The sequence below is a fragment of the Blautia acetigignens genome, from assembly GCF_025566865.1.
Lineage (GTDB): Bacteria > Bacillota > Clostridia > Lachnospirales > Lachnospiraceae > Blautia_A > Blautia_A acetigignens.
In genome coordinates, this window is sequence record NZ_JAOQJM010000001.1 from 1 (window position 1) to 57,671 (window position 57,671).

A 57,671-nucleotide genomic window follows, 5' to 3' on the forward strand; every position below is an offset into this window, starting at 1 on the left:
CCCGTAGGAGTCTGGGCCGTGTCTCAGTCCCAATGTGGCCGTTCACCCTCTCAGGCCGGCTATGGATCGTCGCCTTGGTAGGCCATTGCCCTGCCAACTAGCTAATCCAACGCGGGTCCATCTTATACCACCGGAGTTTTTCACACAGAGACATGCGCCTCCGTGCGCTTATGCGGTATTAGCAGCCATTTCTGGCTGTTATCCCCCAGTACAAGGCAGGTTACCCACGCGTTACTCACCCGTCCGCCACTAGAAATAGATTAAATCGACCGAAGTTTCAATAAAGTATTTCCCGTTCGACTTGCATGTGTTAAGCACGCCGCCAGCGTTCATCCTGAGCCAGGATCAAACTCTCTGATAAAGTGTTTGATGTACTCAAGACAACCAACTAGCTTAGTTATCTCTCGTCATTACTGTTTAATAAGTTTTCATTCGAAAATGAATTGTATAAAGAAATTTTCGAGAATCGTATGTGTTTCACTGTTTAGTTATCAAGGTTGTTCTGCTGTCAGCTCTTTGCGACAGCTTATTTAGATTATCACATTCGGAAAATCTTGTCAAGAACTTTTTTCAAAAGTTTTTCGAAGTGTTTTCCAAAGGATTTCATCGCCGTCATTTTTCTTATCTGTCCCAGCGACTTGATTACTTTACCATAAGTTCAGTCGATTGTCAACAGTTAATTTAAATTTTCTGAAAACTGATTTCTTTTTCAGTATTTCAGAAGCAATTCCTTGCGACAGCTTGTTTAATATACCACTGCCGCAAGGAGAAGTCAAGCACTTTTTACAAAAAATTACATATTTTTTTGTGCAGGTTATTTGTCGAATTATGTCAAACGATTTTCCTTGCATCTTTTCCTTGTTTATACTATACTATAAGAAAGTATTTCATTTCAGTAAGTCTATTTGATATCATTTCCGATATCTCCGGCGTTCTGCCGCTTCAGAAATCTCATGCTTTTCCCATATAACAGCAGGAAGATTTCTAATAGGAACGCAATCGGATTATCCAGGAGATCTTCCGCCATTTTTATTAAAAGGAGGTCTTCTATGGATACTACCGCATTGTCTGCTAATCGCTTATACAAAGACAGATTGTACAAGATGATTTTTAATGACAAGAAAGAATTACTGAACCTTTACAATACAATTAACGGAACCCATTATGACGATCCCGCACTGCTCACCATTACCACACTTGAGAACGCAATCTATATGACAATGGCGAATGATCTTTCCTTTATCATTGATATGCGTCTGGCACTTTATGAGCAGCAATCCACGGTTAATCCTAGAGCGTGTTTGAAAAAGGCTTTCTGCAAGATGTGCGTCACAATTTGTGGGAGATTTTGTCCGGATGAGGGCGCCGTAGCGGGCTACGGCAACTGAATTCGGGCAAAATATACCGCAAAGTGGGGCGTGCAGATTGCGGGAATGATTTTTCAAACACGCTCTAACCTGCCCCTGCGTTTTCTTATGTACATAGCAGATATTTATTCTGCTTATACAAAAGATATGAACCTGTATGGTAGAAAAGCAATACAGATTCCATTACCTTCTTTTATTATTTTTTACAATGGAAGAGAACAGCAGCCTGACAGAACGGAATACCTGCTTTCTGATTTATTCCATCCTACTGCAGATTATCCTGCACTGGAGCTGAAAGCTGTCATGTTAAATATAAACAAGGGACATAATCAGGAGCTGATGGATGCTTGTCACACCCTTCGTGATTATTCCGAATATGTATCACGCATCCGAACCTACTCTGCCCAGATGCCATTATCTGACGCTGTTGAAAAAGCCATCACCGAATGTATCCAGGAAAATATTCTGCGGGATTTTCTAATAAAAAATCGAGCGGAGGCAAAAGCTATGAGTATTTACGAATATGATGAAGAGAAAACGATGCGCATGCTTCGGGAGGAAGCATATGAAGAAGCAATTGAAATAGGTATCCGCACTACGATTGAAACCTGTATGGAATTTAATGCACCCTCTACCCTCATTATTCAAAAGCTAATTTCCAAATTTCATCTTTCCGAGGAGAAAGCACAGGCCTATTTAAATGAGTACCTAAACCAAAATCCCAAACACTCCCCCCTATAACCACTTATCAGCATTCCATAAAAAAACCTTCTGTTACTCGTCTCAGCAACAGAAGGTTTTATAAATATACCTTTCATTAAAAATATAAAATTATACCATTTTCGCTACCATATAAAATATTTTAATTAAAATCTGCAGATACCCTATGCCGCATAATGTACCAGTTATAAACCTGCGTATATTAGTTGACGGCAGAACATCAATATACTGCATATACCAATCCCCCAGCATAACCAAGCCAAAACATAAACATACTTCTATAGGTACAAATATTTTCAGCACAAATAAAAGAACTCCAACTAAATATCCTGCTAAAATCCCTGTGCAGCGTGCACATAATGGAAATTGCATCCCATTTATAAAAAAACTTCTTTCTGGCATCTGATGACATCCGGAGTATTTTCCTATATGCATAAAGTATCTATGTAAAAGCAGGAGCTTACATTTTAACTTTTTGTTCAAGTTCTGCATATTCTGATTCCTTTGTTTTTATTTCTCTCTTAAGCAGAGGAACTAATATTACAGTAAAAATTGCACATCCTATTCCCATAATTTTAAGCAAAGAATAATCTATCAAAATTCCCATAATAACAAGAATTAAGCAGCAAACAAATATTGATCCGACTCCTTTTAAAGCATTTTTCTTCTTTTGTATTTCCTGTTCGAGATCTTCAAGTGCAGGAAATTTACAGCCGCAATCAGAACACACCCAGAAATGCTTATGTTCATCTGTAACCGTCGTTTTCTGGGATTTTCCGCAATTTCCGCAAAGCAGTCCAAATGGTCCTAAGAAAAGATAGCCCAGGAATCCCTTTGAGCCAGAATATCCTGAAGTTTCTACTTTTGTTTCTGTTTCGGTCACATATTGTAAATTAGTACTGTTACAAGATGGACATTTTAATCTTTTTGTTTCTCCATTTTGTTGTTTCCTGTTATTAAATTCGTTCATTTTTCTGCCTTTCCTCCCAAAGCGCCCATAGGCAGTGCTTTCACTGCCTAATCTATTGCATGGATGCTCGAAATCGTATTGTTATTATAATTAATTTCCACATTGTATTTACCATTGTTAAAACTTAAAATCACCTCTTCCTTTTTAGTTTTGGTAAATTCATAGGAATAATATGCTTCCTGAATCATACTCTCTTCTTCCCAATCCTCAAAAACCATTCCATCACTGTTCTCCTTACACACTGGTGTGAACTTACTTTCTTTAAGATAAAGAGTAGAAGCATCAAGAAAAGTTATATGTGTCTGTATCTCTCTTGAAGAGCCATTCTTATTTTTATGTAAATTATAAATCTCAAAAGATTGTCCAAGCGCATCTTCTTTTACTGACTCAAGTAATTCTTTATCCGCATATCCTTCAAAATGGCTGATAGGTATATAACCTACAACAGAACGATCAGCATTGCAAACCAACGGACAATCTTCATAACGGAATTTTCCGCTTTTTAACCATCCAACTTTTCCAAAATCCGATTGGTTTCCAATAGAATATACCACCTCTCCCTTATGAAATTTTTTCAGTTTATAGCCCGTCATAGATAGTGACAGGGGAAAGTACGATACTGCAACACCATATTTATACTTATATCTACACCCTGCTTCTACAATCGGAAAACTTTCTCTATCTAATTTATATGTAATGCTTTCTTCCACAGGAGTTTCCAAAATTTCTGCTGCCCAAACATTATACGCATATACCTGTGGAACGATCATGACCACAAACTGTATGATAAGTGCAGTAATAAACGCACCAACACCTGCCCATTCTTTCATCAACCAATTATCCACTGCACACATTATGATCAAAATAGCAAGAGATATCATAACACTGATACAATTTACTTTTTCTGCATTGTCAAAAAAGACAAGACATAATGCATATGGAAAATATGAAAAAAACGCTCCGAAAAACAAATACTTAATACCATATAAAATCCATATAAACCGCCTTTCTCTAAAAGCATAAACGATTTCTCTCCCTGCCTGAAAAAAAGTCCATAGAAAAAATGATACCCAGGATATCCCCCTTATCATATCGGTAATATTTGCCACAAATGTATAGCCTGCACCTAACAGAAGCATCAAAACACCAATAATTACTTCAAATGTAATCGGTAAAATAATTATATATTCCATAACATTCTCCATTCTTAAAAAACCAGAGTTTGTGGTTTTAGTAAATTTATTTACTATTTCTTATTTTAGTACATTTATTTACTAATTTCAATATAAAAGAATCTTCCTATGCTAAAATTATATAAATTTTATTTCTGAATCATATTTTTTAGGTTTATACAAAAACTAAAATGAAATCTTATTTTTTCAATGTTTTCAGGAGGATTTACTTGAATTACAGACAACGTATTCGCGATTTACGCGAGGATGCCGATAAAACCCAGACTCAGATTGCTGATTATTTAGGCACTTCACAAACGATGTATGCACGATACGAACGTGGTGCGAATGAAATGCCAATCCGCTATCTGGTTGCTTTATGCAGATACTATAACGTTTCTGCTGACTATATTCTTGGATTTACCAACACAAAAATTGTCTTACCTGAAGATTCTCCCAGAAAAGAACAATAAGTTCGCAAAATTTTCCAATTACATTTTCATGTGATAATGAGAAAATTTTTGCGAACTTATTATTTTTTGCACTTTTTACATATTATATTACAGCAAATCATTTTAAGAAATATATTCTCTTGCAGTTGCTAATATTTGCAGCTTACAGAAACTCCTTCAGTTTCTCCACATTCTCCTCCTCAAACTCCTGGAGCCGTTCCATCAGCTTTTTAATATCCTTCTCCACATTGTTTTCATACTGATGAAGCTTTTTCACGGCTTCGGTGATTCCCATGCTGCTACCCTGGATCAGCATTTTGGCGATGTGGGAGGTGGAGGCGTCGGTCATGGTCTGAAGATTCACCATCAGGTAGGTACGGACTTTTTCGAAGGTACCAAGGCCTTTTTCATCGTATCCGTTCCGGTTCAGCAGGTCGCGGGCTTCGCTGTGGAATTTGCGGTAGCCTTCCAACTGTTTTTCCAGATAGGCCTGAAGCTTCTCATCTTCTGTGATGTCCAGAAGCTGCTGTAAGGTGTCCACTCCCATCTGGGAATTCTGGTATACGTAGTTTAAAAATTCTGCATTTGCATTCATGGGCAATTCTCCTCCGTTAAAAAAGGTTCTTTCATATAAAACTGTTCCTTACCTTTTTAACAGAATGCCCAGCATTTCTATTTTATATGCAAAATTGTTTCTAAAATTATTCTCTCACTCATACTTCACAATCTCCTTTTTCAGCCTCTTCATAATCCGCTTCTCCAGCCGCGAAATATAAGACTGCGAAATTCCAAGCAGATCCGCTACCTCTTTCTGGGTTTTCTCCCGGCCTTCGTGTCTGCCAAGGCCGAACCGCAGCTTGATAATGGTCTGCTCCCTTGGTGAAAGCTTGGAAATGGCTTTTCCAAGAAGACGAATCTCCACCTCATCCTCCAGACGGCGGGAAATCTCATCATCATCTGTTCCCAAAATGTCCGACAGCAAAAGCTCATTTCCATCCCAGTCCACATTCAAAGGCTCGTCTATGGAAACCTCCATTTTCGTCTTGCTGTTCCGGCGAAGGTACATCAGGATCTCATTCTCGATGCACCGGGATGCATACGTAGCAAGCTTAATATTTTTCACCGGATTAAAGGTATTGATTGCCTTGATCAGTCCGATGGTTCCAATAGAAATCAAGTCCTCCACGCTCACCCCTGTGTTGTCAAATTTCTTTGCAATATACACCACAAGCCGAAGATTGTGCTCAATAAGAAGTGATTTGGCTTCCTTTTCCTCTGGTGTCCCCAGCTTCTCCAGGATCCTGGCTTCTCTCTGGCTCTCAAGCGGCGGCGGCAGAATGTCGCTTCCGCCAATATAATAAACATCCCCCTGCCTGCCAAACAGGAATCTTGGCATCACCTGAAACGGATAATAAGTTGCACTTGCTGCTGATCGGTTCATAGACGAGTCCCCCTCCTAATGCAATATTCTGGAATTTAACAGTACCTGGTACTCTTTTCCCAAAGCAGAGGGTTCCACCGCCAGTGCCAGCACCGGATTCGCTGCATGAATCACCTCCCCGGGAGTGTGAATACAAAGGTCATCCAACACCACCGCTAGCATCACGCCTTCCTTTCCCACTGTTTTGTAGGGTAGAAAATGCGGATGCAGATCAGTAAGCTTCGTACCTTCCAGCTCCCCTGGATCCTCCTGCAGGTGCATCAGCCTGTCTCTTTTCTCTTCAGGCAGCATTGCCTCCAAAACCTCAGGTTTCACAACAAAAACCCCATCTCCGTTTATCGGATCCACAAGAAGGTTCCCCGTATCCCAGAATCCGAAAAACTGCTGTACATTTCCCTGATAGGACAGGGTAACCGGATAGATGTTTTTCCACCTGGCGCGAAAAGAATCGCTGACATAGATCAATGCGCTAAGTCCCATGTAGGCCCCTGCTGCCACAACCAGAAACCGAAGCGGCGCGGCATTCTTCACTGGCGCCGCCTCCATAAGGCCGCCCATGAGAAATGCCATCAGGTAAAAAGTCACCAGTGCCTTCGCCAGCATTCCTCCCGGCTTAAGCCCCAGTCCCAGAACCAGCATGATCCAGGCACAGCCTCCATGAAGAAGCACCTTTGCCGGAAACAGCCCATCCGATGGTACATAAAGAATGAGGCAGGAAAAAAGGGCGCCGACGGCTGCCGCCAGCAAGATCCTTCTGCGGCTTCTTTTTCGCAGAAACAGTTTGCCAACAATGCGAAGAAGAATATAATCCATAAAAAGATTCGTCAGAAAGACGATGTCTATGTATACGTCATAATACATAAAAAAGCCCCCTGTGGCCGTCAATCCTTCACTTTGGTAAGTGAACCCATTATACGGTCACAGGGGGCGCAGATTTTGTCAAAAAGGGACGGGAAATCCTGAGAATTTCTCGCGCCTAATCGACAGCGCGATCTGTCAATTTTCTTTTTTCGAAGTCATTCGAGAGATGTAAAGCAAAGCTGAAAATAATCGCATAAAGAACAATTTCCGGATCATGCCTCCAGATTCTTCTGGTGCAGCGCTTCCAGAAGACTTCGCAGCTCTCCAATAGGGAACTGTCCCGGCGCAGAAGCTGCTCCTACCGTTCCAAAGGTAATTCCGGAACCGAAGTTTTCCCCGGAAATACGGCTGATGGAGCCTATGCTTCCCATTGCCATGGATACCAGCGGCTTTTCGCACTCTTTTCTCATGGCATTGGTTGCCTCCATAATGGCTGCCACATCCTCAAAACCATGCGGCATTACTGCCATTTTCAGAATATCTGCCCCGGATTTTTCCATTTCGCGGAAACGGTCCAGAAGGATTTCCTGGCTGTCTGTTTTGTCAAAATCATGGGAAGAAGCAATGATTTTGACACCTTCCCTTTGAAGCTCTGCCACCAGTTTTTTCTTTTCTTCTGGATTTCCCATCACTTCCACATCCACAAGGTCTGCTATGTGGCTTCTGGCAGCGTTTCGGCAACATGCGCTGTAATCTTTCATGGAGATGGCAATATTTCCGCCTTCCTCGCTTGTGCGGATAGTAAAAAGAAGCGGAGTCTCTCCAAGGATTTCCGAAAGCTTTCCAAGCACCTGCTTACAGGCTTCTTTGTCCATCAGGCCCTCGAAGAAGTCCGCACGCCACTCCACCAGGTCTGCTCCGGCTTTTTTCGCATCCTTGGCTTCCTGGCAGATTTTTTCTTCTGTGGTTCCCGTAAGAGGAACACAGATTTTGGGGATTCCTGCCCCAATGGTCAGATTCTTGATCTGAATAGGTTTTGTCATTTCTTGACATCTCCTTTCTATTAGAATAAGATAAGAAGTAAGTTTATAAAATTTCAGGAGGTTCCTTATGATTCCAATTACCGGCCATACCCGTCTTACCGCACTTCTTGGAAGCCCGGTAGCGCACAGTATTTCTCCCCTTATGCATAACGAAGCATTCCAGCTTCTTGACCTTGACTACACCTATTTATGCTTTGAGGTAAATGAAGAGACTCTTCCGGCAGCTGTCGATGGTCTGAAGGCCTGCGGCATCCGCGGTTTTAATCTTACCATGCCGAACAAGAACAAGATTGTAGAGCTTCTGGACGAGCTTTCCCCGGCAGCCAGACTAATCGGTGCAGTGAATACCGTTGTCAATGATGACGGACATCTTACCGGATACAACACAGACGGTGTTGGCTATATGCAGGCAGTCAAAGATGCCGGCTATGACATCACAGGCAAAACCATCACGATCATGGGTGCCGGCGGTGCTGCTACTGCCATCTGTGCACAGGCTGCTCTTGACGGCGTGGAAAAAATCCACATTTTTGCCCGGGAAACCAGCCGTTTCTGGGATCGCACCCAGAAGCTTGCAGAAAATATCAACTCCACTCTTCCCTGCAAGGCAGTCCTTCACGAAAATAAGGATACGGCAGCCCTTGCCCAGGCCATTTCTGAAAGTGCCCTGCTCCTCAATGCAACTTCCGTAGGCATGGCCCCAAACACTGAGGGAACGATTATTGAAGATACTTCCCTCTATCACCCGGACCTGATCGTATCCGACGTCATCTACAATCCCCGGGAAACCCGTTTCCTCAAGGAAGCCAGAGAGGCTGGCTGCCGTACCTTTAACGGTATGTATATGCTTCTTTATCAGGGTGCAGAGGCTTTCCGCTTATGGACCGGGAAAGAAATGCCAGTGAAGGAAATTAAGGCAAAATTCTTCGCTGATTGATTTTTCTCCTGATAGTACTCTGTTTCATAACAAAATTCACATTTTTAAGAAAACAGGCGCCGCTTTTTACAGCAGCGCCTGTTATTTTTTACATAGATTATTTCTTCTCTTCCTGAACCTCTACCTTGCGGTTCTCTCTGCTCTTAATCTCAGCTTTGATGGAAGTGATGAACTCCTGAAGATCCTTTGCACCTTCATCTCCAAGGAAACGGCTTCTTACAGAAACCTTGCCCTCTTCCTCTTCCTTCGCACCAACAACCAGCATGTAAGGAATCTTCTGAAGTCTTGCCTCACGGATCTTGTAACCGATCTTCTCAGCACGGGTATCAATCTCAGCACGGATGCCAGACTCTTTCAAATCATCCAGAACCTTGTTTGCATAGTCCATATATTTGTCAGAAATCGGAAGCACCTTAACCTGAACAGGAGCAAGCCATGTTGGGAAAGCACCTGCAAAATGCTCGATCAGGATACCGATGAAACGCTCGATAGAACCGAATGCTACACGGTGGATCATGATCGGACGATGTTTCTCTCCGTCAGCTCCAATGTACTCGCAGTTAAAGCGAAGCGGAAGCTGGAAGTCAAGCTGAATGGTACCGCACTGCCAGGTTCTTCCGATGGAGTCCTCAAGATGGAAGTCGATCTTCGGTCCGTAGAATGCTCCGTCTCCTTCATTTACCACATAGTCAAGACCAAGGTCGTCAAGAGCTCCGCGAAGAGCGTCTGTAGCCATCTCCCAGTCCTCATCGCTTCCCATGGAATCCTCAGGACGTGTGGAAAGCTCTACATGATATTTGAATCCAAACAGCTGATATACTTCGTCGATCAGCTTTGCAACGCCTTTGATCTCCTCACGGATCTGCTCCGGCATCATGAAAATATGGGCATCATCCTGTGTGAAGCAGCGTACACGCATCAGTCCGTGAAGCTGACCGGATTTCTCATGACGATGTACCAGACCAAGCTCACCCATACGAAGCGGCAGATCACGGTAAGAACGTGGCTCAGACTGATATACAAGAATACCGCCTGGACAGTTCATTGGCTTAATTGCAAAATCCTGCTCATCAATAACAGTTGTGTACATATTTTCTTTATAGTGATCCCAATGTCCGGAAGTCTCCCAAAGATGACGAGCCAGCATGATTGGTGTGGAAATCTCAACATATCCTGCTTTCTGGTGAATCTCTCTCCAGTAGTCAAGAAGTGTGTTCTTAAGAACCATTCCCTTTGGAAGGAAGAACGGGAATCCAGGACCCTCGTCGCTCATCATGAACAGTCCAAGCTCTTTGCCAAGCTTTCTGTGGTCACGCTTCTTAGCTTCTTCCATACGGTTGATGTACTCTTCCAGATCTGCTTTCTTTGTGAAGGAAGTTCCGTAGATTCTGGTAAGCATTTTGTTCTTCTCGCTTCCTCTCCAGTAAGCACCTGCAATGCTGGTAAGCTTGAATGCCTTTACTGGTTTGGTTGTCATCAGGTGAGGTCCTGCACAAAGGTCAACGAACTCGCCCTGCTGATAGAAGCTGATCTCAGCATCCTCTGGAAGATCTTCGATAAGCTCTACCTTGTATGGCTCATCTTTCTCTTTGAAAAATGCGATTGCTTCTTCTCTGGATTTGGTGAAGCGGGTGATCGGAAGTGCTTCCTTCACTACCTTCTTCATCTCTGCTTCGATCTTGGCAAGATCCTCTGTGGTGATCGGGTTCTCGCTGTCAATATCATAATAAAATCCGTCTGCGATAGATGGTCCGATTGCAAGCTTTACATCCGGGTACAGTCTCTTGATAGCCTGTGCCATAATGTGGGATGTGGTGTGACGGAAAGCTCCCTTTCCGCCTTCATCCTCAAATGTAAGAATGCTTAACTCGCAGTCTTTGTCAACTACATGTCTCAGGTCAACGACCTCTCCGTCAACTTCACCTGCACAGGCTACTCTTGCAAGGCCCTCGCTGATGTCGGATGCAATGTCGATAACGGATTTCGCTTCTGCGTATTCTTTCTTAGAACCGTCTTTTAATGTGATAATCATGATTCGTGTCTCCTTTTCTTTTTCTGAAACTGTATCTGGCAGGAAACTGTCTGATACAAAAAACGTATGGTAACGTTTGCCTTTGCAGGGACGAAATAAAAAAGCCCCTTACAATGCTCTCACACTGTAAGGGACGAGTATACTCGCGGTTCCACCCTGCTTGCCATAGCATACGTATCTGTAAACCAGGCCACTTATTTGATGGTAACGGAATCACCGGACCGGATTAGGGTCACTCAGAGGTAGTTTTCAACTGCTTCCTGATAAGGCATTTCCAGCTGCCTGCCTCTCTCTGAAACATTCCACAGTTTACTCTTCTCGTCAACGTGTTTTCTTATCACTATGCCTCATTATAGCCTTGGGTTCTGGGTTTGTCAATAACTACAAAAACAAAGAGGAGAAAAATTTGCAATGAAAGGTTACTGTTCACTCCGTGCCCAGTAACACGCTTCGCGATGCACAGAAATCATGCTTTGCATGATTTCGCGCCGCAAACCTCGGGTTTTCTGTGAACTTTGTTCACAAAAAACACCTCGCGGAATATTACCTATGAACAGTAACAATGAAAGTCCTGTACGCAGGCATGAATGAATTCATAAATGCCTAACAAGCAGTATGATCATTTCTCTTTTAAATATTCCCATAAATTTTCGCCTTTATAAGAGCCGCTGCTTCCCGCACCACATAATGAACCTGCATGATTGGGTCTGATGGGGCTGCTATTCCATAAGGATGTTCATATCCTGCTTTTTCTGCTATTTTCACCGCACGGTACACATGAAAATTATTGGACAGGATTCCCGTATTTTTCTGGCTGCAGCCTGTAAGCGCATCCGAAAATTTCAGATTCTCCTTTGTGTTGGTGGATTTCTCTTCCAGCACCAGCCGCTCCCTGGAAATCCCATGGGCTGTGAGGTAATTCTCCATGCATTTCGCCTCTGTAATATCTTCCCCGAAGCCCTGTCCGCCGGAAAGAACCAGGATCGTGTCCTCATTCTCCCTGGCATATTTCAGTGCTGCCTTCAGGCGAAGCTCCAGTGCCTTGGACGGTACATCCCCTTTTACATGGGCGCCAAGCACTACCACATAATCCAGATTTTTCCGGGCTGATGTTTTCATACCGGAAACCACAAGGCTGCAAAGTGCTGCAAAGCACACGATTCCCAGCAGCACCACTGCTGATACTGCATATTTCACCCATCCTGGGAAAAATCCGGGATGATTTTTTCCATAGCGGATCAAAACTGCGCCGCCTTCCAAAATTGCCGCCAGTACCAACCAGATCCAGGCGAAATCAGCGGTAATCCCCGCATAAACCACAATCAACAGGTAATAGGCCAGACAGATACTGCCTGCACAAAAACATAGTAAACTCAAATTCTATTCTCACTTTCCTGTTAGATACACAAAACGGATTGCAGGACAGCTATGCCACCCTTGCAATCCGTTCCCCAAGACCAAAAGCTCATCTGGCTTCCGGTCCATTATGCACTATGATTATTTGTTTCTACCGCAGCAGAATTTATATTTCTTTCCGCTTCCGCATGGACACGGATCGTTACGTCCAATCTTGTGTGCTTTCACAACAGTACCGGATTTCTTCTGCTCAAGATAAAGCTCTTTACGCTTCTCAGGTGTGAAGATCTTGTCCCACTGCGGAAGATTGTAAAGCCAGTCAGCCTTAGCGTCTACCATGTTCTTGTAAAGAAGCTCTTTGTCGAAGCAAAGGCTTACGGTAGTGTTCTCATCCATAGTCTCGATCGGGTTCTGGATCTTCAGGCTGTCGTTGATTCCATCAAGGAAACCAACCATGGTAAGAACTTCCTGATTATATTTCTCAGCCAGCTCTTTTACTGTACCGGTAACGACTTCGTCCGGATTCTCAAGAAGCTGTGCATAAATGTTCTTCTCAATAGCAAAATATCTTGCCCAGAACTGCTGGAGTTTATTACGGTCTGCCTGCTGGTCATAGGCAATGGCACGCCACTGCTCTAAAATGGTCTTATCGCTCATTTCTTATTCCTCTTTTCAACAAAAATTTCGTAATTATGCCGTTTTACAGCTGAATATTATTATAACATCTTTTTATCAAAAAAACAAATCCTATTTTTTCTTCTAAGGTTTTCATAAAATTTTACCTGTTTTTCTGTGACATATGTATAAAAAAAGAGAAGAAAGCCCATACTATGAGTGTTCAGTGATGAACAGCAAATTCATTGAACCCCCTTCAATGATATGGCAGTACAAAAGACAAATGAGATTGTTACTGTTCACTCTGTGCCCAGCAACACGCTTTGCAATGCACAGAAAGACGAACCTTCTTGTGCAATGCACAAGAAGCAGCGTTTGCTGCGCAAACTTAATTCTCGGGTTTTGTGTGAACTTTGTTCACACAAAACACCTCGCGGAACAGTACCAGTGAACAGTAATATAGATCAACTTATATCCTCCCCGAAACGCCCCGGGTTCTGACGTACTCTCAGAATCCGGGGCGCTTACATTTTGTTCTTCTATTTTACATTTTCCAAAACAAACCGGTATGCATTTTCATGGAAAATCTTCTCCACCAGGCTCTCACCAAAGCCATGGGCAAGAAGGGCTCTGCGCAGGTCTGGAACAGATTGAACGCCCTTAATTCCTTCCGGGAATCTTCCGGAACAGCCGTCGAAATCACTGCCAATGGCAAGGCAGTCCTCTCCTCCCATTTCCAGAACCTGATCCATATGGCGAAGCAGGTCCTCCACCTTGGGCTCTTCTCCCACAAAATTGGAAAAGAAATTCATTCCAATGATTCCCTTTCTGCGAATCAGTTCCTTCAAATGTTCTTTCTTTATATTTCGCGGTCTGTCCCTCACTTCTCTTACATTTGAGTGGGACGCAATGATGGGTCTGTCTGTCAGCCCAAACAGGTCTTCCACACCCTGATCGGACAGATGGGAAACATCCATTACCAGATTCTGGGAAAGAAGAGTTTTCACCAGTTCTTTTCCCTCAGATGTCAGACCCTTCTCCTGGTCAAAGGCAGCTCCGCATCCATATTTATTCTCATAATTCCAGGTCAGCATAGCAAAGCGAAAGCCCATCTCTCTCACATTTTCCACGTATTTTCCCATAAGGGAAATGTCCTCTATGGATAAAAAGGCAGCTGCTTTTCTCATGCTATGCGCCTTTTTCATGTCCTCACCGCTTTTGCACAGCAGGATTTTCCGGTTTTCTTCCTCAAGATATGCAATTGCACGGTGATACAGCTGCAGAAAGTCCCTGTCAGGATCCTCTTTATTTAAATTCTGTGCATCCTTCCACACTGCAAAAATCTGGGTGTAATTTTCCACAAAATCCCCCAGCCGGTTTAAGTCAAGATCCCCGGAATTCTGATCCAGGGTTTCTCCTGAAATAATCTCCGTAAGTGTATCTGCATGGCAGTCAAAATAATTCATCTTCGAAACATCCTTTGCCCTTATATTTGTATGGTTCTACTTCACCCCAAGCTTCTCAAGTTCCTTCGCAGCCTGCTTCAGATTATGGAATTCAATGGCGTGAATGCCAAGCACTCTTGCGGCCTCACAGTTCTCCGGGCGGTCATCCAAGAACACGCTTTCCTCTGGCTTCAATCCGAATCTTGTAAGAAGGGTCCTGTAAATCTGGGGTTCCGGCTTGATTTCCTTTACCTCACAGGAGAAAATAACACCGTCCATATTTTTCAGGAAAGGCATTTTATTCGCTCTGGTGTGATCCAGCATAAACTGACTGTAATTTGACAGAATATACAGATGATAGCCCTGGCTCTTCAGGTAGCTGGTCCAGGTCTCAGCGTAATCCTTAATCTGGATCGTTTTCTCAGATTCTCTAAGAACCCGCTTCACATCCTCCTCATACTCAGCCGGAAGTGCGGCAATAAACTGCTTCAGGTACTCTTCCTCCGGGAAAAGTCCCCGGTCACGCTCATTCCAGGTCTGGCTTTTAAACACAGCCTCTGCGATCAGCTTCTCCTCTTCTTCCGGGAAATGGAAACTTTTCAGATAATCTTCCCACTCATAGGAAACCAGAACCTGTCCCACATCAAAAATAATATTTTTCACTTCGCCCTCTGCCTCCTTATCCTCTTTTTTCAGAAGCTTGTAAACCATCAAAAATACATAAGCCAGCACTGGCACCAGAATGACGCTGCCCACTGCTGCCTTAAAATTCCCCTGGGAATTCTCCCCGCTTCCAAACGCAAAGATCATGGGCAGACAGCACACTGCCAGCAAAATTACCACTCCAAGAATGGCTGCTATTCGTTTAAAATTCTTCATTTATTAACACCTGTATTTATTTTTTCTCTGAAATAAGCTCTGACCTGTTCAAAGGAAAATCATCCAGATACAGCTTGCGCCGGAGAAAATCCTCCGGCGCAGTGTTATCCCTCAAGGTCAGGCGGAAATCCCATTCCGCTTTCTTCCAATTATTTATTTCTGTAGATGATATCGTTTCTTCCCGGTCCGTTGGAAACCATGGTGATCGGATATCCAATCTTCTCCTCAATGAACTCGATGTATTTTCTGCAGTTCTCCGGAAGATCCTCATAATTCTTGATTCCGCGGATATCGCATTTCCAGCCTGGAAGCTTCTCGATCACAGGTTTTGCTTTCTCAAGCTTAGCTGTGGTCGGGAACTCAGTGGTGATTTCTCCGTCGATATCATAAGCTACGCAAACCGGAATCTCATCCAGGTATCCAAGTACATCAAGTACCGTAAATGCCACATCAGTAGCACCCTGAAGACGGCAGCCGTATTTGGAAGCCACACAGTCATACCATCCCATACGTCTCGGACGTCCTGTGGTAGCACCGTACTCTCCGCCATCACCGCCACGTCTTCTAAGCTCATCAGCCTCTTCGCCGAAAATCTCGGAAACGAATGCACCAGCACCTACAGCACTGGAGTAAGCTTTACTTACAACAACAATCTTCTGGATTTCGTATGGCGGAACACCTGCTCCGATTGCACCGTAAGCAGCCAGTGTGGAAGAAGAAGTAACCATCGGATAAATACCGTGATCAGGATCCTTCAGAGTTCCAAGCTGTCCCTCAAGAAGAATCTCCTTGCCCTCTTTTAATGCATTGTTCAGATACAGGGAAACGTCACATACATATGGTGCAACCATTTTCTTGTATTCCATCAGCTCTGCGAAAAGCTCGTCCACATTAAGAAGAGGTTTATGATATAAATGCTCAAGAAGAACATTCTTTGTCTCACAAACGCTTTTCAGCTTCTCTTTCAGACGATCCGCATCAAAAAGCTCATTTACCTGGAAGCCAATTTTGGCATATTTATCAGAATAGAAAGGTGCAATACCTGATTTGGTAGAACCAAAGGACTTGCCGCCCAGACGCTCTTCCTCATACTGATCAAACAGAATATGGTATGGCATAACCATCTGTGCTCTGTCAGAGATCAGGATCTTCGGTGCCGGAACGCCCTTGCTTACTACTTCATTGTATTCCTTAAAAAATACAGGGATATTAAGAGCAACACCGTTGCCGATCACACTTGTAGTGTGTCCGTAAAATACACCTGACGGCAGGGTATGAAGTGCAAACTTACCATAATCATTTACGATAGTATGTCCTGCATTTGCACCGCCCTGGAAACGAACGATAATATCAGCCTTCTCAGCGAGCATGTCGGTAATTTTTCCTTTACCTTCATCTCCCCAGTTTGCTCCAACTACTGCTTTGATCATAACTCAAATTCCTCCTGTGTTTGATCGAATTGATTTATTACTATAAAAATTCTGTTTATCAGACATTAATTTCTGCTGTCATTCCAAGCATTTCCTTATGTGCATCCAGAACAGGCTTCACAATTTTGGAAACGAAGGTCTCAGTCTGCTCTTTCGCACGACCTACATATTTCTTCGGATCCATGGTCTTCTGGAGCTCTTCTAAGGTCAGGTTAAATGCAGGATCTGCTGCGATCAGCTCAAGAAGGTTGTTATCTTTACCCTCTACCTTTACGTTCTTTCCGGCTTCCATAGAAAGCTCACGAATACGCTCATGAAGCTCCTGACGGTCTCCGCCGGCTTTTACTGCATCCATCATGATATTCTCAGTTGCCATAAAAGGCAGCTCAGCCATCATATGTTTTTCAATAACCTTCGGATAGACTACAAGACCATCTACAACATTCAGACACAGATCCAGGATTCCGTCAATTGCAAGGAAGCCTTCCGGAACAGAAAGACGCTTGTTGGCAGAATCATCCAGAGTTCTCTCAAACCACTGGGTAGCAGAGGTGATGGCCGGATTCAAGGCATCTACCATTACATATCTGGAAAGAGAAGCTATACGCTCACTTCTCATGGGGTTTCTCTTATATGCCATAGCAGAAGATCCGATCTGGGATTTCTCAAATGGCTCTTCAACCTCTTTCAGATGCTGAAGAAGACGAATATCGTTGGACATCTTGTGCGCACTTGCTGCAATTCCTGCAAGCACATTCACAACACGAGTGTCAACCTTGCGGGAATAGGTCTGTCCGGATACCGGATAGCATTCCTTAAAGCCCATCTTCGCAGCGATCATAGGATCAATCTTGTCAATGGTCTCCTGATCTCCGTCAAACAGCTCAAGAAAGCTTGCCTGTGTACCGGTAGTACCCTTGGAGCCAAGAAGCTTAATGGTATCAAGAACATACTCAAGATCTTCAAGATCCATCATAAATTCCTGTGTCCACAGTGTAGCACGTTTACCCACTGTAGTTGGCTGTGCCGGCTGGAAATGTGTAAATGCAAGTGTTGGCTGATCTTTATATTTGTCAGCAAATCTTGAAAGCTCTGCAATTACATTCACCAGCTTCTTCTGAACCAGCTTCAGTGCTTCTGTCATAACGATGATATCTGTATTATCTCCTACATAACAGGATGTGGCTCCCAGATGGATAATTCCCTTTGCTTTCGGACACTGCACACCGTAAGCATATACATGGGACATAACATCATGACGCACTTCTTTCTCACGTGCTCTGGCAACATCATAGTTGATATCATCTGCATGAGCCTTCAGTTCATCAATCTGTTCCTGGGTAATGTTCAGTCCAAGCTCTTTCTCAGTCTCTGCCAGAGCGATCCAGAGTTTTCTCCAGGTGCGGAATTTCATATCCTGTGAAAAAATGTACTGCATTTCCCTGCTGGCGTAACGCTCAGACAAAGGGCTTGTATATCTGTCTGTACTCATTCTTTTTTCTCCTGTTTCTAAGTAAATATTTATAATTCACTTTGCAGCCTGTCTGTATGCGGCAAATACCGGACTACAGACATAATGTGGATAAATTTCCTATATTTCAGGGCAGACTGATGCCTCAGTCTTTTCCACATACAAGGGGATTATATAACATCCAAAGATTTTAAGCAAGCCCCTGATGGAATTTTCCCAGGAATTCCTTCATTCGTACATGTTCAGAGGCGGGAGTTTGACAGTTGAATAATTAAAAATCACCCTGCAGGCCTTATAAAACCTGCATTTTTTATGTCAAATTTTACGTTTTTATATGTGCTTGTTTGTAATAGTGTAGTATAATAAAAGAAGAACGACCACAACACCCATATTTACTGGGTTTGTAGCCGTTTTGCCACCTTACAACTGTCAAAGATGGGATCTTAACACAAACGCAAAGGCAGAACAACCAATTGCCGGAATCATCAGAATGATTGTTACTTTACCGTAAATCTGCAAAACTGCGCACAGCCTGTACTCTGTTTCTGTTCAGAGTGTACATACATTCCCACTGTACAGCCGGTAAAACCGCCTGCCGCTTCTGTACACATATGGCTGATATCCACCTCCCTGATTATACATTGCGATTTTTCTTCCGTCTCAGGCCGAATCAGCCATACCTGTGCCAGGCTTTGGTCTACGCTCAATCTCAGGGTCTGCATACCTCTTTTCTCTGTTTTCTTTTCTGCAAGTATTTTCTCTGTTCCATTGATACATACTGTGACATAGATATAGCCGTCTGCCCCCACTTCTCCATATTCTGCCAGAAGATAATTCTGAGAATTCTGAAGATAGGCAATTCCGGCTCTGTCACCTTTTTCTCCTGCTTTTAACAAAAACTCCGTCTCTGCCTGAAATCTATGGTGCTTTTGTCTCACCGCAACATACGAAGGACTCCCATTATCCCCAATTGCCACAGCTTTTGCAGGAAGTTTTAAACATTCTTCCTGTTCATCTATTGTATAAGCATTCGGCTGGGGATTTCTGAGCATCATAAAATCCAGTGGAAGCTTTTTATCTGTCATATTTTTGAAACTGTAATTTCTGACTTCATTCAGTTCTCCGGGCATAGAGTTATCCTTCTCACCAGGCAGACAGATTTCCTTTTCCAGCATTCCTACTCCCGGGTTTACCACCGGCCAGTCATCCTCCCACTCTACCTTTGCCAGAAAAGTCTCTCTTCCCAGAAATGTCTTTCCGTCCACAGGTCTGCAGCCCAGAACAACCATAAACCAGTTTCCCTGTTCATCCTCAGTCAGATCGCAATGTCCTACACAGGTAATCTCCGCATTTTTTCCCAAATGTCTGTGCGTCAGGATCGGATTTGTCCCTGCATATTCATAGGGACCAAAAATGTTTTTACTCCTGGCCACCATTTCACTGTGATGCTCCGCTGTTCCACCTTCTGCATGAAAAATATAGTAATAACCATTTCTTTTATAAAGATGAGGACCCTCCGGCCAGATTGCATTTCTCTGGAATCCATATAAAACAGGATGTGCCTCCCCTTCTAGCCTGAAAGTCTGTAAATCCAGCTTCTGTATCCATATTTCGCAATCACCATTGTACCTGCCGCCACGGGAATTTTCTCTCTGCCCGATATAATAACAGGTTCCATCCTCATCAAAGAATAAGCTAGGGTCGATTCCCCTGGCATTTTCCAAAAAATGAGGTTCTGACCATGGACCCTGGGGATTTTTTGCAGTTACTATAAAATTTCCACCGCCAGATACATTGGTAGTGATCAGATAAAAAGTTCCCTCATGCCACCGAAGTGTAGGAGCATAAATCCCCTCATTATGTTCACAGCCCTGTAAGGGTAGCTGGCTCTCCCGTGTCAATATATTGCCGATCTGCTCCCATTGTGCCAGATTTTTGCTGCGAAATACAGGAATTCCCGGAAAATATGCAAAAGTAGATGTAACCAGATAAAACCACTCTCCTACCCTGCATATGGACGGATCCGGATAAAAGCCACTTAAAATCGGATTTTTACAAGTTATCATTGATCATTTCCTCCCGTAAATCAAATATGAAGTCTGTAAACTCTCTTATATGCTTTTCAGCAAACCCTATATCAGTGAATGCCAGATTATAAGATCTGGCACTCTCCATTTATTTTACAATATATTTTTATTTTTGATAAATTTTCTACATAGGTACATTCTGCATTGAATATCAGGTTTCTGGCTGCATTCATATAATTCACATAATCTATATTAGTGGTATACCACACATTCTCATGGTCTGAAATCTTTCTGCAGAAGCTTTCCATTTGCTCCCATGTCTGTTCCCGGTCAAACTCAAAGCTGTGTCCCCATACATAGAGAAGAGGAAGCTTCTGATAATCCGGTTTGTGCAAAAACTTTTCTGCAATTCCCCTGAATGCATCATTGTGATGACAGGACGGAGTCCACCTCATAAAATCCTCCGGAATGCGGAAATTTCCTGTAGACTCCACGGTCCTGCTGTATGCAAACCCAAGATTCTTCAGAGTATTGATGACCCTTTCGTCATATTCTCCAAATGCATAAGAGCATCCCCTGATAATCCTTCCCGTTTCTCTCTCCAGACTGCATCTGTCCTGATAAAATTCCTGAACTAGCCTTTCCTGCGAAAGATGTGTGGGATACTCATGTGCAACACCATGGCAGGCAATTTCATGTCCCTGATATAAGCTTTTCAGTTCTTGTGTTTTTATAAATCCTTCTGTATCCAAAGTCCCTGAGTTCAGATGAAATGTTGCTTTCAGATTATATTTATTAAAAATATCAACCAGTCTTCTATCAAAAATCTGGCCATCATCATAACTGAATGTAACTGCCCGGTCTTTCCACTGCGGATAAAACGATTCAAATTTCATAAGCTCAGTCTTCTTTCTCCCAGATTATCTTTACAGGTGCTGTTCCGGTAAGCTCTATACTTCTTTCATCCGGCTGGCTACAGCCTGCAAAAATCTCATATTTCCTGCCATCCTCTACACGTTTTCCATTTTCATCTACCACTGTAAATGCCTTTTCCCAGACAGGAACCATAACTTTTCTGCGTTCTCCTGCTTTTACAAAAATTCTCTGGAATCCTCCCAGTGCAGGATTTGGAATTGCATTTTTACTGTCAAGATTTTTTACATAAACCTGAACAACTTCCTCCGTATCTGCATTACCCTTATTATATACTTCTGCCTCTACTGTTATCTGCCGTCCGCACTGTCTTACCTCTGCATTTTCTACTTTTACATTACTGTAGGTAAGTCCATATCCAAAGGGGAACTGTGCTTTTCCTTCCATATAACGATAGGTTCTGCCTTTCATGGAATAATCTGTAAATTCCGGAAGTTCTTCAAGGCTCTCGTAAAAGGTAACCGGAAGTTTTCCGGATGGGGAGTTTTCCCCAAACAGAATTTTTGCTGCCGCTTTTCCGCCCTGGCTTCCCGGATACCACAGAACCATAACTGCATCAAATTTCTCTGCTGCATAGCTCATGTCAATATCACTTCCTGCCATCAGACAGAGAACTACCGGTTTTCCGGAACCAGCCATTGCTTCCATTAAATCAATCTGGGACTGAGGCAGCTTCAGGCTCTCTTTGTCTCCGGATGCATAGCTGTTTCCGGTATCTCCTTCTTCACCTTCCAGTGTCTCATCCAGACCTACACAAAGAATCACCACATCACTGTTTTCTGCAACGATCTTAGCTTCCGCAAGACGATCTCTGCTAAATGCCAGAGGTTCTGTCCTGTCTCTAAACAACTCGCTTCCTACAGAACTAAGAATTCTCACATCCTCACCTACATAATCCTGGATTCCCTCCTGGATCGTAATATATCTGGATGCAGTTCCATGATAGTTTCCAATCAAAGCCTTTCTGCTGTCTGCATTAGGTCCCACAATTCCGATTGTTTTGATATTCTCTTTTTTTAATGGAAGAATTCCATTATTCTTCAAAAGTACAAAGCTCTTCGCTGCTGCTTTCTCTGCTGCTGCCAGATGTTCTGCTGATTCTACTTCCATATAGGAAATATCATCATATTCACTGCCATCAAATAACCCAAGAAGATATCTGGTAGTAAAAAGTCTTACTGCTGATTCCGTAATTCTTTCCTCTGTGACAAGCCCCTTTTCATATGCTTTCATAATATGAAGATATGTATTTCCACAGTTCAGATCGCAGCCATTATTAATGGCAAGTGCTGCTGACTCATAAGCCGTATTAGTCACCATATGATGTTCATGGAAATCTCTGATCGCCCAGCAGTCTGATACAAAATGTCCCTGGAACTTCCAGTCATCTCTCAGTTTTTTCTGCAGAGCAGGGCTTCCACAGCAGGGTTCTCCATTTGTGCGGTTATATGCTCCCATAACTGCCTCTACATCAGCCTCCTCTACCAGGCTTTCAAATGCAGGCAGATAAGTTTCCTCCATATCTTTTGCAGATGCCTTTGCATCAAACTCATGTCTGATCGCTTCCGGTCCGGAATGCACTGCAAAATGCTTTGCACATGCCGCAGCTTTCATAGTTTCTCCATTACCCTGAAGAGCTTTTACAAAAGCTACTCCAAGCTCTTTGGTCAGATACGGATCTTCCCCGTAAGTTTCATGGCCTCTGCCCCATCTCGGATCACGGAAAATATTTACGTTGGGAGACCAGAATGTCAGTCCTTTATAGATATCTCTGTCTTCTTCACTGGAATATGCATTGTATTTTGCACGTCCTTCTGTTGCTACAATATCTGCCATCTCAGCTACGCAATCTCTGTCAAATGTAGCAGCCATGCCAATTGCCTGCGGAAATACAGTTGCCTGTCCTGCCCTGGCTACCCCGTGAAGTCCTTCATTCCACCAATTATAAGCCGGGACACCAAGTCTCTTTATAGCCGGCGCATCATATTTTAACTGACTGGCTTTTTCTTCCAATGTCATTTTGGATACCAGTTCCTGCGCTTTCTTTCTTGCCTCGTCTCTGTTCATACAAGCCTCCTTTTACACATTCCTTTCATACATCATCCTTTTACAGCACCTGTAGTCAGACCTTCTACGATTTGATTACTGAACAGGCAGTATACAATAACGGTAGGTGCGATTGCGATAATGATCGCCGCGAACATCTGTACATAGTTGGTAGCATATGGTCCTACGAAATATGTAAGTGTTACAGGCAGTGTTTTCTTTACCGGGTCTGAGATAAATACCATAGCCAGCAACAGTTCATTCCAGTTACCAACAAATGTCATAAGACCGGAAACAAAGAATCCTGTTCTGCAAAGTGGAAGTGCGATTCTGAAAAAACATCCGTAAATTCCACATCCGTCAATGGCTGCTGCCTCAAACAACTCTCCAGGCATAGATTTGAAAAATCCTGTCAGAAGGAAAATAGTCATCGGAAGGGAAAACGTAATATACGGGATCATCAGACCTACTCTTGAGTTAGTCAATCCCAGCCCTGCAAAACGTACGAACAGCGGAATCAGGATACAATGTACCGGAACCATCATTCCGATCAGGAAAAATGTGTGTGCTGCTTCTGATAATTTCCAACGCATTCTTGCAATGGCAAATGCTGCCATTGCTCCAAAAAACAGACTGACTACAAGTGTGATCCCACAGACCAGTACTGAGTTTACAAGTGCAGTTCCAAGCTTACCCATTGTCCATGCCTGCTGGTAATTTTCCCAGTGAAATACTTCCGGCAGGGCAAATGGAGCTGCCATTACGCCTGCATTATCTTTGAATGAAACACTTAACATCCATAACAGCGGAGCCACATAAATCACAGCAAGTGCAATAAGAAATATATAAAGAATTACTGTAACAGGCTTTACCGGTTTTCTTGATTTTTTTGTCTGCATCTCTGTTACCTCCTAGCCCTCGTAAGTTTCAACTTTAATTACTTTTTTAACCAATAATGTTACAATCAGACACATAACCAGTAAGACTACAGAAATCGCACTGGCATAACCATATTTAAAATAGTTAAAACCTTCTGCATAAAGTTCTGTCGCAAGCACCTCGGTTCTGTGGTTTGGTCCACCCTGAGTCATGTTATACACAAGGTCAAAGAATTTAAGAGAACCGATACAGTTCAATGAAAGTGAAGTTACCATCATTGGTTTGATCAGTGGAAGTGTAATATAACGGAATGACTGTGTCTTTGATGCGCCATCTATATAAGAAGCTTCATATATGTCTCTAGAAATTCCTGTGATCTGAGCCATATAAAGCATCATATTCTGTCCAACATACTGCCATAAGGCAACAAATGCAATTACCCACATGGGAAGTACAATAAAACCTTTGGAATCCATCAGCCAAAGAGGGCCTTTGATTCCGAACTGTGCCAGCAGATTATTGATACCGATCTTTGGGTTAAACATAAATGCCCATAAAAGACCTAAGGCTGCTGAGGAAAGAACGGATGGAAGATAATAAATATTTTTGAAAAGGTTTCTGCCTTTCTTAATATTGGTAAGCATAACTGCAAGACCAAGGCCGATCACCTGCTGAGTGATAGCAGAAAAGATCATAAAGAAAATAGAGTTTTTTAACGCAATTTTAAATGTAGAATCTTGAAAAAATAGCTTTTTATAGTTTGCAAGTCCGGTAAATTTGGGCGGTGTCAATGCCGCATAATCGCATAAAGAATAATAAACCATCTGCACCATAGGGATAACCAGTACCAGGACAAACATGATCAGTGCCGGTGCGATAAATATGAAAATAGCCTTCTTATTACGTAAAATTTTATCCATAATTGCCTCCATTTAAAAACTGCTGCGGAACTTTTTTCTTCCGCAGCAGCCATGTAAATTCTGTACTATCTATCCACAATTATTCCCAGACGTTTTCTTCATAGAAATCCTGTACTGTCTGGAAGGCTTCTTCCGGAGTCTGGTTTCCAAGGAATATATCAACCATTGCATTGTCGAAGCAGTCACCGGCTTCTACAGATGCCAGAGATTCATTGTAGAATCCAAAAGTACCAGTTGCTTTGTCCATGATATCCTGAACATATTTCAGCTGTGCAGGAGCTTTGTCATAGTCAATGTCAAGATCTTTGATAATCGGGAATTTTCCTGCTACTTCTGCTGTATATTTCTGTGCTTCTTCATCTGTAAACATCTTCATCAGTGCGATTGCTGCATCCTGATGCTCTGTTGTAGAACTCATCAGTAAGTTGTCTGTTTTAACGATCATACGGTTCGGATCATTTGCTCCGTCGATTCCAGGGAACTGGAATACACCGCATTTGCTCTGGAAATCAGAATTATTACCATTGATCTGAGCGATAGCCCATGATCCCTGTACCAGCATTGCTGCATCTCCATTGTAGAAGTTTGCTGTAGCCTGATCATTGGAGTCACCAGCTGCTGTTTCCTGGAAATACTGAGATAACTCTTTTAATTTCTCACCTGCTGCAATACAGTTATCGTCTGTCCAGTTTGCTGTATGATCTGCGATTGCCTGAAGATCTACACCTGAACGGTCACAAAGATAACCGGCAATCATTGACAGGCACCATGCAGTTCCTGCGGAACAGGAGATTGGTGTAATACCAGCATCCTGCAGTTTCTTACATACATCGATCAGTTCATCATAGGTAGTCGGAACTTCTACTCCGGCCTTCTCAAAAAGCTCTGTATTATAGTATACACAGGCTGCTGCGAAGTTTGTTGGAACTGCCATGATCTTTCCATCATAAGTCAGTCTGTCAAAGATTCCATCTGTAAATGTTGCATACCAGTCTTTTTCCTGATTTTCAAGAATGTCTGTCAGGTCTGCTGCTGCTCCTGCATTTACATATACATCCATGTTCGGTCCCGGGTTGCAGATATATACATCCGGTGTCTGTCCTGCTGCGATCAGAGCATTTAATTTTCCGTCATATTCTTCCAGGTTTGTTGTGATCGGTGTTACATGGTATTTCCCTTCGTATTCTGTATTGAAACGATCAATAATGTTTTTATATCCTTTGGAAACCAGATCCTCTGTAGCTTCCAGATCATCCCAGAACATCCATGTGATTTCCTCTGTGTCATCTGCATATGCAGGCACTGCTACTGCCATGGTTCCCGCTACCATAGCTGCTGAAAGTAATACTGAAAGTAATCTCTTCTTGTTCATTTTTTTAATCCTCCTTTTGATTCATTACCTCGTTTCTTGATGGTTCTACTATATCAGAATGTCCTGTGATTGGCTCCATAATTCTTGTCATGTTGCTATCAATTCTTGCTATTTATCTACTACTATTTTCTTCAATATGTCAATTTTAATAGATTTTTATATTCTTTTTTATATATTTTGACATATGTTTTTATTATTTCAATTTTTCCAATGTTATATATTGCCATTTACACATGTTTTTGATACATTATATACACAAACATTAAAAATCAACATTTGCTATCAAAAGCAATAATTAGGTGTAAAGGAGTCCATATGATCCATAATTTACAGGGAATTCATGAAACCGTTGATTACAAAGCAGATACCCAGATATGTCTTTATTACAATGATGAAGCCGAAAACTATCCTCCTCACTGGCACCCTTCTTTCGAAGTGATCATGCCTGTTATCAATGACTACCGGGTAGTCTGCGGTTATAACGATTATCATATCAAAGAAGGAGAAATTCTTGTTATATGTCCCTGTATGCTCCACGAGCTCTTTGCTCCGGCAACAGGAGAAAGGATTATTTTTCAGCCCGACCTGAGCCACATCAAGCTAAAAGAACTAGATCTGATCACTCCACTCCTCAGTCCCGCCATTCTGATCACCAAGGAAGAATATCCACAGGTCTATGAACACATCCACAGTCTTATGTTAGAAATTAAGGATGAATATATGAATTTTACCACCTATTCCGAAATTTCCATCATTGCAAAATTCCTGGAAATCCTTGTGGATATTGGCAGAAATCACAAAGCTTTTCATCAGCAGGACGGAGACCGTGATATTCACCATCAGAAAGAATATATGGAGAAATTTCTGTTTATCACCGACTATATCAGCAACCACTTTTCTGAAAACCTTACTCTGGAGGAGGTTGCCAGTCTGGCAGGATTCAGCAAATATCACTTTGCCCGCCTTTTTAAACAATATACTAATTCCTCCTTCTACAAATTTCTGAACCAGAAAAGAATTGAATACGCAAAATCTCTTTTGCTGGATCCGGAGCTTGCTGTTACCGAAGTGGCAATACAATCAGGCTTTTCCAGCCTGTCCGCCTTTTTACGGATGTTCAAACAATTAAACCTGTGCACTCCCACAGAATTCCGAAATATGTATGATTCACAATTCCAAAAAACACCTGCTTCCGGGAAAAAGTAATCCCGGAGGCAGGTGTCTGTATTTGCTGCTTTGCAGCAAATACCCCCCAGATATTCACTGATAACTACATTTCGCAGTTTTCTGGTCAGAGGAAAGGTTCTATCTTCTCGCTGTCTTTGATACAATTTTATTTTTACAGATACCTTTTTATTTTTCCTAACCTTTCAAAAACAAGGATCTCGACCTGCTCCGGCAGGGACTGCAGCGTTTCCATAAAATTTTCCATCATCTGCCGCTGCGCCTTTTTGCGTGCAATAGCATCTTGTGTAATTTCGAGCTTTGCCGTCAAATGTCCAGATATTTTCTTTTTCAAAATAGACCTCCGTGCCGTGTTCCTTCAGCTTTCGGATTGTCGTAAGACTGTCAACCGTGTTGCGGGCAAATCTGGAAACGCTCTTTGTTACGATTAAATCGATGCGTCCGTCCAGCGCGTCCGACACCATGCTGTTAAAGCCGTCACGCTTTTTGTATTGCAGCCTGAAATACCCTCATCCGCATATATGCCGGCAAATTTCCAATCGTCACGGCTTTTTATGTAGTTCGTGTAGTAATCTACCTGTGCCTCATAGCTCGATGCCTGATCTTCATGATCGGTGGACACCCGTGCGTATGCTGCGGTTTTCCGCTTTTTGACCTGCGTCAGAGGGACAGCGGAATAAGTTCCCGGCCGATATCGGCATATCCAGACCTTGCCTGCGGAAACATATGATTTTCTCTCCGAGCCAGAAAGAATTACGAGGATTCGCAGAAATCCAGGGAAACGATAGAAAAGGAAATTTCCGTCCAGGAATCCATGTCGGAATTCTTCTCGGGCATCAAGTTGGGCATGGACACCTTTAAAACCATCAACGGGAATGAGTTTACCATCACCAGCGTTAGCGATACCAATATCAATGGCACGTTTCCCATGTACTGCATGTGCATAGTGTCTTGTGAAGTTTGTATTAATACCGCTTTCATCGAGATATATTTGATGTTCTGCATTTGCACCAGATATAGTTTCTATCCATTGACTGCGTTTTCTCTGCACATCGGGGACGCTCCTGTTCTTTTGCATGCAAAGACTGTTTCTTATAAGTGTAACCTTGTTTTATCAGAAAACGCCTGACGGCTTCATCGCCTACAGGTAAATGAAACGTTTCGACAATCTCCTTCATTGTGATATCCGGTTGTTCTTGCACAAGTTCCAGAATATCGTGGTGCTGTTTTTCTGTAAGAATTGTTTTCCGGCCTCTCATCTGCGTTCTGGTCTCATAACTGCCAGTGCGTGCACGCTCTTCTACAAGGCGGTATAAAGTCTATAACACGATCTACTACAAGGAAGTATCTGTTGTTACAGGGGACATGGATGAGACTTTAATTGTCACTTATTCTCCTAAGTACAAAGCCTACCAGAGAAAGATCCGCGTCCGACAAATTGAAAGGGCTGAACGGATAATCACAACACCTGGGCGCAAAAGAAAAGGGAAGAGCCAAAACGATCCTATGCGTTTCGTGAAAAAGACTTCCGTTACTACTGATGGTGAGATTGCTGAAAAACAAGTTTATGATCTTGATGAAAAACAGATCCAGAAAGAAGAAATGTATGATGGGTTTTATGCGGACCCTCATCAAGAATACAAAACAGATAAAATCAAAGCAAGGATAATATAGTACATATCGCTGCAAAAAGAAAAACGGCCACAACACCCATATTAGCAAGGCTTTGATAAGGATGGTAGTAGAAAACCAGTAAAATCAAGGCTTTGCAGACAGCAGGCAGACGGTGCTTTTATAAAAAATGAATATGAAGATGGAAAAAGACGCATTTTGAGATTTGCGTCTTTTTCTATTGGGCTTTCTGCTTTACCTTGAGAAATGAGCAGACAACAGCAAACGCCATTGAATGGACTTCCATTGATGGTGTTTTTTTATTGTCTGGAAAGGAGCAGAAAAATGGAAACAACACATGAAAAAGCAAAACGAAAGGCGGTCTATGTGTGCCCTTAAATTAGGAAGCCTGTTTGACGGAATCGGCGTGTTCCCTCTTGCGGCTTCCCGTAATGGAATTATTCCCGTTTGGGCAAGCGAGATTGAAAAATCCCCGATAGCCATAACAAAACGCCACTTCCCAGACATGGAACATTTAGGGGATATTACAAAGATACACGGAGGGAACATCCCTCCTGTTCACATTATTACATTCGGTTCTCCCTGCCAGAACCTGTCTAAAATCGGAAAGCGTGAGGGACTGGCTGGAAGCAAATCAGGACTGTTTTTTCAGGCTATCAGAATTATAGAAGAAATGAGGTGTGCTACAAATGGGTTATATCCAGTTATCGCTGTTTGGGAAAACGTCATGGGAGCGTTTTCTTCAAATGACAGGATGGATTTTAGAGCCGTGCTGCAATCATTTTCCGATACCGAAATTTCAATGCCTCCTACTGGAGGATGGGCTAACGCCGGTATGGTGCGAGGGGGAAAGACTGACCTGTGCTGGCGGCTCATGGATGCCCAGTATTGGGGAAAGCCCCGACTTGTTCAGCGAAGAAAGAGAATCTTCCTTGTGGCAGATTTTAGAGGACAACGTTCCGCGGAAATACTATTTAAGCCCCGTGATATGTTCCCGATTCCTCCGCCTTGCACAGACTACGGGCTGCCCGCCGCCGGAGCCAGTCGAATATCTCTTGATAAAACAAGGGGGAAAATACCCGTCATCCGCCCCTTTCAGGAACGGCGTATGCGGAGTGCTGCAAAATCAGGAAACCAGTCTGCTTTCCTCGCAAGTTTCGGACGGCCAGATGAACCTTTTCCAACTTTACTAGCAAAAGCAGTCAATATGATTTCATTCTGGTATGAGGGGGAAGAAAAAGACGGAGTTCTCCGAAATTTGACACCTGTTGAGTGTGAGCGCCTGATGGGATTACCGGAGGGGTGGACAGCATATGAAAATTTAGGACAGCCCATTAGTGATAATGCACGGTGCAAAGCACTTGGAAACGCAATCGCCCTGCCGTGTGCTGATTACATCATGGCAGGAATAGCAGAAACCATACATGAATAGGAAAGGCGGTTTTGTATGACAGAGAAAAATCGTTCTCCTCCGTTGTCGGATGGAACATCAACAGAAGCTATCGAACCAACTATATTATTTCAGAAAGGACAGGTACATCTATATGGAATTAAAATTCGTTATCCCCAACATGGAAAAGACATTCGGCAACTTGGAGTTTGCCGGAGAAGACAAAACAGAACAGAGAAGAATCAACGGACGCATGGCGGTACTCTCCCGCAGCTTCAACCTGTATTCAGACGTACAGAGGGCGGATGATATTGTGGTTATCCTCCCTGCCGAAGCCGGAGAGAAACATTTTGATTTTGAGGAACGCGTGAAGCTCGTCAATCCCCGTATCACCGCAGAGGGCTATAAAATCGGCACAAGGGGCTTTACCAACTACATTTTACACGCTGACGATATGGTAAAAGCGTAAGGAAAAGGAGGACATCAGACTATGAGATTGGCAAACGGAATCGTGATTGATAAGGAAGCAACTTTCGGGGCATTGAAGTTTTCTGCCCTCCGCCGTGAGGTTCACCTCCAGAATGAAGATGGCTCGGTATCAGAAGAAATCAAGGAGCGTACCTATGACTTAAAATCCAGAGGACAGGGGCGTATGATTCAGGTTTCCATCCCTGCCAGCGTGCCATTAAAGGAGTTCGATTACAACGCAGAGGTGGAACTTATCAATCCGGTTGCAGACACCGTGGCAACGGCTACTTTTCAAGGGGCAGAGGTGGACTGGTACATCAAGGCGGAGGATATTATCCTGAAAAAAGGGGCTGCCATGAATCCGCAGCCGCCGAAGAAAGACGCTCCCCCTGTAAAATAACAGGAACCTAAAAAACGAAAGGAGGATTGTTCCCATGAAGCAGCTTTTCCCCCGTGGAAAACGTATCCGCCCCACGGATAAAGACCTTGTGTTCCATACTGCCCTTGCCGCCCTGTTCCCTGTCTTCCTGCTGGTTGTCCTGCTGTTTCATACAGGGCAGATTGCTGGAACCAACTGGCAGGAAGTGTCCCTCTCCCAGATAGCACAGGATGTAAATATCCCTTACCTGTTATTCAGCATGGGCATGGCAGGGCTGGTGTGTCTTACAACAGTTCTTCTGTTCTGGCGATACCGCAGGGACGAAGTAAAGCAGCTCATCCACCGCCAAAAGCTGGCAAGGATGGTGTTGGAAAACAAGTGGTATGAATCAGAGCAGAGAAAAGAAGACGCTTTTTTCAAAGACTTGTCTTCCAGCCGTTCCAAAGAAACCATCACTTACTTTCCCAAAATCTATTACCGGATGAAACAGGGCTTGCTCCATATCCGTGTGGAAATCACCTTAGGGAAATATCAGGAACAGCTCTTAAACTTGGAGAAAAAGCTGGAAAGCGGCTTGTACTGTGAGCTGACGGATAAGGAATTAAAAGATTCCTATGTGGAGTACACCCTGCTCTATGATACCATTGCCAATCGTATCTCCATTGAGGACGTACAGGCAAAGGACGGCAGGCTCCGGCTCATGGAAAATATCTGGTGGGAGTATGACAAGCTCCCCCATATGCTCATTGCCGGAGGAACCGGCGGTGGAAAGACCTACTTCATCCTGACCCTTATTGAAGCCCTGCTCCGCACCAACGCTGTCCTGTTCGTGTTAGACCCGAAGAACGCCGACCTTGCGGACTTACAGGCGGTTATGCCGGATGTGTACTACAAAAAGGAAGATATGCTCGCCTGCATTGACCGTTTCTATGAAGAAATGATGAAACGCAGCGAAGACATGAAGCTCATGGAGAATTACCGGACAGGGGAAAATTACGCTTATCTGGGGCTTCCTGCAAATTTCCTTATCTTTGATGAATATGTGGCATTTATGGAAATGCTCGGTACAAAGGAAAATGCCGCTGTCCTTAACAAGCTAAAACAAATCGTTATGCTTGGGCGGCAGGCTGGCTTTTTCCTGATTCTCGCCTGCCAGCGTCCAGACGCAAAGTATCTGGGGGATGGAATCCGTGACCAGTTCAATTTTCGTGTGGCTCTGGGACGGATGTCGGAAATGGGCTATGGAATGATGTTTGGGGAAACCACAAAAGACTTCTTCCTAAAGCAGATAAAGGGGCGTGGCTATGTGGATGTAGGAACCAGCGTTATCTCGGAATTTTATACGCCCCTTGTGCCAAAAGGACACGATTTCCTCAAGGAAATAAAAAAGCTCATAGACAGCAGGCAGGGAGTGCAGGCGGCGTGCGAAGCGAAAGCCGCAGAAACGGACTGACCTGCTGTGGCTGGTGTGCCGCAAGGCACGCCAGCATAAACCCCTCGTATCTAACAGAGGGGTACAAATCGACAGGCAACAACCAAACAACAGGGAAGAATCCCAAGGTACATAAGGGATTTTCCCCATATCTGGCGTGTGTCAACAAGGCTCTGAAAGTTGACATACGCTTTTTTAGACAGGAGGGATTTTCACTGAATGAAGAAACATGGGTACGGGACATCAAAGAGAAACGGGAAGTTTACGGTATCTCACAACAGAAACTTGCGTTAGCTGCCGGAATCACCCGTCCGTACCTGAGCGATATTGAAACGGGCAAGGCTCACCCATCCGAAGCATTACAGGAAGCCATCACGGAAGCTCTGGAACGCTTCAATCCAGACAATCCCCTTGAAATGCTCTTTGACTATGTGAGGATTCGCTTTCCCACTACGGATGTGAAGCATATCGTGGAAGACGTGCTGCGGTTAAAACTACCCTACTTTATCCATGAAGACTACGGCTTCTATTCTTACACAGAGCATTACTATCTGGGGGATATTTTCGTTCTGGTATCGCCGGAACTGGAAAAAGGGGTGCTGCTGGAACTGAAAGGGCGTGGCTGCCGCCAGTTTGAAAGCTATCTGCTGGCACAGGAACGGAGCTGGTATGAGTTTTTCATGGACGTTCTCATGGAGGACGGCGTGATGAAGCGGCTTGACCTTGCCATCAATGACAAAACGGGAATCCTGAACATTCCCCATCTGACAGAGAAGTGCCGGAATGAGGAATGTATCTCGGTCTTCCGCAGCTTCAAAAGCTACCGCAGCGGCGAACTGGTGCGGCGTGAGGAAAAAGAATGTATGGGGAACACCCTGTATATCGGCTCCCTCCAAAGTGAGGTGTACTTCTGCATTTATGAAAAAGACTATGAGCAGTACAAAAAGCATGATATTCCCATTGCAGACGCAGAGGTAAAGAACCGCTTTGAAATCCGGCTGAAAAATGAGCGTGCCTTTTACGCCATCCGTGACCTGTTAGAACATGACAATCCAGAACGGACAGCCTTTCAAATCATCAACCGCTATGTCCGGTTCGTGGACAGGGACGATACGAAGCCCCGTTCTGACTGGCGTATCAGTGAGGAATGGGCGTGGTTTATCGGGGAACACAGGGGAAGCCTGAAACTGACAACCAAACCGGAACCCTATTCCTTTGAACGCACCCTGCACTGGCTCTCCCATCAGGTAGCCCCCACGTTAAAGCTGGCTCTCCGTCTGGATAAGATGAACCACACCCAGATTGTCCATGACATCATCACCCATGCAAGACTGACGGAGAAGCATGAAAAAATCCTGAAACAGCAAGCCGCCGATGCAAAGGAGGTGGTGCTTTAACGGCGGCAATCTTGAAACATAAGGAATCTTACAGGAAAGAAAGGAGCTTTTATGAATTTCGGACAGAATCTTTACAACTGGTTTTTATCCAACGCCCAGTCCCTTGTGCTGCTGGCAATCGTGGTGATTGGACTGTACCTCGGATTTAAGAGGGAATTTTCCAAACTTATTGGCTTTCTGGTGGTGTCCCTTGTAGCGGTTGGTCTGGTCTTCAATGCGGACGGTGTAAAGGACATCTTACTGGAACTGTTCAATAAGATTATCGGTGCATAGGAAACCCATTTTACACTTCCGTTATGGAGCAAGCTCTGATTGCTTCATGGCGGAAGTCCACTAGGGGCTTGGGGAGCGTAACTCCCCAAAAGGAGCATGACAGAGAATGGAGGTGACACTGTGGAAGAAATGCGGATTTACATTGCCAACTTAGGCAAATACAATGAGGGCGAACTGGTCGGGGCATGGTTCACGCCGCCTGTAGACTTTGAGGAAGTCAAAGAACGTATCGGTTTGAATGATGAATATGAGGAATACGCCATCCATGATTATGAGCTGCCCTTTGAGATTGACGAATATACCCCCATTGAGGAAATCAACCGCCTGTGTGAAATGGTGGAGGACTTACCGGAATACATTCAGGAGGAACTATCAGAGCTGCAATCCTACTTTGGCAGTATCGAAGAACTCTGTGAGCATGAAGATGATATTATCTGCCATTCCGGCTGTGATGATATGGCGGATGTGGCTCGCTACTATCTGGAAGAAAGCGGACAGCTTGGCGAACTTCCGGCACACTTACAAAACTATATCGACTATGCAGCCTATGGGCGTGACATGGAATTGGATGGAACCTTTATTGTCACGAACCACGGCGTATATGAAATCTTACGGTAGACTCGTCTGTATCTCTTTCAGGAAATACAGGCGGGTTTTTTATTCAGGGGCGGCTTTTGCTGTCCCCATTTTTTAGAAAGGACGGACAACATGAAGAAAATACGAAGCTATACCAGTATCTGGTCGGTGGAAAAGGTACTCTATTCCATCAATGATTTTAAGCTGCCATTCCCCATCACGTTCACACAGATGGCGTGGTTCGTGGTATCGGTGTTTGCAGTTATGCTCTTGGGGAACCTCCCTCCCCTTTCATTCATTGACGGAGCATTTTTGAAATACTTCGGCGTACCCTTTGCCCTCACTTGGTTCATGTGCCAGAAGACCTTTGACGGGAAGAAGCCTTACGGCTTCCTGAAATCCGTACTGGCATATCTGGTACGCCCGAAACTGACCTATGCAGGAAAGCCCGTGAAGCTGGAAAAGGAATATCCGGCACAGCCCATCACGGCAGTAAGGAGTGATATTTATGGCATATCCGATTAAGTATATCGAAAATAACCTTGTGTTCAACCATGACGGGGAGTGCTTTGCTTACTATGAGCTGCTTCCCTACAACTATTCCTTTTTAAGCCCCGAACAGAAATATCAGGTACACGATTCCTTCCGGCAGCTTATCGCCCAGAACAGGGACGGGAAGATTCACGCCCTGCAAATCAGCACCGAATCCAGCATACGGGCGGCACAGGAACGCTCCAAACAGGAAGTGACGGGCAAGTTAAAGGACGTTGCCTGTGCAAAGATTGACGCACAGACCGAAGCCCTGATTTCCATGATAGGGGAAAATCAGGTGGACTACCGCTTTTTTATCGGCTTCAAGCTGCTTGTCAATGAGCAGGAAGTCACCATGAAACAGTTCCGCAGGGAAGCAAAGACCGCTGTTTCCGACTTCCTCCATGAAGTCAACCACAAACTCATGGGGGATTTTGTTTCCATGAGCAATGAGGAAATCTGGCGGTTTCAGAAGATGGAAAAACTGTTAGAGAATAAAATCTCACGCCGCTTTAAAGTCCGGCGGCTTGATAAGGACGATTTTGGCTATCTGATTGAGCATTTATACGGGCAGACCGGAACCGCCTACGAAGATTATGAGTATTACCTGCCGAAGAAACGGTTTCAGGAGGAAACGCTGGTGAAATACTATGACCTTATCAAACCCACCCGTTGTTTGATAGAGGAAAACCAGCGGTATCTGAAAATCGAACAGGAAGACGGGACAGTTTATGCCGCCTACTTCACCATCAACAGCATTGTGGGGGAACTGGACTTTCCATCCTCTGAAATCTTTTACTATCAGCAGCAGCAATTTACCTTTCCCATTGATACCTCTATGAATGTGGAGATTGTGACAAACCGGAAAGCCCTCTCTACGGTACGGAACAAGAAAAAAGAGCTGAAAGATTTGGACAACCACGCATGGCAGAATGACAGTGAAACCAGCACAAACGTGGTGGACGCTCTGGACAGCGTAAATGAGCTGGAATCCACCTTAGACCAGAGCAAGGAATCCATGTACAAGCTGTCCTATGTGGTGCGTGTGACGGCTCCCGACTTGGAAGAACTGAAACGCCGCTGCAATGAGGTGAAAGATTTTTATGACGATTTAAACGTGAAACTGGTTCGCCCCTTTGGGGATATGCTGGGGCTGCATGGGGAATTTCTCCCTGCCAGCAAACGGTATCTGAACGATTACATCCAGTATGTCACCAGTGACTTCCTCGCTGGTCTTGGCTTCGGGGCAACCCAGATGTTAGGAGAAACGGAGGGTATTTATATCGGGTACAGCCTTGATACAGGAAGAAACGTGTACTTAAAGCCTGCCCTTGCCAGTCAAGGGGTAAAAGGCTCCGTCACCAACGCCCTTGCTGCCGCTTTTGTCGGCTCCCTCGGCGGTGGAAAATCATTCAGCAACAACATGATTGTCTATTATTCCGTATTATTTGGGGCACAGGCTCTCATTGTTGACCCGAAAGCGGAACGGGGACGTTGGAAAGAAACCTTGCCGGAAATCGCCCATGAAATCAATATCGTAAACCTGACCTCAGAGGAACAGAACAGGGGCTTACTTGACCCGTATGTGATTATGGAGAACCCAAAGGATTCCGAATCACTGGCAATCGACATCCTGACCTTTTTAACAGGCATTTCCAGCCGTGACGGGGAGAAGTTCCCTGTTCTTCGGAAAGCCATCCGTGCAGTGACAAACAGTGAGGAACGGGGGCTTTTCAAAGTGATTGAGGAACTTCGGGCGGAGGGAACCGCCATCAGCACCAGCATAGCCGACCATATCGAATCCTTTACAGACTATGACTTTGCACACCTGCTCTTTTCGGATGGGGATGTCACACAGTCCATCAGCCTTGAAAAGCAGCTCAACATCATTCAGGTGGCGGATTTGGTGCTGCCGGATAAGGAAACCTCGTTTGAAGAATACACCACAATGGAGCTGCTTTCCGTGGCAATGCTCATTGTAATCAGTACCTTTGCCCTCGACTTCATCCATACAGACCGTAGCGTGTTTAAGATTGTGGATTTGGATGAAGCATGGAGCTTCCTACAGGTGGCACAGGGCAAGACCCTCTCTATGAAGCTGGTTCGTGCCGGACGTGCCATGAACGCAGGCGTTTACTTTGTGACACAGAACACGGATGATTTGCTGGATGAAAAGCTGAAAAACAATCTGGGCTTGAAGTTTGCGTTCCGTTCCACAGACATCAACGAAATCAAGAAGACCCTCGCCTTTTTCGGGGTGGATTCCGAAGATGAAAACAACCAGAAGCGGCTCCGTGACTTGGAAAACGGGCAGTGCCTTATCAGTGATTTGTACGGGCGTGTGGGAGTGATACAGTTCCATCCTATCTTTGAAGACCTGTTCCATGCCTTTGATACCAGACCGCCCGTAAGAAAAGAGGTGGAGGAATGAAGATAAGAAAGCCCATTCAGCAGGGGACAGCCCTTGTCCCTTGCCGGACAAAGGGAGAAAACTCTTTAAAAAAAATCGGGAGTATAGCAGGAAAAGTGCTTCTGGCACTCCTGCTCATCCTCCTGCTGCTGGCAGTCTTCGGCACAGCCGCCCACGCTGCCGGACTGGTGGATGATACGGTGGACGCTGCCAACGAATACAGCAAATATCCTCTGGACAACTACCAGCTTGATTTTTATGTGGACAGCGGATGGGACTGGCTCCCGTGGAACTGGCTGGATGGTATCGGAAAACAGGTGATGTACGGGCTGTATGCCATCACAAATTTTATCTGGACAATCAGCCTGTACCTTTCCAACGCCACGGGGTATCTGATTCAGGAAGCCTACTCGCTGGACTTCATTTCCTCTACGGCGGATTCCATTGGGAAAAATATGCAGACCTTGGCAGGCGTCACCACAGGCGGCTTGTCCTCGGAGGGATTTTATGTCGGGTTCCTGCTGATTCTCATTCTGGTGGTGGGGCTTTACGTTGCCTACACAGGGCTTATCAAACGGGAAACCACAAAAGCCATCCATGCCGTTGTGAATTTCGTGGTGGTGTTCGTGCTGTCCGCTGCCTTTATCGCCTATGCCCCTGATTATATCGGGAAAATCAATGAATTTTCCGCAGACATCAGCAATGCCAGCCTGACCCTTGGCACAAAGATTGTGCTGCCGAACTCGGAAAGTCAAGGAAAAGACAGCGTGGATTTGATACGGGACAGCCTGTTTTCCATACAGGTCAAGCAGCCGTGGCTCCTGCTGCAATATGGCAACTCGGATGTGGAGAGTCTTGGGGCTGACCGTGTGGAACGCCTGCTCTCAACCAGTCCAGACGAAAACAACGGACAGGACAGGGAAGAAATCGTAGTGGAAGAAATCGAAGACAGGGAAAACACCAACCTTACCATCACAAAGACCATCAACCGCTTGGGAACCGTCTTCTTCCTGTTCATGTTCAATATCGGTATCTCCGTTTTTGTATTCCTGCTCACGGGGATAATGATTTTCTCACAGGTGCTTTTTATCATCTACGCCATGTTCCTGCCTGTGAGCTTTCTCCTTAGCATGGTTCCCTCTTTTGAGGGGATGTCTAAACGTGCCATTACGAAACTATTCAACACCATCCTTACCAGAGCCGGAATCACCCTGATTATCACGGTAGCGTTCAGTATTTCCACCATGCTCTACAACCTGTCTGGGGAATATCCGTTCTTCCTGACGGCGTTCTTGCAGATAGTGACCTTTGCCGGAATTTATTTCAAGCTAGGGGATTTGATGGGGATGTTCTCCTTGCAGAGTGGGGATTCCCAAAGCATGGGAAGCCGTATCATGCGAAGACCCCGTATGCTCATGCACGCCCATATGCACCGTTTACAGCATAAGTTGGGACGTTCTGTGGCGGCTCTTGGGGCTGGAACGGCTGCCTATCATGCAGGAAAACAGGCTGGCTCAGACCAGAGAACTGCTTCAACATCTGGTTCTTCCAAACGAACGCAGGCAGACCACAACAGACCAGACGGGCAGGCAACACCGGAAAAGGAATCTGCATGGAAACGGGCTGGCTCTGCGGTAGGTGCGGTGGCAGATACCAAAGATAAGATAGCCGATACTGCCGGACAGCTTCGGGAGCAGGCAAAGGATTTGCCTGTCAATGCAAAGTACGCCCTTTACCACGGGAAAACACAGGTATCAGAGGGAGTACGGGATTTTACTTCCAGCGTGACCCAGACCCGAACTGCCAGAGCCGAACAGCGGAACGCACAGGCAGAAAGCCGCAGACAGACCATTGCAGAACGCAGGGCGGAACTGGAACAGGCAAAACAGCCGCAACAGACAGCTTCCGAATCCCCCAAAGGGGCGGCTCCCGTCCATGAACGCCCTGTTACTGCAAAGCAGCCGGAAGATTTCCGACATCATGCAGATACCACTCATACAGGAAAACCAGCCATGCAGCCGGTTTCCCCATCCATCAGGGAACGGGGACAGGTTCCTTATGGGGGAACTGTGGCAGAACGGGCTTCGGTTCCGGTGGTAAAGGCAGCTTCCATCCACCATGAACAGATACCGCCTGTACGGACAGAACGCCAGATAGTCCCATCTGCTTCCATATCCCAGCCAGATGAAAGACAAAAAGCGGCTCCCACTATCACACAGGCTGCTCCCCACCCGACAAGACCTTTCCAGAACGATACGGCTCCTGTGATACCGGAAAGAAAACGGGCTGCCCCTGTGGTAAAAGAATCGAACTTTACCATCCGGCGTACCACCGCCAGAAAGGAGTGGACAAAAACGGTAACAGCGGCTGCCAAACAGAAGAAAGGGGAGAAACCATGAAGTTAAGACACCTTTTCTTCGCCTGTTCCGGCGTGTTCGTGATGATGTTCTCCCTGCTCCTTTTGGTGGTGATTGTCTTCTCGGATGAGGAAGACGGCGGAAGCGGCGGAAACCTTATCTACGGGGGCGTGAGCGTATCACAGGAAGTCCTCGCCCATAAACCTATGCTGGAAAAGTATGCAAGGGAATATGGCATAGAGGAATACTTAAATGTGCTGCTCGCCATCATTCAGGTGGAATCCGGCGGCACGCTGGAAGACGTTATGCAGTCCTCGGAATCTCTGGGGCTTCCCCCGAACTCCCTTAGTACAGAAGAATCCATCAAACAGGGCTGCAAGTATTTCTCGGAACTGCTCGCAGCGGCAGAAACAAAGGGCTGTGACTTAAACAGTGTGATTCAATCCTATAATTACGGCGGCGGTTTCCTAGACTATGTGGCAGGACACGGAAAAAAATACACCTTTGAACTGGCAGAGAGCTTCGCAAGGGACAAATCCGGCGGAAAGAAAGTCACCTACACCAACCCTGTTGCGGTAGAGAAAAACGGGGGCTGGCGGTATTCCTACGGGAATATGTTCTATGTCCTTTTGGTATCGCAATATCTGACCGTGGCACAGTTTGATGATGAAACGGTGCAGGCTATCATGGAGGAAGCCTTAAAGTATGAGGGCTGGACGTATGTGTATGGGGGCGATTCCCCCTCCACGTCCTTTGACTGTTCGGGACTGGTGCAGTGGTGCTATGGCAAGGCAGGAATCGCCCTGCCACGGACAGCACAGGAACAGTATAATGTGACGCAGCACATCCCCCTGTCCGAAGCAAAAGCAGGGGATTTGGTCTTTTTCCACTCCACCTACAACGCCGGAACCTATATCACCCATGTGGGGCTGTATGTGGGGAATAACCGGATGTACCATGCCGGAAATCCCATTGGCTACGCAGACCTGACAGGCTCCTACTGGCAACAGCACCTTGCCGGAGCCGGACGAATCAAACAATAAGAAAGGATGAACCGATATGATTCAGATTAGAAAAGAGGATAACCAGAAAAAGCAGAAAGAAAAGAAACTGAAAGTCTACAAAGTCAATACCCATAAAAAAACCGTGATTGCCCTGTGGGTGCTGCTGGCGATGAGCTTCCTGTTTGCCGTCTATAAGAATTTCACGGCAATAGACATTCATACTGTCCATGAAACCAAAGTGATTGAGGAAACCATCCTCGACACCCACAAGATAGAGAATTTTGTGGAGAATTTCGCAGAAGTCTACTATTCATGGGAACAGTCCGCCGCTTCCATTGATAACCGGACAAACGCTTTAAAAGGGTATCTCACCGGAGAGCTGCAAACCCTGAATGTAGATACTGTCCGAAAAGACATCCCCGTATCATCTGCCCTAACCGACTTCCAGATATGGGAAATCACAGAAGAAAAGGAGCAGCATTATCAAGTGACCTATACGGTGGAACAACGTATCACAGAGGGGGAATCCAGTAAAACTGTCCGTTCCGCCTATCAGGTGACGGTTTATGTGGACGGCTCTGGAAACCTGACGATTGTCCAGAACCCAACCATTACCAGCGTTCCCGTAAAATCCGGCTACACCCCAAAAGCAGTACAAAGTGACGGTACGGTGGATTCTATCACCACGGAGGAAATCAACGAATTTCTCACCACCTTTTTCAAGCTGTACCCTACGGCAACCGCAAAGGAGCTAACCTATTATGTGAATGAGGGTGTGCTGAAACCTGTGGGAAAAGAATATATTTTCTCGGAACTGGTAAATCCGGTCTACAACCGAAACGGAAATCAGGTGACAGCTTCCCTTGCAGTGAAATATCTGGATAACCAGACCATGACAACACAGGTATCACAGTTTGACCTTGTGCTGGAAAAGAACGGAGAAAACTGGGAGATTGTGAAATAGAGTTATATAAAGCAGAAGACACATTGTATTTCCTGAAAGATTACAATGTGTCTTCACGTTAAAATTCTGTTCTGGACATTCCCCTGTCCTCTGTTTCGACTTCGGCTATCTCTTTTGCTGTGGCGGTGACTACCCGTATTCCTTTCTCACTCATACTATCAAGCAGTGTATCAAGCTGCCTACGTTGTGTATCTTTTTCCGCTGATTTATCTGGGAAAAAGAATTGGTCTACGGATATATCATAGCGTGTTACAAGCTCATAAAAAATTTGTAAACTCGGCTGTTGTCCTTTATTCTCAATATTAGCAAGATAACGTGGTGAGATATACATTTCATCACTTACTTTTTTACGGCTCTCTTTTCGTTCGGTTCTCGCTGCTTTGATAGCTTGTCCGAAAGCCTTAAAGTCATATTTAGCTGTTGGTCTTTTTGCCATATTTATTCACCCATATACATTCTACTGTTCCTCTTTCATACTGAATACGTCTATACAGTTCCTATTTATAGCCATAATAATTCATATGCTTGCACTTGCTATTATTCGTATGCCCGACTATAATTATACTGATATGATTTGTAGAAAGGACTTGGGTGTTATGGAATATATGTCTTGCCCCGAAGCAGCGAAGAAATGGGGAATTTCTGAAAGGCGGGTACAGGTACTTTGCAGAGAAAACCGCATACTGGGTGTTTCAAAACTTGGATATATGTGGCTGATACCAAAGGACGCGGAAAAACCGATTGACGGGAGAATAAAACAAGGAAAGGAGCTACACCATGAATAAAGTTTTGATTATAGATGATGATAAAGAGCTTTGTGCGCTGATTAAGCGAAGCGTTTTATCAGAAGATATAGAAGCTGATTTTTGTAATACAGGAAAAGAGGGATTACAAAAATTAAAAGAAAAAGAATATCAACTTGTGATACTGGACGTTATGATGCCCGGTATGGACGGATTTGAAACACTGGAAGAAATCAGAAAAGAAAACAGTCTGCCGATTTTGATGTTTACCTCTAAAAATGACAGTGCTTCCAAAGTGCGCGGCTTACGCGCAGGAGCCGATGATTATTTGACAAAGCCTTTTGATATGGACGAACTAATAGCCCGTATTATTTCTCTTATACGGCGTTATACCCGTTTCAATCAAACAGACGGAATGACACAGCAGCTTGAATTTGACGGATTGAAAATAGACCTTGAAAATCGTTCTATTATTACGGAAAATGGAACTTTTGAGTTGCCCCCAAAGGAATTTGACCTGCTTTTATACTGCGCGAAACATCAAGGAAAAATTTTGACAAAGCAACAGATTTATGAAGAAGTGTGGGGAGAAGAATATGTTTATGATGACAGTAACATTATGGCGATTATTAGCCGACTTCGTAAAAAATTAGAAGTTAATCCCGGAAACCCCAAATACATTCAGACAATTAAGGGAATTGGTTATCGCTTTAGCAAGGAGGTTTGATTTTTATGGAAGCGATTATTTTTCTATCAATTATCATTGCACTTTTTTCTATTTTTGTTTCTTGCCTTGTTATCCGGCGTGTAAAAAAGCAGATAGCAGAAATAACAGACGCATTGGCTGATGTAAAAAATGGGAATGGAAACAGGCGGATTTTATCAGCAACAAATGAACTGGTAGCTCCTCTTGCTTATGAAATCAATGAGATTGTTGTATCTTATGAGAAAAGGCTGTCTACTGTCCGGCAGGCAGAAGAAACGAACCGCCAGCTTATGACAAGCCTTTCCCATGATGTTCGGACACCGCTTACAACACTTATTGGGTATCTTGACGCCGCACATAGAGGAATTGTCACAGGAAAAGACAAGGACGACTATATCGAAACTGCCCGTCGTAAAGCTCACGATTTGAAAGAATATATAGATATTCTTTTTGACTGGTTCAAATTAAACTCTAATGAGTTTGCTATGGATATAAATACCGTTGAAGCTGCGGAACTAACACGAAATATTTTGATTGACTGGATACCTATATTTGAAGATAGGCAGATAGATTATAACATTGATATTCCCGAACAGCCTTTCCGAGTAAAACTTGATACGGACGGTTATATGCGGATATTGAATAATCTTATTCAGAATGTAATTTCCCACAGTCATGCAGACAAAATAGAAATATTCCTATCAAAGCAGGAAAAAAATATGCAAATTCGATTAACTGATAACGGGATAGGCATTGAAAAAGAAGATTTGAAACATATTTTCGAGAGGCTTTATAAATGTGATAAAGGGCGTGCTGAAAAAGGCAGCGGTCTTGGCTTATCTATCGTTCATCAGCTTGTGGAAAAGATGAATGGCACAATAACAGCAGATAGTGTACCGGAAAAAGGAACTAAATTTACTTTACTTTTTCCGTTGATAGATTAAGGCTTTTCCGTCTTTATGGCGGGAGCCTTAATTACTTTCGGAAGCTGTATTTGAAATTGCAAGGTTAATGCAAGGTTGTTGCAAGGTTAATGCAAGATTGGAGTGATAGAATACTTTACAGAACAGGAGGTTTGAATATGGACAAAAAATATATCATTGAAACAAAAAATCTTACAAAGCAGTACGGCTCACAAAAGAGTGTTGCTGACTTAAATATCCATGTACAGAGAGGAAGAATTTATGGACTGCTTGGAAGAAACGGAGCCGGAAAAACAACTACTATGAAAATGCTGCTTGGATTGACAAAGCCTACTTCCGGCGAAGTCAAAATATGGGGAAAGGCTTTGCAGGGGAATGAAAAGAAACTTTTGCCCCGTATCGGTAGCTTGATTGAGTCCCCCGGCTTCTATCCTAATCTGACTGCTACGGAAAATTTGCGTATCTTTGCAACCTTACGAGGTGTGCCAAACAATCATGCGATTAAAGACGCTTTAGATTTAGTAGGACTGCCTTATAAGGACAAAAAACTGTTTTCCCAGTATTCGCTTGGTATGAAACAACGTCTTGCGATTGCACTTGCTGTTATGCACGACCCGGAACTTTTAATTTTAGATGAACCTATCAACGGGCTTGACCCTATCGGTATTGCGGAAGTTCGCTCTTTTATTCGTGAGCTTTGTGACGCAAGAGGAAAAACAATTTTAATTTCCAGTCATATTCTTTCAGAAATCGCACTATTGGCTGATGACATTGGTATTATCGACCATGGCGCACTACTGGAAGAAGAAAGCCTTGCAGAACTGGAACAAAAAAGTAGCAAACATATTCGATTTACTCTTTCTGATACCGCACAGGCAGCAAGAATTTTGGAACGTACTTTCCACGAAAGCCATTTTTCTATACAGGACGACCATAACTTACGCTTGCATAACCTTGACTTATCCGTAGGAAAAATTGTAACTGCCTTTGTGGAAAATGGATTGGAGGTATCAGAAGCTCATACCTGCGAAGAAAGTCTTGAAGATTACTTCAAGCGAGTGACGGGAGGCGAGGGAATTGCTTAAACTGATAAAATGTGAATTTTTGAAATTGAAACGGAAAAAGTTTATTCCACTGGTTATCTTATCAGCTTTTATGTTCCCTATCCCTCTGACTTATTTAATGACAACTCCCTCTATGATGGAGCGATACACAGATAAGGCAGACGCATTTGATGGACTTTTTAATATGGTACTTGGGTACGGAATACAGTTTTTACTTCCTTGTATTATTGGTGTCATTGCAGCTATGTTGTTTTTTATGGAACGGGACAATGATACATTCAAAAATTTGCGTACTATTCCTGTAACCAGTACCCAAATGGTACTTGCTAAAATTTTTGTACTATTTCTATTTGGAATTATCTTTTGCGTTGCGTCCACTATTGCGACAATTCTTTGTGGTTTGGGAACATTAGAAGTTTATGGACTTGGTTACAAATTATTTTTAGCCGTTGAAACAGGGATTTTTATTACAGCAGGTACATTGCCGCTGATTGTGCTTGTAGTCTTTTTTAGTAAGACCTATGTGTTTTCAATTTTGCTATGTGTTTTTTATAGCGTATTGAATATGAGTGCAACCGCATTGTTTGACGCACTTCCAAAAACAATATTGTGGTTCCTACCTACACCATTAACTACATTTTGGAGTGCCGGAGATATGGCAGCACATGGAATAAAAATGGACTTGGAACAAATGACAGGACTTATTCCCTCAACATTTCAAGTCGTAATGATACTTGGAATTATGGCGATTATTTCATTTTGGTTAATTGACCGATTATACAAACAAAGGGGGGAATAACTATGGTTCGCATTGTGAAAACAGAGTTTTATAAACTAAAAAGGTATCATATCCTTTGGGCTGGGGTTGCGCTCATGCTTCTATCTGTTTTGCTGACTTTATTTACTTCTATGGCAAATGATGGTTCAGTATGGGATTTTGCTTACCTCACAGAACAGGTTATCAAAAACAATATGTCCATGATTTTCCCTATGTGTATTAGTTTGATTGCTGGATATATGATTTCCCGCGAACAAACGGACGATACCTTAAAAAATATTTTAACTGTACCGATTTCATTTAAATGGTTGTTGACCGGAAAATTGATTGTATGTGGTGTACTGTCTATTATCTTCGGTTTGATATGCAGTCTGTTTACAATTATCGCAGAAATGATTGTAGGATTTCCGGGTTTTCAAATATCCTTAGCCTTAAAAGCGGCATTACAAATAACCGCAGTCAATTTCTTTTTGTATATTGCTGTTCTGCCGATTATTATAATTACCTGTCGTAAAGCAGGCAGCTTTTTAGTCGGTGTTATTATTGCCTTTGTTTACGGATATGGAGGTATGTTTGCCGCAGGAAACATGACGTTAGCAAATCTTTATCCGATTACGGCAAGTCTTGGAATGATTGGCTACCGCAGCTATGATACCGCAGTCAACTGGAACATATTAACTTGTATTTGTAGCCTTGCAGTTATTGTTGTCATTTCCGCAGTCTTGATTATTTGCATGAAGGAAACAGAACTCAAACAGGCAAAGAAAAAAGCGAAAAAGGCGGCACCAAAGAAAGGGTGGTAAAATTTTATGAAAAAAATATTTTTATCATTGATACTAATTCTTATTGGAGTATCCACGCTTTCCGGCTGTACAAAAGATGAAATTCTCAATCATTATAATAATGTTGTTCAATCTGCGGGTTCCATAGAACTTACAGGAAAACTCTCTCTACAAGGTAAAAAAGAAAAAGGGATTGATGATTATACAGGAAGCTATCAAGCTGACTATGAAAATTTTTCAGATACAGAGTATCTATTTGGAGGGACTTCAATAAAAAGAGAAGCCGGAAAAGATATATCAGTTACCTGTACATTGGAAGTTTTAAGTGGTACTGCAAAGGTATTTTGGATTTCGGGAGCTGATGAAGCAGTAACTTTACTTGAAACAACTGGAACATACAGCGATACTATTACACTTCCCGATGGCGGAAATTATATCGGTATTGAATGTGAAGATTTTACTGGAAAAATAGAAATGAATATTAAATGATACTCTGCCGGACGACGGTAAAGAAAAAAAGCCGTCGTATCGCAGATAGATTTTCATGCGCCTTTGAAGCGGTGGCTTTGATTTTTAGAGCCGCCGCTTCTTTTTGTCTATTCTTGAACCAACGATAACACAGAATAATGAGTAGTGGCATTTAGGAGGATTGCCACTATGGGGATTTCTTTGTTGCTGTACAGCATACATAAGTTACATTCATTAAAAAAAGTATAGCTCCCCCACTGTGGAAGTCCGACTTTGAATATGAACTGACAAGTCATATTTATTCTACTGTTATTTCTCATGCACTCATTTTTATTTTAAAATGGGTGTATTTTTTTATTCAAAAATGCAACTGCACCCCCTGTCCTGTCGGGACTAAGAGCGAAAAGGGGGAAAGAAGCAGAAATTCCTATCAACTCGCTCCCTTTCAAGGCTGGAAAGGGGGTGAGTAATGATGAAGCCATCTGAATTTCAGACAACCATAGAGAACCAGTTTGATTACATCTGTAAAGTCGCTATGGAAGATGAACGCAAAGACTATCTCAAAGCGTTGTCCAGACAGTGCAAACGGGAAACCCTGTTTTGTGATATGGACGATTACACCGTTAATCTGTTTTCTTCCGAAGACACCTACCCATCCCACTTCCATACTTTTGAAATGGATGGATTTACTGTCCGTATTGAAAACAGCCTGTTAGCAGAAGCATTAGAAAATCTGGATGGAAAGAAACGTGATGTTATCCTGAGATATTATTTTCTTGGATTTGACGATACGGAAATTTCAAAAATTCTGGAAGTCAACCGTTCTACTATCCAGAGAAGAAGACACGCCGGACTAGAATTTATCAAAAAATTTATGGAGGAGGAAGCATGACAGCAAAGCACCCTATGATTCCGTTTCCTGTGATTGTAAGGGCTGCGGACGGCGATATTGAAGCAGTCAACCAGATTGTACGCCATTACAGCGGTTTTATTGCCAGCCGTTCCATGCGTCCCATGAAAGACGAATATGGGAATACCCACATGGTTGTAGATGAAACCCTACGCCGCCGGATGGAAACACGTCTGATTGCAAAGATTTTATCTTTTGAAATCAGGGAACCAAAATAAAAATAACGCTCTCCTGTGGAAGCATGGACAAGCCCATGCTTCCCAGACAGAGCTTGCCAGTCTATTAAAGTGCATTATCACCAGTGCATTTTAACAGGCTAACAAAGCCGGATTGTTCCTTGAAAAAGAAAGCGTCTAATCAACGCAGCATAAAGCAGCCGAATACGTTTCGATAGAAAGAGAGCCGTTGGGCTGGCACGCCGTAACCCACAAAAGGAGGGATGAAACCGGATAGCGATTCCTGCCAGCGTTCCATAAGCAGCTTACCGCAGAGCTGCCGCCATGACCTTTCTATCGTGATAATGATACTTCCGTACAGCCTTAGTCCGTGTGATGATGTAGCACCGCTGGCAAAGGGTACGGCTGGATGAGAACCATGCAGGGGTGAGATTCCCATGAGCTTTAGCGAAAGCTGTTCGGTTTGCTTCAAAGAAAATAACAGGAGGTTGTTATCTTATGGAAAACACAAAGAATCCTGTCCCTGAAATGATACGGGAATACCAGATAGGAAACACCTGTTATGTGGTAAAATCCCGCTCAAAAGAACAGGCACAGGAAGACGCAGTAACGAAAGTAAAAAGGCTTATCCGTAATGACTTGAAACAATAATTTTGCTATAAAACAGGGCAGACAGAAAACAGAAAATGCGGTACAATAAAGTTGCAAAAGCATTGTCTGTTTGACTGTCGGATAGGAGGTATTTATGTTACAGCAGTCAAACAACACTATCACTTCCATTTATCCGATTGGAAATCAAACAGAGGAATTAACCGCATTATACTGTCGGCTTTCACAAGATGATAAACAGGAGGGTGATTCAAACAGTATTATTAACCAGAAAAAAATCCTGAAGCGTTATGCAATCGAACATGGGTATCAGCCTTATGTGTTTTTTGTAGATGATGGATTTTCTGGTACAAATTTCAACAGACCGGATTTTCAAAGAATGATTGCAGAGGTCGAAGCAGGAAGAATCAAACGCGTTATAGTCAAAGATATGTCAAGACTTGGGCGTGATTATTTGCAGGTGGGAATGTACACAGAAATTATGTTCCCGAACCTGGATGTCCATTTTATTGCTGTCAATGATGGCGTGGATAGCCATGTGGGGGAGAATGAGTTTACCCCATTTCGTAACATAATCAACGAATGGTACGCAAAGGACACCAGCAAAAAAATCCGTGCAGTCAAACGTTCTAAAGGAATGGCAGGCGAGCATATCGGTTCTCACGCTCCTTATGGCTACATGAAGAATCCTGACAATAAAAAGGAATGGCTTATAGATGAAGAAGCCGCCGAAGTGGTTCGGGAAATCTTCCGTTTATGTGTCAATGGTTATGGACCGACACGAATTGCCAATATTCTAACGGAAAGAAAAATTCTTTGCCCTACTTATTATGCGTTAGAGCATGGGGAAAAGCCACGAACCGTTCTTCCACCTGACAAGTATCTGTGGAGCGCAACTGTGGTATCTCACATCTTAGAAAGAATGGATTATTTAGGACATACTGTGAATTTTAAGACCCATGTTAAGTCTTATAAAAATCGCAAAAAAATTGATAACAGTCCTGAACAATGGAGGATTTTTGAGAATACCCATGAAGCAATCATTGACAAGGAAACCTTTGAGATTGTACAGAAAATCCGTTCCGGAAAACGCCGCCCTACCAAAATGGGGGATATGCCTATGTTCTCTGGTTTGCTCTACTGTGCAGATTGCGGAAGCAAAATGACATTTCATAGGCAAATGGCACAGAGCGCAGAGAAACATAATTTTGTATGCAGCAATTACCGGCACAATTCAAAATCATGTACTATGCACTATATTCGTAATGTAGTAGTCGAACAAATTGTGCTGGAAAACCTGAAAGAAGTTATCCGCTATGTATCAGATTATGAAGATGAATTTGTTCAGATGGTCATGGATACGGATATGCGGCAAAGAAATAAAGAACTGTCGCAAAAGAAAAAACGGCTTACAGAAATCCATTCCCGTATTCAAGAGTTGGACAAAATTTTTCAACGGATTTATGAAGACAATATTAGTGGAAAACTTTCAGATGAGCGCTTTATGAAACTTTCAAAAGGATATGAGGAAGAACAGCATACTTTGCAGAAAGAACAGACTTCCTTAGAGAAAGAATTACAGAAAGAAGAAAAACAATCTGTGGATGTAAAGCAATTTCTTTCAGTAGTCCGCAAGTACACTAACCTTACAGAACTAACACCAGAAATTGTACATGAGTTTATCGACAAAATTATTGTCCATGCTCCTGATAAGAGCAGCGGTAAACGCTTACAGGAAATTGAAATTATCTATAACCATATCGGAGTATTCGACCACTCAAAGGTCACTTTGTGGAAAGGGAAAGCGGTATAGTACGCAACATACTATACCGCAAAACCTAAATCTTAAAAACATCCTTACCAAACCCTCACATTTACTGGGTTTGTAGCCGTTTTGTCACCTTACAACTGTCAAAGATGGGATTATATAACATCCAAAGATTTTAAGCAAGCCCCTGATGGAATTTCCCCAGGAATTCCTTCATTCGTACATGTTCAGAGGAAAATACCTCCTGCGGGGTACCTTCTACTGCAATGAGGCCATCATCCATGAAAATGATCCTGTCAGAAATATCTTTGGCAAAATTCATCTCGTGGGTGACGATTACCATAGTGATGTGTTCGGCTGCCAAATCCTTAATAACCTTCAGGATCTCTCCTGTAAGTTCCGGGTCAAGGGCGGATGTTGGTTCATCGAAAAACAGAATATCCGGGTTCATACACAAAGCCCTGGCAATGGAAACTCTCTGCTGCTGTCCACCGGAAAGCTGATAGGGGTAATAGTTTTCTTTGTCAGAGAGTCCCATTTTTTTCAAAAGCTCTCTTGCCTGGGCGTAGACTTCTTTTTTGTCTCGTTTCTGGACTTTAATGGGGGCGTCAGCAATATTTTTGATGACGGAAAAATGGGGGAAAAGATTGAAGTTCTGGAATACCAGGCCGATTTTTCCATTTTTGATGATTTCGCCGGAGTCCGGGATTTCCAGACCGGTGGCGCAGCGGAGCAGGGTGGACTTGCCGGAACCAGAAGGGCCGATGATGCTGAGGACCTCGCCCTGGTCTACTTCCAGGGAAATGTCGCGGAGCACATCCAGAGCTCCGAAGCTTTTCTTTATGTGTTTCATTTCAAATAGTTTCATAATGAGGGACTCCATTCTTCTTAACGATAATAATTCAGTTTTTTCTCTACCTTGTCCATGATCACAGCTACCAGAAGGTTAAATACATAATAAAATACGGCGGCTACCACAAAAGGAACCATAGTGGTCTGGGAGCTGGCGATCTGTTTGGCCAGGGTGAACATTTCGGCTACTGCTACTACGAAGGCAAGGGAGGTGTCCTTGACCAGGGTGATCACCTCATTGGTGATGGACGGAAGGATTCGCTTAAATACCTGAGGCAGGATGATGCGAAAGAAGGTCTGTGCCTTGGAATAGCCAAGGATTTTAGCTGCTTCGTACTGGCCTACCGGCATGGACTCAATTCCGCCGCGGTAAATTTCTGCAAAATAGGCTGCGTAGTTAATGGTAAAGGCAATGAATACCGCAATCAGGCTGTAGCCCATGGAAATGCGGATTCCGAAAATGAAATAAGGGCCGAAATATACTACCATCAGCTGCAGCATCAGCGGCGTTCCGCGCATGATGGAAATATAGGCGGTCATAATCCACCGGATCACTGGTATTTTGGACATTTTTCCCCAGCAGACCAGAAGTCCAAGGGGCAGGGAAAAAACAAGGGTTACAAAGAAAATCTCGGTGGTTACCGTCATTCCCTTTGCAAGCTGGCTTAACATCACACTAAAACTCATAGTTTTTTGATTTCCTCCTGTTGATACTTGTATTCTAAGATGTCTGTCTGACACATTTTTTCACCTCTGTGAATTACAAAGCACCCTTTTTCCGTCAGACATCCTTCTCGCTAAGAAAAGAGGGTGCGCCAGGTACCCTCTTCTCTGCTTTTCTATGTACAAAATAATTTGTTCTAATATATTGAATTTAACTGAATCAAAACTCAGCGGCAATTTCAAGGATTATTCAGCCTCATCCTCAGCTGCATCTTCTGTTTCTGCATCAGCAGCTTCTTCTGTATCCGCATTCTCATCTTCTGCGTCTTTGCTGTCCTCATCTACAAGGCAAAGCATATCTGCGACTCCATACTGTTCTGCCAGCTTATCGATCTCGCCGTCCTCGTACAGCTTCATAACCTCTGCCCATACCGTATCGCGGAGCTCTTCATTGCCTTTGGCAAAGCCGATGCCGTACTGCTCGCTCTGGATTGGCTCGTCAAGGATCTTGTATTTGCCCTCTTCTCTCTGAGCCAGCTGGTATTTGGCAACACCGATATCAACTGCAACGGCATCTGCTGCACCGGAATCAATGTTCATAAATGCGGTATTGTAATCCGGGTTCTCAGTAAGGGAACCGAAGCTGTCTGTCAAGTCTTTGTTATCATCGCTGTTCAGCGCATCCAGTGCTGCGGAAGCTGCCTGAACCACTACGTTCTTGCCAGCAAGATCTGCAAGAGTATCAATTCCGGAATCAGAAGCAACTACCATAACCTGCTCATTGTTCAGATATGGATCAGACCAGGTGTAGTCGTCCTCACGTCCGTTGATCGTGAAGCCGTTCCAGATGCAGTCGATGTTTCCGGAATTCAGCTCCATGTCCTTGGAATCCCAGTTGATCGGCTTCTTCACAAGTTCCCATCCAAGGTTGTCGCACACCTTCTGTGCAATATCCAGGTCAAATCCAACATACTCACCGTCCTCATCCATATATCCAAATGGCGGATACTCTGCATCAAATCCAACAGTCAGTGTCTTGCTGTCTGCATCTGCATAAACAGTTACACCGGAACACACGCCTGCTGCCATCAGGGCACTCATCATAATCGCCAGCATTCTCTTCTTCATAATATCTATCCTCCTGAAAGTTGTTCTCAAAGTAATTTTAGTACGTTTTCACGCTACCATGTTAAAGCATGTTTGTATGGTAGCATACGAAAGCGTTTCTGTCAACATGAAATTTTAATGCCGGAGATAAAAAACAAATAGCAAAGCACAGATTCATCATGAACCTGTGCTCCTGTGATACTCCCCTGTTAATTTTTCCAGCATTTCGTCCGTCCTGCCTGGTCTGATGCTGATCTCTTTTTTCTGGGAAAACTGATCCAGCGCTTCCTTCAAAGCAGCCTTCACCTCAGAAGAAACATTTAACACCTTCAGCTTCTTCTCATACTCCTCCGGCTTCTTTACGCTTCTGTACGCAAGCAGGTAGCAGATCAGTTCCTTGTCGCTGCTCTCTGTAAGGAATGCCTCCCAGAAGCATTCCAATGCCTTCTCCATCTGGAAAAGATAGCTGTACGCACATCCCAAATTGTGCCAGATGCTCATAGTAAGCCCCGGCTTCACCTGCTCCAGCCCCTCTTTCTTAAGAAGCTGCTGGTAAACCTTGATGGCACTGACGTACATTTTGTTTGCCACCAGCGCATCTCCCTTTTGCTTCTGGCGAAGAAGAGGCGCCTCCTGATCCAGCTTTGCCAGCTTCACATTCAGGGCCTTCAGCTCATCATAGGTAAGATAATTGATCTCCTTAAAAATGGGATAAAGCACATCCTCAATACTTGCAAATTTGCCAAGATGGGGACGAAGCTTGGCTGCCAGCCTTGGCAGATCCAGTTCCTCGCTGATCCAGATACATAAGCCCTCATTCATAACAGAGGAATCCACCAGATACAGGTTATGGTACAGGTAATAGCAAAGCTCTTCCAGTGAATAAATATTCGTGCTGATGTTCTCCACAAAATAAGGCTTTCCGGCCTTTTTTGTCTGACATAAAATATATCCGCTCATGTTCCTGCCTCCTTTACCACTCTACCAGTTCATCCCAGACCTTGCCGCTTGACGGGAACATCTCCCCAAAGCCCAGGTCCTTTACCTGAACACGGCAGCGCTTCTGTGATACATACGCAAGGGAAAGAGACAGTCTTGTGGTCTTATTCGGACGCTCCGGCAATCCCGGCAGTCCCATGATCACCTTCTTTTTCTGCTTCTCGCCGAAGGTTCCCACCACAAAAACGAGTTCTGCGGTATCATCCAAAATCAGCTCGCAGCTGGCCTTGCACTCATACCAGTTCTTTCCGGCTTCAATAAGAGGATAATAGGCAGGCGCACCCATCACCCGCATATCCATGCCAATGTCTTTCAGAACCAGTGCCGGGCTCATATAACGGTAGCCCTTAAGGATCTTATCCTCCATCCGCTCTTTTCCGGCAGCGCAGGCTCCCTTTGCGAAAAGATTGTTGCCGTAATAGACTTTTCTTCTCTGCATGCAAAGGCTTCCGATGGACTTCTTCGCCCACTTGGGATCAAAGCCGTAGCCTGTGATCTGAATGCTGGAAAACAGCCCGGTTCCCAAAGTTTCCTTTATGAAATCCCGGTAAGCCTCATCTCTGGCCTCCACAGCCTTCTCTCTTTTCTCCTCATCCGCTGTGAGGGAGGGAAGCGTAGTCACCTTAGGCTCCTCCAGGCGCACCAGTACCGGTCTGGTACCGCCGTCCATAGTCAGCTGGCGGAACTCCACCTCATCCTGGTGAAAGGAGTACCAGCCAATGCTTCGGTTCCAGGTCTCCCTTTTCTGGGTCAGGGAATAATAATAGAAGCACTCCCCATGATCCATCAGCATATACTGGTTCTTGCCAAATCCAATGTCCTGGCAGGCTTTTTCCAGGTTTTTCACCTGTGTATCCTCAAGCTCAGGACTTGTGATCACCAGGCATTTGGTATTTTTCACAACGTCTGTCACACCCAGGAATTTCAGCATTCCCCGAAGAAAAACGCCCAGCAGCTCCCATGGCTCTACCTGCTCTCCAAAAAGCTGTACGCTGTCTTCTTTTTTGCAGACCTCATACAGGTCATCCACCAGCTGGCCGCTTTTTTCCCGTGCGAAATACACTGCTTCCACACCGATTGTATATTCCTTTTGCTCTCCCCTTCTGCAGATACAGGTGGGGACCTCATATTCCTCAGTTCCAATCTTCATGGACACCGAGCAGGGTTTCTCCCCTTTCCGGTCATAATAGCAGATCTGGGAATAGTCTTTTCCAAAATCAATTCCTATGATCAAATCACGAATTTCGTTCATATATTCAGTCCTCTTTTGTAATGACAAACATTTCTTTCACATACTGTTCCTGGCGAAGGTATTTCTTCAGTCCCTTTTTGACCTCTTCGCTCTTATCCAGCTTCCGTGCCGACAAAATCTGATTGATCATCTGATATTTGCTGAACGGCGTGCCCTCCACCTTACTCATGCTAAGCACCCGCTCTGGTGATTTCTTTGTCTGTCCGTCACATTCCTCACAGAAATAGTAGTGCAGAGTCTCTCCATAAAACATAGTGAATGTCTTGGTGAAAATACCCTCATATACGTTTTTGAGAGGCTCTGTCTTATATTCCAGTCCTCTTCCAAGTCCGGTATCCAATGCATACACCAGCATCACCTTCGCATCCGGACTGGTATGATACTCCACGCAAGTCTTGTCATCCATCTGATAAAGGCTGAGCAGCTCCGGGGCAAGCCTGTGGAAGAAGGAAAATACCATTCCCTTGTCCATACATTCTTTCAGAAGCTCCTTCTCAAGAGAAAGAAGCGCCTCGTTTCTGCCCTTCTCTTTGGAAAGCTCCCGGAACAAAGCCAGATGGCACACCGAATCCACCGCCCATTTCTGCATATATGCATTCACAAGGCAGTTCTTCACAAAGGGGCTCATCACATATTCTTTCACAAAAATCCCATAGGAAACATGGGTCAGATATCCGCTTACGATCCACTCCCTTCCGGAATGGCGGATATAGGATTCCAGCACATGCTCCCCTTCCTTGCGGTAATCTGTTGTAAACATGAGAAGCTGAAGGATCTTCTCCTCCACATCATAGGTATCCATCTCAAAACCGCAGGCACTTTTCCAGATGGAGAGAATTTCATCCACTGGTCCGAAGCGGTACTTCATCAGATAATTGAGAATAACCTCATCATAAAAACCGTTTCTGTATACATCCGAAGCCAGCGCCAGAAGCTCTTCATCCTCAAGCAGATCACAGCGGACGATCATCCGGCTTGCCAGCTTAAGAAGGCTTCTCATATCCACGCCCTCGCAGCCGAACTCCTCCACAATGGCAAGTGCCTGTGAGAAAAGCCCTCTGCTGATCAGCACCTCCAGAAGCTTCTGTCTGTCCACACGGGCATATTCCCGGTAATCCATCTTCTTCAGATAGTCATCCAGGTCTTCTCCGTATACATGCTCTGCATAATAATCCAGGATTCTGCGGCGTACTTTCTGCTTGTACTCCTGGCAGAATGCGTCAGACTGCACCAGTCTCTGGAAAATATCCAGGTTGTTTCCGTCAAGCTCATGGCTCTCGCAGTAGTGAAGAAGCACGCCTGGCTCTGTCACCCCAAGGTCCAGAACCTTTCTTACTGCAGACTCCTCGTCCATCACCTTTTTCAGGCTGTAATCCACAGTAACACTGTATCTGCGCTGCTTGTCATCCTGGAAAAGAATGGCCGCGTCTGAGGTATAGATTCTTGGATAAGCCACGCCCTGCACACAGGTATAAATCTCTTCCTGCTCCATCTGGCTGTGGCGCACGATCACATAGCGGACCTTTTTGTCCTCAAAATACAGGCGGTGGGTAAACATCTTCTGT

The 57,671-nt window shown here is 44.0% G+C and carries 54 protein-coding genes, 1 rRNA gene, 3 pseudogenes and 1 other annotated feature (1 of these 59 running past the window's edge); of the genes and pseudogenes, 27 read left to right on the forward strand and 31 right to left on the reverse strand.

Going from position 1 to position 57,671, the window contains the following annotated elements; translation table 11 throughout:
- Nucleotides 1–361 (reverse strand): 16S ribosomal RNA (locus tag OCV70_RS00005); the annotation flags it as partial.
- A gap of 988 nt (nt 362–1,349) precedes the next feature.
- A pseudogene (locus OCV70_RS20035) lies at nt 1,350–1,403 on the reverse strand (DUF6783 domain-containing protein); the annotation flags it as partial.
- Nucleotides 1,404–1,433: 30 nt separating this feature from the next.
- Between OCV70_RS20035 and OCV70_RS00015 the strand changes: the two are divergent.
- The gene (locus OCV70_RS00015; protein WP_262578951.1) at nt 1,434–2,108 is read left to right on the forward strand and encodes a hypothetical protein; all 675 of its coding nucleotides are present in this window, start codon (nt 1,434–1,436) and stop codon (nt 2,106–2,108) included.
- Between the two features lie 90 nt (nt 2,109–2,198).
- Here the strand turns inward: OCV70_RS00015 and OCV70_RS00020 are convergent, their stop codons facing one another.
- The 3 genes from OCV70_RS00020 to OCV70_RS00030 are packed head-to-tail and all read right to left on the reverse strand — an operon-like array spanning nt 2,199 to nt 4,250.
- Entirely contained in the window at nt 2,199–2,489 is a 291-nt protein-coding gene (locus tag OCV70_RS00020; protein ID WP_244096290.1) for a DUF2085 domain-containing protein, read from the reverse strand.
- 58 nt (nt 2,490–2,547) lie between these two features.
- The gene (locus OCV70_RS00025; RefSeq protein ID WP_173768375.1) at nt 2,548–3,057 is read right to left on the reverse strand and encodes a hypothetical protein; all 510 of its coding nucleotides are present in this window, start codon (nt 3,055–3,057) and stop codon (nt 2,548–2,550) included.
- 47 nt (nt 3,058–3,104) lie between these two features.
- Nucleotides 3,105–4,250 carry a hypothetical protein gene (locus OCV70_RS00030; RefSeq protein ID WP_117850438.1) on the reverse strand — a complete coding sequence of 382 codons (1,146 nt, stop codon included), beginning with the start codon at nt 4,248–4,250 and terminating at the stop codon, nt 3,105–3,107.
- 209 nt (nt 4,251–4,459) lie between these two features.
- Between OCV70_RS00030 and OCV70_RS00035 the strand changes: the two genes are divergently transcribed.
- Nucleotides 4,460–4,702, forward strand: a complete 243-nt coding sequence (locus tag OCV70_RS00035; RefSeq protein ID WP_021924723.1) for a helix-turn-helix domain-containing protein — start codon at nt 4,460–4,462, stop codon at nt 4,700–4,702.
- A gap of 142 nt (nt 4,703–4,844) precedes the next feature.
- Here OCV70_RS00035 and OCV70_RS00040 read toward each other — a convergent pair whose 3' ends face one another.
- The 4 genes from OCV70_RS00040 to aroD all read right to left on the reverse strand — a co-directional run bounded on the left by OCV70_RS00040 (nt 4,845) and on the right by aroD (nt 7,966).
- A complete protein-coding gene (locus OCV70_RS00040; protein ID WP_173768379.1) occupies nt 4,845–5,276 on the reverse strand; it encodes a hypothetical protein in 432 nt (143 codons plus the stop codon).
- A gap of 114 nt (nt 5,277–5,390) precedes the next feature.
- Nucleotides 5,391–6,122, reverse strand: coding sequence for an RNA polymerase sporulation sigma factor SigE (gene sigE / locus OCV70_RS00045; protein WP_021924721.1), 732 nt, complete (start codon nt 6,120–6,122; stop codon nt 5,391–5,393).
- 15 nt (nt 6,123–6,137) lie between these two features.
- Nucleotides 6,138–6,983, reverse strand: coding sequence for a sigma-E processing peptidase SpoIIGA (locus OCV70_RS00050; protein ID WP_173768381.1), 846 nt, complete (start codon nt 6,981–6,983; stop codon nt 6,138–6,140).
- A gap of 212 nt (nt 6,984–7,195) precedes the next feature.
- Nucleotides 7,196–7,966 (reverse strand): type I 3-dehydroquinate dehydratase, encoded by a 771-nt coding sequence (gene aroD / locus OCV70_RS00055; protein ID WP_173768383.1) that lies wholly within the window; start codon nt 7,964–7,966, stop codon nt 7,196–7,198.
- A gap of 67 nt (nt 7,967–8,033) precedes the next feature.
- On the opposite strand from aroD, the gene OCV70_RS00060 reads away from it, so the two are divergent.
- Entirely contained in the window at nt 8,034–8,903 is an 870-nt protein-coding gene (locus OCV70_RS00060; RefSeq protein ID WP_173768385.1) for a shikimate dehydrogenase, read from the forward strand.
- A 97-nt stretch (nt 8,904–9,000) separates the two neighbouring features.
- Here OCV70_RS00060 and thrS read toward each other — a convergent pair whose 3' ends face one another.
- The 13 genes from thrS to OCV70_RS00125 form a co-directional block, all read right to left on the reverse strand.
- Nucleotides 9,001–10,935: a threonine--tRNA ligase gene (gene thrS, locus OCV70_RS00065; RefSeq protein WP_173768386.1), complete on the reverse strand. Its 1,935-nt coding sequence runs from the start codon at nt 10,933–10,935 to the stop codon at nt 9,001–9,003.
- A 126-nt stretch (nt 10,936–11,061) separates the two neighbouring features.
- Nucleotides 11,062–11,269, reverse strand: a binding site (T-box leader).
- A 296-nt stretch (nt 11,270–11,565) separates the two neighbouring features.
- Complete coding sequence (locus OCV70_RS00070; protein WP_147342978.1) at nt 11,566–12,312, reverse strand: YdcF family protein; 747 nt, start codon at nt 12,310–12,312, stop codon at nt 11,566–11,568.
- A gap of 120 nt (nt 12,313–12,432) precedes the next feature.
- Nucleotides 12,433–12,948 carry an SEC-C metal-binding domain-containing protein gene (locus OCV70_RS00075; RefSeq protein WP_021924645.1) on the reverse strand — a complete coding sequence of 172 codons (516 nt, stop codon included), beginning with the start codon at nt 12,946–12,948 and terminating at the stop codon, nt 12,433–12,435.
- Nucleotides 12,949–13,445: 497 nt separating this feature from the next.
- Nucleotides 13,446–14,372, reverse strand: a complete 927-nt coding sequence (locus tag OCV70_RS00080) for a dipeptidase (protein ID WP_021924646.1) — start codon at nt 14,370–14,372, stop codon at nt 13,446–13,448.
- Nucleotides 14,373–14,408: 36 nt separating this feature from the next.
- A complete protein-coding gene (locus OCV70_RS00085) occupies nt 14,409–15,230 on the reverse strand; it encodes an HAD family hydrolase (RefSeq protein ID WP_173768389.1) in 822 nt (273 codons plus the stop codon).
- Nucleotides 15,231–15,379: 149 nt separating this feature from the next.
- Complete coding sequence (locus OCV70_RS00090) at nt 15,380–16,660, reverse strand: adenylosuccinate synthase (RefSeq protein WP_173768391.1); 1,281 nt, start codon at nt 16,658–16,660, stop codon at nt 15,380–15,382.
- A 58-nt stretch (nt 16,661–16,718) separates the two neighbouring features.
- Entirely contained in the window at nt 16,719–18,152 is a 1,434-nt protein-coding gene (gene purB, locus OCV70_RS00095) for an adenylosuccinate lyase (RefSeq protein WP_117850454.1), read from the reverse strand.
- Nucleotides 18,153–18,628: 476 nt separating this feature from the next.
- Entirely contained in the window at nt 18,629–20,197 is a 1,569-nt protein-coding gene (locus OCV70_RS00100) for a glycoside hydrolase family 43 protein (RefSeq protein WP_195588241.1), read from the reverse strand.
- An 86-nt stretch (nt 20,198–20,283) separates the two neighbouring features.
- Nucleotides 20,284–21,054, reverse strand: a complete 771-nt coding sequence (locus tag OCV70_RS00105; protein ID WP_262578954.1) for a polysaccharide deacetylase family protein — start codon at nt 21,052–21,054, stop codon at nt 20,284–20,286.
- A gap of 4 nt (nt 21,055–21,058) precedes the next feature.
- Entirely contained in the window at nt 21,059–23,158 is a 2,100-nt protein-coding gene (locus OCV70_RS00110) for a glycoside hydrolase family 3 C-terminal domain-containing protein (RefSeq protein WP_019162665.1), read from the reverse strand.
- Nucleotides 23,159–23,190: 32 nt separating this feature from the next.
- Entirely contained in the window at nt 23,191–24,036 is an 846-nt protein-coding gene (locus OCV70_RS00115; RefSeq protein ID WP_117850464.1) for a carbohydrate ABC transporter permease, read from the reverse strand.
- A 12-nt stretch (nt 24,037–24,048) separates the two neighbouring features.
- Nucleotides 24,049–24,936, reverse strand: coding sequence for a carbohydrate ABC transporter permease (locus OCV70_RS00120; RefSeq protein ID WP_117850467.1), 888 nt, complete (start codon nt 24,934–24,936; stop codon nt 24,049–24,051).
- Between the two features lie 79 nt (nt 24,937–25,015).
- Entirely contained in the window at nt 25,016–26,308 is a 1,293-nt protein-coding gene (locus tag OCV70_RS00125) for an ABC transporter substrate-binding protein (protein ID WP_117850470.1), read from the reverse strand.
- Nucleotides 26,309–26,623: 315 nt separating this feature from the next.
- On the opposite strand from OCV70_RS00125, the gene OCV70_RS00130 reads away from it, so the two are divergent.
- Complete coding sequence (locus tag OCV70_RS00130; RefSeq protein ID WP_117850472.1) at nt 26,624–27,514, forward strand: helix-turn-helix transcriptional regulator; 891 nt, start codon at nt 26,624–26,626, stop codon at nt 27,512–27,514.
- Between the two features lie 133 nt (nt 27,515–27,647).
- On the opposite strand, the gene OCV70_RS00135 is transcribed toward OCV70_RS00130, so the two are convergent.
- Together OCV70_RS00135 and OCV70_RS19480 are read right to left on the reverse strand one after the other, a co-directional pair.
- Nucleotides 27,648–27,827 (reverse strand): hypothetical protein, encoded by a 180-nt coding sequence (locus tag OCV70_RS00135; RefSeq protein WP_173766000.1) that lies wholly within the window; start codon nt 27,825–27,827, stop codon nt 27,648–27,650.
- A pseudogene (locus tag OCV70_RS19480) lies at nt 27,793–28,196 on the reverse strand (recombinase family protein); the annotation flags it as partial. The gene OCV70_RS00135 and the pseudogene OCV70_RS19480, both read right to left, overlap by 35 nt.
- Nucleotides 28,197–28,807: 611 nt before the next feature.
- Here OCV70_RS19480 and OCV70_RS00145 point away from each other — a divergent pair.
- From OCV70_RS00145 to OCV70_RS00205, 13 genes and pseudogenes are all read left to right on the forward strand, one after another.
- Nucleotides 28,808–29,116 (forward strand): annotated as a pseudogene (locus tag OCV70_RS00145) (IS1634 family transposase); the annotation flags it as partial.
- A gap of 373 nt (nt 29,117–29,489) precedes the next feature.
- Nucleotides 29,490–30,557: a DNA cytosine methyltransferase gene (locus OCV70_RS00150; protein WP_262579165.1), complete on the forward strand. Its 1,068-nt coding sequence runs from the start codon at nt 29,490–29,492 to the stop codon at nt 30,555–30,557.
- A 112-nt stretch (nt 30,558–30,669) separates the two neighbouring features.
- A complete protein-coding gene (locus OCV70_RS00155; RefSeq protein ID WP_002578441.1) occupies nt 30,670–30,984 on the forward strand; it encodes a YdcP family protein in 315 nt (104 codons plus the stop codon).
- A gap of 21 nt (nt 30,985–31,005) precedes the next feature.
- Nucleotides 31,006–31,383, forward strand: coding sequence for a YdcP family protein (locus OCV70_RS00160; RefSeq protein WP_118044302.1), 378 nt, complete (start codon nt 31,006–31,008; stop codon nt 31,381–31,383).
- A 34-nt stretch (nt 31,384–31,417) separates the two neighbouring features.
- A complete protein-coding gene (locus tag OCV70_RS00165; RefSeq protein WP_262578959.1) occupies nt 31,418–32,815 on the forward strand; it encodes an FtsK/SpoIIIE domain-containing protein in 1,398 nt (465 codons plus the stop codon).
- Between the two features lie 152 nt (nt 32,816–32,967).
- Nucleotides 32,968–34,191 (forward strand): MobT family relaxase, encoded by a 1,224-nt coding sequence (mobT, locus tag OCV70_RS00170; protein WP_262579166.1) that lies wholly within the window; start codon nt 32,968–32,970, stop codon nt 34,189–34,191.
- Nucleotides 34,192–34,242: 51 nt separating this feature from the next.
- Complete coding sequence (locus OCV70_RS00175) at nt 34,243–34,464, forward strand: hypothetical protein (RefSeq protein ID WP_002570387.1); 222 nt, start codon at nt 34,243–34,245, stop codon at nt 34,462–34,464.
- Between the two features lie 129 nt (nt 34,465–34,593).
- Nucleotides 34,594–35,082 carry an antirestriction protein ArdA gene (locus OCV70_RS00180; protein WP_178818151.1) on the forward strand — a complete coding sequence of 163 codons (489 nt, stop codon included), beginning with the start codon at nt 34,594–34,596 and terminating at the stop codon, nt 35,080–35,082.
- Between the two features lie 90 nt (nt 35,083–35,172).
- Complete coding sequence (locus OCV70_RS00185) at nt 35,173–35,565, forward strand: conjugal transfer protein (protein WP_005427021.1); 393 nt, start codon at nt 35,173–35,175, stop codon at nt 35,563–35,565.
- The gene (tcpF, locus tag OCV70_RS00190) at nt 35,549–38,002 is read left to right on the forward strand and encodes a conjugal transfer ATPase TcpF (RefSeq protein ID WP_011861918.1); all 2,454 of its coding nucleotides are present in this window, start codon (nt 35,549–35,551) and stop codon (nt 38,000–38,002) included. The genes OCV70_RS00185 and tcpF overlap by 17 nt, the downstream gene beginning before the upstream one ends.
- A complete protein-coding gene (locus OCV70_RS00195) occupies nt 37,999–40,380 on the forward strand; it encodes a CD3337/EF1877 family mobilome membrane protein (RefSeq protein ID WP_262578960.1) in 2,382 nt (793 codons plus the stop codon). Before tcpF ends, OCV70_RS00195 begins: the two co-directional genes overlap by 4 nt.
- Nucleotides 40,377–41,381 (forward strand): bifunctional lytic transglycosylase/C40 family peptidase, encoded by a 1,005-nt coding sequence (locus OCV70_RS00200; protein ID WP_011861916.1) that lies wholly within the window; start codon nt 40,377–40,379, stop codon nt 41,379–41,381. Before OCV70_RS00195 ends, OCV70_RS00200 begins: the two co-directional genes overlap by 4 nt.
- 16 nt (nt 41,382–41,397) lie before the next feature.
- On the forward strand, nt 41,398–42,306 hold the full coding sequence (locus OCV70_RS00205) for a conjugal transfer protein (RefSeq protein ID WP_262578962.1): 909 nt from the start codon (nt 41,398–41,400) through the stop codon (nt 42,304–42,306).
- Between the two features lie 58 nt (nt 42,307–42,364).
- Here OCV70_RS00205 and OCV70_RS00210 read toward each other — a convergent pair whose 3' ends face one another.
- Complete coding sequence (locus OCV70_RS00210) at nt 42,365–42,742, reverse strand: helix-turn-helix domain-containing protein (protein WP_009255071.1); 378 nt, start codon at nt 42,740–42,742, stop codon at nt 42,365–42,367.
- Between the two features lie 341 nt (nt 42,743–43,083).
- Here OCV70_RS00210 and OCV70_RS00220 point away from each other — a divergent pair, with 341 nt between their 5' ends.
- The 10 genes from OCV70_RS00220 to OCV70_RS00265 all read left to right on the forward strand — a co-directional run bounded on the left by OCV70_RS00220 (nt 43,084) and on the right by OCV70_RS00265 (nt 51,278).
- Entirely contained in the window at nt 43,084–43,776 is a 693-nt protein-coding gene (locus OCV70_RS00220; protein WP_009255073.1) for a response regulator transcription factor, read from the forward strand.
- A gap of 5 nt (nt 43,777–43,781) precedes the next feature.
- Complete coding sequence (locus OCV70_RS00225) at nt 43,782–44,699, forward strand: sensor histidine kinase (RefSeq protein ID WP_009255074.1); 918 nt, start codon at nt 43,782–43,784, stop codon at nt 44,697–44,699.
- A 137-nt stretch (nt 44,700–44,836) separates the two neighbouring features.
- Nucleotides 44,837–45,763 (forward strand): ABC transporter ATP-binding protein, encoded by a 927-nt coding sequence (locus OCV70_RS00230; RefSeq protein WP_009255075.1) that lies wholly within the window; start codon nt 44,837–44,839, stop codon nt 45,761–45,763.
- Nucleotides 45,756–46,541 (forward strand): ABC transporter permease, encoded by a 786-nt coding sequence (locus tag OCV70_RS00235; RefSeq protein ID WP_009255076.1) that lies wholly within the window; start codon nt 45,756–45,758, stop codon nt 46,539–46,541. The genes OCV70_RS00230 and OCV70_RS00235 overlap by 8 nt, the downstream gene beginning before the upstream one ends.
- A 2-nt stretch (nt 46,542–46,543) precedes the next feature.
- Nucleotides 46,544–47,323: an ABC transporter permease gene (locus OCV70_RS00240; protein WP_009255077.1), complete on the forward strand. Its 780-nt coding sequence runs from the start codon at nt 46,544–46,546 to the stop codon at nt 47,321–47,323.
- Nucleotides 47,324–47,329: 6 nt separating this feature from the next.
- Nucleotides 47,330–47,791, forward strand: coding sequence for a hypothetical protein (locus tag OCV70_RS00245; RefSeq protein WP_016360065.1), 462 nt, complete (start codon nt 47,330–47,332; stop codon nt 47,789–47,791).
- A 448-nt stretch (nt 47,792–48,239) separates the two neighbouring features.
- Nucleotides 48,240–48,662 carry an RNA polymerase sigma factor gene (locus OCV70_RS00250; RefSeq protein ID WP_022615780.1) on the forward strand — a complete coding sequence of 141 codons (423 nt, stop codon included), beginning with the start codon at nt 48,240–48,242 and terminating at the stop codon, nt 48,660–48,662.
- Nucleotides 48,659–48,898, forward strand: a complete 240-nt coding sequence (locus OCV70_RS00255) for a helix-turn-helix domain-containing protein (RefSeq protein ID WP_009255079.1) — start codon at nt 48,659–48,661, stop codon at nt 48,896–48,898. The genes OCV70_RS00250 and OCV70_RS00255 overlap by 4 nt, the downstream gene beginning before the upstream one ends.
- 456 nt (nt 48,899–49,354) lie before the next feature.
- The gene (locus tag OCV70_RS00260; protein ID WP_077138574.1) at nt 49,355–49,507 is read left to right on the forward strand and encodes a transposon-encoded TnpW family protein; all 153 of its coding nucleotides are present in this window, start codon (nt 49,355–49,357) and stop codon (nt 49,505–49,507) included.
- 94 nt (nt 49,508–49,601) lie between these two features.
- Nucleotides 49,602–51,278: a recombinase family protein gene (locus OCV70_RS00265; protein ID WP_118044296.1), complete on the forward strand. Its 1,677-nt coding sequence runs from the start codon at nt 49,602–49,604 to the stop codon at nt 51,276–51,278.
- A 130-nt stretch (nt 51,279–51,408) separates the two neighbouring features.
- Here OCV70_RS00265 and OCV70_RS00270 read toward each other — a convergent pair whose 3' ends face one another.
- The 6 genes from OCV70_RS00270 to OCV70_RS00295 form a co-directional block, all read right to left on the reverse strand.
- Nucleotides 51,409–52,101 (reverse strand): amino acid ABC transporter ATP-binding protein, encoded by a 693-nt coding sequence (locus tag OCV70_RS00270; protein ID WP_186901070.1) that lies wholly within the window; start codon nt 52,099–52,101, stop codon nt 51,409–51,411.
- A 20-nt stretch (nt 52,102–52,121) separates the two neighbouring features.
- Nucleotides 52,122–52,772: an amino acid ABC transporter permease gene (locus OCV70_RS00275; RefSeq protein WP_117850477.1), complete on the reverse strand. Its 651-nt coding sequence runs from the start codon at nt 52,770–52,772 to the stop codon at nt 52,122–52,124.
- Between the two features lie 222 nt (nt 52,773–52,994).
- A complete protein-coding gene (locus OCV70_RS00280) occupies nt 52,995–53,876 on the reverse strand; it encodes an amino acid ABC transporter substrate-binding protein (RefSeq protein ID WP_117850479.1) in 882 nt (293 codons plus the stop codon).
- A 156-nt stretch (nt 53,877–54,032) separates the two neighbouring features.
- Nucleotides 54,033–54,815 (reverse strand): hypothetical protein, encoded by a 783-nt coding sequence (locus OCV70_RS00285; protein ID WP_117850481.1) that lies wholly within the window; start codon nt 54,813–54,815, stop codon nt 54,033–54,035.
- 13 nt (nt 54,816–54,828) lie between these two features.
- Nucleotides 54,829–56,106, reverse strand: coding sequence for a DUF5716 family protein (locus tag OCV70_RS00290; protein ID WP_117850484.1), 1,278 nt, complete (start codon nt 56,104–56,106; stop codon nt 54,829–54,831).
- A 4-nt stretch (nt 56,107–56,110) separates the two neighbouring features.
- Nucleotides 56,111–57,671, reverse strand: the final stretch of a protein-coding gene (locus OCV70_RS00295) for a DUF5717 family protein (RefSeq protein ID WP_262578964.1). It continues 2,033 nt past the right edge of the window; the window shows 1,561 of its 3,594 coding nt (coding positions 2,034–3,594); the start codon falls outside the window, past its right edge; the stop codon is at nt 56,111–56,113.

What these genes read in the sequence shown, in the direction of transcription:
- OCV70_RS00015 (WP_262578951.1), top strand. Translation starts at nt 1,434, where the DNA reads ATGATTTTTCAAACACGCTCTAACCTGCCCCTGCGTTTTCTTATGTAC.
- OCV70_RS00020 (WP_244096290.1), bottom strand. Translation starts at nt 2,489, where the DNA reads ATGCCAGAAAGAAGTTTTTTTATAAATGGGATGCAATTTCCATTATGT.
- OCV70_RS00025 (WP_173768375.1), bottom strand. Translation starts at nt 3,057, where the DNA reads ATGAACGAATTTAATAACAGGAAACAACAAAATGGAGAAACAAAAAGA.
- OCV70_RS00030 (WP_117850438.1), bottom strand. Translation starts at nt 4,250, where the DNA reads ATGGAATATATAATTATTTTACCGATTACATTTGAAGTAATTATTGGT.
- OCV70_RS00040 (WP_173768379.1), bottom strand. Translation starts at nt 5,276, where the DNA reads ATGAATGCAAATGCAGAATTTTTAAACTACGTATACCAGAATTCCCAG.
- sigE (WP_021924721.1), bottom strand. Translation starts at nt 6,122, where the DNA reads ATGAACCGATCAGCAGCAAGTGCAACTTATTATCCGTTTCAGGTGATG.
- OCV70_RS00050 (WP_173768381.1), bottom strand. Translation starts at nt 6,983, where the DNA reads ATGTATTATGACGTATACATAGACATCGTCTTTCTGACGAATCTTTTT.
- aroD (WP_173768383.1), bottom strand. Translation starts at nt 7,966, where the DNA reads ATGACAAAACCTATTCAGATCAAGAATCTGACCATTGGGGCAGGAATC.
- OCV70_RS00060 (WP_173768385.1), top strand. Translation starts at nt 8,034, where the DNA reads ATGATTCCAATTACCGGCCATACCCGTCTTACCGCACTTCTTGGAAGC.
- thrS (WP_173768386.1), bottom strand. Translation starts at nt 10,935, where the DNA reads ATGATTATCACATTAAAAGACGGTTCTAAGAAAGAATACGCAGAAGCG.
- OCV70_RS00075 (WP_021924645.1), bottom strand. Translation starts at nt 12,948, where the DNA reads ATGAGCGATAAGACCATTTTAGAGCAGTGGCGTGCCATTGCCTATGAC.
- OCV70_RS00080 (WP_021924646.1), bottom strand. Translation starts at nt 14,372, where the DNA reads ATGAATTATTTTGACTGCCATGCAGATACACTTACGGAGATTATTTCA.
- OCV70_RS00085 (WP_173768389.1), bottom strand. Translation starts at nt 15,230, where the DNA reads ATGAAGAATTTTAAACGAATAGCAGCCATTCTTGGAGTGGTAATTTTG.
- OCV70_RS00090 (WP_173768391.1), bottom strand. Translation starts at nt 16,660, where the DNA reads ATGATCAAAGCAGTAGTTGGAGCAAACTGGGGAGATGAAGGTAAAGGA.
- purB (WP_117850454.1), bottom strand. Translation starts at nt 18,152, where the DNA reads ATGAGTACAGACAGATATACAAGCCCTTTGTCTGAGCGTTACGCCAGC.
- OCV70_RS00100 (WP_195588241.1), bottom strand. Translation starts at nt 20,197, where the DNA reads ATGATAACTTGTAAAAATCCGATTTTAAGTGGCTTTTATCCGGATCCG.
- OCV70_RS00105 (WP_262578954.1), bottom strand. Translation starts at nt 21,054, where the DNA reads ATGAAATTTGAATCGTTTTATCCGCAGTGGAAAGACCGGGCAGTTACA.
- OCV70_RS00110 (WP_019162665.1), bottom strand. Translation starts at nt 23,158, where the DNA reads ATGAACAGAGACGAGGCAAGAAAGAAAGCGCAGGAACTGGTATCCAAA.
- OCV70_RS00115 (WP_117850464.1), bottom strand. Translation starts at nt 24,036, where the DNA reads ATGCAGACAAAAAAATCAAGAAAACCGGTAAAGCCTGTTACAGTAATT.
- OCV70_RS00120 (WP_117850467.1), bottom strand. Translation starts at nt 24,936, where the DNA reads ATGGATAAAATTTTACGTAATAAGAAGGCTATTTTCATATTTATCGCA.
- OCV70_RS00125 (WP_117850470.1), bottom strand. Translation starts at nt 26,308, where the DNA reads ATGAACAAGAAGAGATTACTTTCAGTATTACTTTCAGCAGCTATGGTA.
- OCV70_RS00130 (WP_117850472.1), top strand. Translation starts at nt 26,624, where the DNA reads ATGATCCATAATTTACAGGGAATTCATGAAACCGTTGATTACAAAGCA.
- OCV70_RS00150 (WP_262579165.1), top strand. Translation starts at nt 29,490, where the DNA reads ATGTGTGCCCTTAAATTAGGAAGCCTGTTTGACGGAATCGGCGTGTTC.
- OCV70_RS00155 (WP_002578441.1), top strand. Translation starts at nt 30,670, where the DNA reads ATGGAATTAAAATTCGTTATCCCCAACATGGAAAAGACATTCGGCAAC.
- OCV70_RS00160 (WP_118044302.1), top strand. Translation starts at nt 31,006, where the DNA reads ATGAGATTGGCAAACGGAATCGTGATTGATAAGGAAGCAACTTTCGGG.
- OCV70_RS00165 (WP_262578959.1), top strand. Translation starts at nt 31,418, where the DNA reads ATGAAGCAGCTTTTCCCCCGTGGAAAACGTATCCGCCCCACGGATAAA.
- OCV70_RS00175 (WP_002570387.1), top strand. Translation starts at nt 34,243, where the DNA reads ATGAATTTCGGACAGAATCTTTACAACTGGTTTTTATCCAACGCCCAG.
- OCV70_RS00180 (WP_178818151.1), top strand. Translation starts at nt 34,594, where the DNA reads ATGCGGATTTACATTGCCAACTTAGGCAAATACAATGAGGGCGAACTG.
- OCV70_RS00185 (WP_005427021.1), top strand. Translation starts at nt 35,173, where the DNA reads ATGAAGAAAATACGAAGCTATACCAGTATCTGGTCGGTGGAAAAGGTA.
- tcpF (WP_011861918.1), top strand. Translation starts at nt 35,549, where the DNA reads ATGGCATATCCGATTAAGTATATCGAAAATAACCTTGTGTTCAACCAT.
- OCV70_RS00195 (WP_262578960.1), top strand. Translation starts at nt 37,999, where the DNA reads ATGAAGATAAGAAAGCCCATTCAGCAGGGGACAGCCCTTGTCCCTTGC.
- OCV70_RS00200 (WP_011861916.1), top strand. Translation starts at nt 40,377, where the DNA reads ATGAAGTTAAGACACCTTTTCTTCGCCTGTTCCGGCGTGTTCGTGATG.
- OCV70_RS00205 (WP_262578962.1), top strand. Translation starts at nt 41,398, where the DNA reads ATGATTCAGATTAGAAAAGAGGATAACCAGAAAAAGCAGAAAGAAAAG.
- OCV70_RS00210 (WP_009255071.1), bottom strand. Translation starts at nt 42,742, where the DNA reads ATGGCAAAAAGACCAACAGCTAAATATGACTTTAAGGCTTTCGGACAA.
- OCV70_RS00220 (WP_009255073.1), top strand. Translation starts at nt 43,084, where the DNA reads ATGAATAAAGTTTTGATTATAGATGATGATAAAGAGCTTTGTGCGCTG.
- OCV70_RS00225 (WP_009255074.1), top strand. Translation starts at nt 43,782, where the DNA reads ATGGAAGCGATTATTTTTCTATCAATTATCATTGCACTTTTTTCTATT.
- OCV70_RS00230 (WP_009255075.1), top strand. Translation starts at nt 44,837, where the DNA reads ATGGACAAAAAATATATCATTGAAACAAAAAATCTTACAAAGCAGTAC.
- OCV70_RS00240 (WP_009255077.1), top strand. Translation starts at nt 46,544, where the DNA reads ATGGTTCGCATTGTGAAAACAGAGTTTTATAAACTAAAAAGGTATCAT.
- OCV70_RS00245 (WP_016360065.1), top strand. Translation starts at nt 47,330, where the DNA reads ATGAAAAAAATATTTTTATCATTGATACTAATTCTTATTGGAGTATCC.
- OCV70_RS00250 (WP_022615780.1), top strand. Translation starts at nt 48,240, where the DNA reads ATGATGAAGCCATCTGAATTTCAGACAACCATAGAGAACCAGTTTGAT.
- OCV70_RS00255 (WP_009255079.1), top strand. Translation starts at nt 48,659, where the DNA reads ATGACAGCAAAGCACCCTATGATTCCGTTTCCTGTGATTGTAAGGGCT.
- OCV70_RS00260 (WP_077138574.1), top strand. Translation starts at nt 49,355, where the DNA reads ATGGAAAACACAAAGAATCCTGTCCCTGAAATGATACGGGAATACCAG.
- OCV70_RS00265 (WP_118044296.1), top strand. Translation starts at nt 49,602, where the DNA reads ATGTTACAGCAGTCAAACAACACTATCACTTCCATTTATCCGATTGGA.
- OCV70_RS00270 (WP_186901070.1), bottom strand. Translation starts at nt 52,101, where the DNA reads ATGAAACTATTTGAAATGAAACACATAAAGAAAAGCTTCGGAGCTCTG.
- OCV70_RS00275 (WP_117850477.1), bottom strand. Translation starts at nt 52,772, where the DNA reads ATGAGTTTTAGTGTGATGTTAAGCCAGCTTGCAAAGGGAATGACGGTA.
- OCV70_RS00280 (WP_117850479.1), bottom strand. Translation starts at nt 53,876, where the DNA reads ATGAAGAAGAGAATGCTGGCGATTATGATGAGTGCCCTGATGGCAGCA.
- OCV70_RS00285 (WP_117850481.1), bottom strand. Translation starts at nt 54,815, where the DNA reads ATGAGCGGATATATTTTATGTCAGACAAAAAAGGCCGGAAAGCCTTAT.
- OCV70_RS00290 (WP_117850484.1), bottom strand. Translation starts at nt 56,106, where the DNA reads ATGAACGAAATTCGTGATTTGATCATAGGAATTGATTTTGGAAAAGAC.